46 protein-coding genes and 1 pseudogene are annotated in these 54143 nt (G+C 59.9%); 27 read left to right on the forward strand and 20 right to left on the reverse strand.

Annotation, left to right across the window (positions count from 1 at the left end; all coding sequences use genetic code 11):
- A partial coding sequence (locus AC1DRN_RS21335) for a threonine aldolase family protein (protein WP_477786793.1) occupies window positions 1-608 on the forward strand: 608 nt, incomplete at its 5' end.
- Window positions 609-800: 192 nt separating this feature from the next.
- Window positions 801-1625 (forward strand): SDR family oxidoreductase, encoded by an 825-nt coding sequence (locus AC1DRN_RS21340; RefSeq protein ID WP_223456819.1) that lies wholly within the window; start codon window positions 801-803, stop codon window positions 1623-1625.
- A 121-nt stretch (window positions 1626-1746) separates the two neighbouring features.
- Here AC1DRN_RS21340 and gbcB read toward each other — a convergent pair whose 3' ends face one another.
- A complete protein-coding gene (gbcB, locus tag AC1DRN_RS21345; protein ID WP_223456817.1) occupies window positions 1747-2847 on the reverse strand; it encodes a glycine-betaine demethylase subunit GbcB in 1101 nt (366 codons plus the stop codon).
- A gap of 282 nt (window positions 2848-3129) precedes the next feature.
- Here gbcB and gbcA point away from each other — a divergent pair, with 282 nt between their 5' ends.
- A complete protein-coding gene (gene gbcA, locus AC1DRN_RS21350; RefSeq protein WP_223456815.1) occupies window positions 3130-4425 on the forward strand; it encodes a glycine-betaine demethylase subunit GbcA in 1296 nt (431 codons plus the stop codon).
- Between the two features lie 70 nt (window positions 4426-4495).
- On the opposite strand, the gene AC1DRN_RS21355 is transcribed toward gbcA, so the two are convergent.
- The 3 genes from AC1DRN_RS21355 to AC1DRN_RS21365 all read right to left on the reverse strand — a co-directional run bounded on the left by AC1DRN_RS21355 (window position 4496) and on the right by AC1DRN_RS21365 (window position 7805).
- Window positions 4496-4774, reverse strand: a complete 279-nt coding sequence (locus tag AC1DRN_RS21355) for a hypothetical protein (protein ID WP_223456813.1) — start codon at window positions 4772-4774, stop codon at window positions 4496-4498.
- Between the two features lie 28 nt (window positions 4775-4802).
- Window positions 4803-5429 carry a hypothetical protein gene (locus AC1DRN_RS21360; RefSeq protein ID WP_223456811.1) on the reverse strand — a complete coding sequence of 209 codons (627 nt, stop codon included), beginning with the start codon at window positions 5427-5429 and terminating at the stop codon, window positions 4803-4805.
- A gap of 1140 nt (window positions 5430-6569) precedes the next feature.
- Window positions 6570-7805 (reverse strand): retropepsin-like aspartic protease, encoded by a 1236-nt coding sequence (locus AC1DRN_RS21365; RefSeq protein WP_223456809.1) that lies wholly within the window; start codon window positions 7803-7805, stop codon window positions 6570-6572.
- Between the two features lie 391 nt (window positions 7806-8196).
- On the opposite strand from AC1DRN_RS21365, the gene AC1DRN_RS21370 reads away from it, so the two are divergent.
- Window positions 8197-8526 (forward strand): hypothetical protein, encoded by a 330-nt coding sequence (locus AC1DRN_RS21370; protein ID WP_223457008.1) that lies wholly within the window; start codon window positions 8197-8199, stop codon window positions 8524-8526.
- 17 nt (window positions 8527-8543) lie between these two features.
- Here the strand turns inward: AC1DRN_RS21370 and AC1DRN_RS21375 are convergent.
- The 8 genes and pseudogenes from AC1DRN_RS21375 to AC1DRN_RS21410 form a co-directional block, all read right to left on the reverse strand.
- Window positions 8544-8903, reverse strand: a pseudogene (locus AC1DRN_RS21375) (RHS repeat-associated core domain-containing protein); the annotation flags it as partial.
- A 133-nt stretch (window positions 8904-9036) separates the two neighbouring features.
- Window positions 9037-9603 carry a GNAT family N-acetyltransferase gene (locus AC1DRN_RS21380; RefSeq protein WP_223456807.1) on the reverse strand — a complete coding sequence of 189 codons (567 nt, stop codon included), beginning with the start codon at window positions 9601-9603 and terminating at the stop codon, window positions 9037-9039.
- Between the two features lie 111 nt (window positions 9604-9714).
- Window positions 9715-10485 (reverse strand): electron transfer flavoprotein subunit beta, encoded by a 771-nt coding sequence (gene etfB / locus AC1DRN_RS21385; protein WP_108216968.1) that lies wholly within the window; start codon window positions 10483-10485, stop codon window positions 9715-9717.
- A gap of 15 nt (window positions 10486-10500) precedes the next feature.
- Window positions 10501-11721 carry an electron transfer flavoprotein subunit alpha gene (etfA, locus tag AC1DRN_RS21390; protein WP_477786794.1) on the reverse strand — a complete coding sequence of 407 codons (1221 nt, stop codon included), beginning with the start codon at window positions 11719-11721 and terminating at the stop codon, window positions 10501-10503.
- A complete protein-coding gene (dgcB, locus tag AC1DRN_RS21395; protein WP_223456805.1) occupies window positions 11721-13667 on the reverse strand; it encodes a dimethylglycine demethylation protein DgcB in 1947 nt (648 codons plus the stop codon). The genes etfA and dgcB overlap by 1 nt, the downstream gene beginning before the upstream one ends.
- A gap of 184 nt (window positions 13668-13851) precedes the next feature.
- Window positions 13852-15912 carry a dimethylglycine demethylation protein DgcA gene (gene dgcA / locus AC1DRN_RS21400; protein ID WP_056726570.1) on the reverse strand — a complete coding sequence of 687 codons (2061 nt, stop codon included), beginning with the start codon at window positions 15910-15912 and terminating at the stop codon, window positions 13852-13854.
- A 15-nt stretch (window positions 15913-15927) separates the two neighbouring features.
- Complete coding sequence (locus AC1DRN_RS21405) at window positions 15928-16458, reverse strand: DUF5943 domain-containing protein (RefSeq protein WP_008048169.1); 531 nt, start codon at window positions 16456-16458, stop codon at window positions 15928-15930.
- Between the two features lie 78 nt (window positions 16459-16536).
- Window positions 16537-17514 (reverse strand): dipeptidase, encoded by a 978-nt coding sequence (locus AC1DRN_RS21410; protein WP_108216971.1) that lies wholly within the window; start codon window positions 17512-17514, stop codon window positions 16537-16539.
- 223 nt (window positions 17515-17737) lie between these two features.
- Between AC1DRN_RS21410 and AC1DRN_RS21415 the strand changes: the two genes are divergently transcribed.
- The 4 genes from AC1DRN_RS21415 to AC1DRN_RS21430 all read left to right on the forward strand — a co-directional run bounded on the left by AC1DRN_RS21415 (window position 17738) and on the right by AC1DRN_RS21430 (window position 19364).
- The gene (locus tag AC1DRN_RS21415; protein ID WP_223456803.1) at window positions 17738-18139 is read left to right on the forward strand and encodes a lysozyme inhibitor LprI family protein; all 402 of its coding nucleotides are present in this window, start codon (window positions 17738-17740) and stop codon (window positions 18137-18139) included.
- Between the two features lie 213 nt (window positions 18140-18352).
- Window positions 18353-18607 carry a type II toxin-antitoxin system RelE family toxin gene (locus AC1DRN_RS21420; protein ID WP_056726567.1) on the forward strand — a complete coding sequence of 85 codons (255 nt, stop codon included), beginning with the start codon at window positions 18353-18355 and terminating at the stop codon, window positions 18605-18607.
- Window positions 18591-18914, forward strand: a complete 324-nt coding sequence (locus AC1DRN_RS21425) for a helix-turn-helix domain-containing protein (protein WP_056726566.1) — start codon at window positions 18591-18593, stop codon at window positions 18912-18914. The genes AC1DRN_RS21420 and AC1DRN_RS21425 overlap by 17 nt, the downstream gene beginning before the upstream one ends.
- A 33-nt stretch (window positions 18915-18947) precedes the next feature.
- Complete coding sequence (locus tag AC1DRN_RS21430; RefSeq protein WP_108216975.1) at window positions 18948-19364, forward strand: DUF3010 family protein; 417 nt, start codon at window positions 18948-18950, stop codon at window positions 19362-19364.
- 139 nt (window positions 19365-19503) lie between these two features.
- Here the strand turns inward: AC1DRN_RS21430 and AC1DRN_RS21435 are convergent, their stop codons facing one another.
- Window positions 19504-20448 carry a GlxA family transcriptional regulator gene (locus AC1DRN_RS21435; protein ID WP_223456801.1) on the reverse strand — a complete coding sequence of 315 codons (945 nt, stop codon included), beginning with the start codon at window positions 20446-20448 and terminating at the stop codon, window positions 19504-19506.
- Window positions 20449-20658: 210 nt separating this feature from the next.
- Here AC1DRN_RS21435 and choX point away from each other — a divergent pair, with 210 nt between their 5' ends.
- From choX to AC1DRN_RS21465, 6 genes are all read left to right on the forward strand, one after another.
- A complete protein-coding gene (choX, locus tag AC1DRN_RS21440; protein ID WP_223456799.1) occupies window positions 20659-21603 on the forward strand; it encodes a choline ABC transporter substrate-binding protein in 945 nt (314 codons plus the stop codon).
- A gap of 95 nt (window positions 21604-21698) precedes the next feature.
- Window positions 21699-22586, forward strand: coding sequence for a 3-dehydrocarnitine:acetyl-CoA trimethylamine transferase CdhC (gene cdhC / locus AC1DRN_RS21445; RefSeq protein WP_008048151.1), 888 nt, complete (start codon window positions 21699-21701; stop codon window positions 22584-22586).
- Window positions 22587-22730: 144 nt separating this feature from the next.
- Window positions 22731-23696: an L-carnitine dehydrogenase gene (locus tag AC1DRN_RS21450; protein ID WP_223456797.1), complete on the forward strand. Its 966-nt coding sequence runs from the start codon at window positions 22731-22733 to the stop codon at window positions 23694-23696.
- A 164-nt stretch (window positions 23697-23860) separates the two neighbouring features.
- Entirely contained in the window at window positions 23861-24337 is a 477-nt protein-coding gene (locus AC1DRN_RS21455; RefSeq protein WP_223456795.1) for a thioesterase family protein, read from the forward strand.
- A gap of 13 nt (window positions 24338-24350) precedes the next feature.
- Window positions 24351-25514 (forward strand): gamma-butyrobetaine dioxygenase, encoded by a 1164-nt coding sequence (locus AC1DRN_RS21460; RefSeq protein ID WP_223456792.1) that lies wholly within the window; start codon window positions 24351-24353, stop codon window positions 25512-25514.
- 406 nt (window positions 25515-25920) lie between these two features.
- The gene (locus tag AC1DRN_RS21465; protein ID WP_223456790.1) at window positions 25921-26184 is read left to right on the forward strand and encodes a hypothetical protein; all 264 of its coding nucleotides are present in this window, start codon (window positions 25921-25923) and stop codon (window positions 26182-26184) included.
- Window positions 26185-26297: 113 nt separating this feature from the next.
- Here the strand turns inward: AC1DRN_RS21465 and gbdR are convergent, their stop codons facing one another.
- Together gbdR and AC1DRN_RS21475 are read right to left on the reverse strand one after the other, a co-directional pair.
- Window positions 26298-27401 (reverse strand): choline metabolism transcriptional regulator GbdR, encoded by a 1104-nt coding sequence (gene gbdR, locus AC1DRN_RS21470; protein WP_007975492.1) that lies wholly within the window; start codon window positions 27399-27401, stop codon window positions 26298-26300.
- A 538-nt stretch (window positions 27402-27939) separates the two neighbouring features.
- The gene (locus AC1DRN_RS21475; protein ID WP_223456788.1) at window positions 27940-29316 is read right to left on the reverse strand and encodes an L-serine ammonia-lyase; all 1377 of its coding nucleotides are present in this window, start codon (window positions 29314-29316) and stop codon (window positions 27940-27942) included.
- Window positions 29317-29751: 435 nt separating this feature from the next.
- Between AC1DRN_RS21475 and AC1DRN_RS21480 the strand changes: the two genes are divergently transcribed.
- From AC1DRN_RS21480 to choV, 3 genes are all read left to right on the forward strand, one after another.
- Entirely contained in the window at window positions 29752-30696 is a 945-nt protein-coding gene (locus AC1DRN_RS21480; protein WP_046039346.1) for a choline ABC transporter substrate-binding protein, read from the forward strand.
- A gap of 66 nt (window positions 30697-30762) precedes the next feature.
- Entirely contained in the window at window positions 30763-31608 is an 846-nt protein-coding gene (gene choW, locus AC1DRN_RS21485; RefSeq protein ID WP_223456786.1) for a choline ABC transporter permease subunit, read from the forward strand.
- Window positions 31605-32783 (forward strand): choline ABC transporter ATP-binding protein, encoded by a 1179-nt coding sequence (gene choV / locus AC1DRN_RS21490; protein WP_223456784.1) that lies wholly within the window; start codon window positions 31605-31607, stop codon window positions 32781-32783. The genes choW and choV overlap by 4 nt, the downstream gene beginning before the upstream one ends.
- Window positions 32784-33039: 256 nt before the next feature.
- Here choV and AC1DRN_RS21495 read toward each other — a convergent pair whose 3' ends face one another.
- Complete coding sequence (locus tag AC1DRN_RS21495; RefSeq protein WP_223457004.1) at window positions 33040-34980, reverse strand: BCCT family transporter; 1941 nt, start codon at window positions 34978-34980, stop codon at window positions 33040-33042.
- Window positions 34981-35361: 381 nt separating this feature from the next.
- On the opposite strand from AC1DRN_RS21495, the gene betI reads away from it, so the two are divergent.
- The 9 genes from betI to yccS all read left to right on the forward strand — a co-directional run bounded on the left by betI (window position 35362) and on the right by yccS (window position 49161).
- Window positions 35362-35955, forward strand: coding sequence for a transcriptional regulator BetI (gene betI, locus AC1DRN_RS21500; protein ID WP_223456782.1), 594 nt, complete (start codon window positions 35362-35364; stop codon window positions 35953-35955).
- 62 nt (window positions 35956-36017) lie between these two features.
- Window positions 36018-37490: a betaine-aldehyde dehydrogenase gene (gene betB, locus AC1DRN_RS21505; protein ID WP_223456780.1), complete on the forward strand. Its 1473-nt coding sequence runs from the start codon at window positions 36018-36020 to the stop codon at window positions 37488-37490.
- A 153-nt stretch (window positions 37491-37643) separates the two neighbouring features.
- Window positions 37644-39344, forward strand: a complete 1701-nt coding sequence (gene betA / locus AC1DRN_RS21510; RefSeq protein ID WP_223456779.1) for a choline dehydrogenase — start codon at window positions 37644-37646, stop codon at window positions 39342-39344.
- A gap of 284 nt (window positions 39345-39628) precedes the next feature.
- On the forward strand, window positions 39629-41071 hold the full coding sequence (locus tag AC1DRN_RS21515; protein WP_223456778.1) for a TldD/PmbA family protein: 1443 nt from the start codon (window positions 39629-39631) through the stop codon (window positions 41069-41071).
- The gene (locus AC1DRN_RS21520) at window positions 41071-42408 is read left to right on the forward strand and encodes a TldD/PmbA family protein (RefSeq protein ID WP_223456777.1); all 1338 of its coding nucleotides are present in this window, start codon (window positions 41071-41073) and stop codon (window positions 42406-42408) included. Before AC1DRN_RS21515 ends, AC1DRN_RS21520 begins: the two co-directional genes overlap by 1 nt.
- A gap of 146 nt (window positions 42409-42554) precedes the next feature.
- A complete protein-coding gene (gene mdtD, locus AC1DRN_RS21525; protein WP_223456776.1) occupies window positions 42555-43982 on the forward strand; it encodes a multidrug transporter subunit MdtD in 1428 nt (475 codons plus the stop codon).
- Window positions 43983-44087: 105 nt separating this feature from the next.
- Complete coding sequence (dbpA, locus tag AC1DRN_RS21530) at window positions 44088-45425, forward strand: ATP-dependent RNA helicase DbpA (protein ID WP_256589093.1); 1338 nt, start codon at window positions 44088-44090, stop codon at window positions 45423-45425.
- Window positions 45426-45578: 153 nt separating this feature from the next.
- Window positions 45579-46757 carry a BaiN/RdsA family NAD(P)/FAD-dependent oxidoreductase gene (locus AC1DRN_RS21535; protein WP_223456775.1) on the forward strand — a complete coding sequence of 393 codons (1179 nt, stop codon included), beginning with the start codon at window positions 45579-45581 and terminating at the stop codon, window positions 46755-46757.
- 220 nt (window positions 46758-46977) lie between these two features.
- Window positions 46978-49161 (forward strand): YccS family putative transporter, encoded by a 2184-nt coding sequence (gene yccS, locus AC1DRN_RS21540; protein WP_223456774.1) that lies wholly within the window; start codon window positions 46978-46980, stop codon window positions 49159-49161.
- 157 nt (window positions 49162-49318) lie between these two features.
- On the opposite strand, the gene AC1DRN_RS21545 is transcribed toward yccS, so the two are convergent.
- On the reverse strand, window positions 49319-50056 hold the full coding sequence (locus tag AC1DRN_RS21545; RefSeq protein WP_223456772.1) for a substrate-binding periplasmic protein: 738 nt from the start codon (window positions 50054-50056) through the stop codon (window positions 49319-49321).
- Window positions 50057-50312: 256 nt separating this feature from the next.
- Here AC1DRN_RS21545 and AC1DRN_RS21550 point away from each other — a divergent pair, with 256 nt between their 5' ends.
- Window positions 50313-50765, forward strand: coding sequence for a GNAT family N-acetyltransferase (locus tag AC1DRN_RS21550; RefSeq protein WP_223456770.1), 453 nt, complete (start codon window positions 50313-50315; stop codon window positions 50763-50765).
- A 108-nt stretch (window positions 50766-50873) separates the two neighbouring features.
- Here the strand turns inward: AC1DRN_RS21550 and AC1DRN_RS21555 are convergent, their stop codons facing one another.
- From AC1DRN_RS21555 to AC1DRN_RS21565, 3 genes are read right to left on the reverse strand one after another with little or no spacing between them, the layout of a single operon-like run.
- On the reverse strand, window positions 50874-51170 hold the full coding sequence (locus tag AC1DRN_RS21555; RefSeq protein ID WP_007894945.1) for a winged helix-turn-helix domain-containing protein: 297 nt from the start codon (window positions 51168-51170) through the stop codon (window positions 50874-50876).
- A 37-nt stretch (window positions 51171-51207) separates the two neighbouring features.
- Window positions 51208-51696, reverse strand: a complete 489-nt coding sequence (locus AC1DRN_RS21560; RefSeq protein ID WP_223456768.1) for a YgjP-like metallopeptidase domain-containing protein — start codon at window positions 51694-51696, stop codon at window positions 51208-51210.
- 45 nt (window positions 51697-51741) lie between these two features.
- A complete protein-coding gene (locus AC1DRN_RS21565; protein WP_223456765.1) occupies window positions 51742-53865 on the reverse strand; it encodes a putative bifunctional diguanylate cyclase/phosphodiesterase in 2124 nt (707 codons plus the stop codon).
- Window positions 53866-54143: the final 278 nt, after the last annotated feature.

A 54143-nucleotide genomic window follows, 5' to 3' on the forward strand; every position in this document is an offset into this window, starting at 1 on the left:
CCACCGAAGTCGGTAGCGTCTACACCCCGGACGAAATCCGCGCCATCAGCGCCACCTGCAAGGAACTGGGCCTGAACCTGCACATGGACGGCGCGCGCTTCTCCAACGCCTGCGCATTCCTCGGCTGCACCCCGGCCGACCTGACCTGGAAGGCCGGTGTCGACGTGCTGTGCTTCGGCGGCACGAAAAACGGCATGGCGGTGGGCGAGGCGATTCTGTTCTTCAACCACAAACTCGCCGAAGACTTCGATTACCGCTGCAAACAGGCCGGGCAACTGGCGTCGAAAATGCGCTTCCTCTCGGCACCATGGGTCGGAATCCTGGAAAACGACGCCTGGCTCAAATACGCCAACCACGCCAACCACTGCGCGCAATTGCTGGCCGAACTGGTCAGCGACATTCCGGGCGTGGAGCTGATGTTCCCGGTACAGGCCAACGGCGTATTCCTGCAACTGTCGGAGCCGGCCATCGCCGCGCTGACCGCCAAGGGCTGGCGCTTCTACACCTTCATCGGCAACGGCGGCGCACGCTTCATGTGCTCGTGGGACACCGAGCAAGAGCGCGTGCGGGAACTGGCGCGGGATATCCGTGAAGTGATGTCTCACTAACGCCACAATCCCTGTGGGAGCGAGCTTGCTCGCGATAAGGCCGGCACCTCCAACATTGATGTCGACTGACCGTCCGCTATCGCGAGCAAGCTCGYTCCCACAAAAGCCAACACCATCTCCCCCTGTTGCTTGCTCCTCGTCTACATTGTTTGTCGAGCCGCTGCTCACATAACAACAATCAGGAGCGTCAGCATGTCATTGCAAGGCAAAACTCTGTTCATCACCGGCGCCAGCCGTGGCATCGGTCGCGAGATTGCGCTGCGGGCCGCACGCGATGGGGCCAACATTGTGATCGCCGCCAAAAGTGCCGAACCCCACCCCAAGCTGCCGGGCACGATTTTCAGTGTGGCCCGGGAAGTGGAAGCCGCAGGCGGCAAGGCGCTGGCCTTGCAGGTAGATGTACGTGAAGAGGATGCCGTACGCGAAGCACTGGCCCAGGCCAACGAACATTTCGGCAGCATCGATGCGCTGATCAATAACGCCGGGGCGATCAAATTGACCGGGGTCCAGCACCTCGAACTCAAGCGCTTTGACTTGATGCACCAGATCAACACCCGTGCCGTGCTGCTGTGCAGCCAGGCCGCCCTGCCCTATTTGAAGAAGTCCGGTGGCCACATCCTCAACCTGTCCCCGCCACTGAACCTGGCCACCAAGTGGTTTGCCCAGTACAGCCCGTACACCGTGACCAAATACGGCATGAGCATGCTGACCTTGGGCATGAGTGAGGAATTCAGGAATTACGGCATCAGCGTCAACTCGCTGTGGCCGCAGACCATGATTGCCACCGCTGCCATCGAGTTTCAGTTGGGGTCGAGGGAGTCATTCAAGCATGCGCGCGTGCCTGCGATCATGGCCGATGCGGCACATGTGATTCTGAGCAGCGCAAACCGCAGCTTGACCGGGCGCTTGTTGATTGATGAGGAAATACTGCGGGAAAGCGGTGTAACGGAGTTCGAGCACTATCGGTTCGCACCGGATAGCAGCGAAAAACTCATGACTGACCTATTCGTTGACTGAAAAAACACCGTACCTGTGGGAGCGAGCTTGCTCGCGATAGCGGTGGATCAGTCAACATCAATTTTGAATGTTCCGGCCTCATCGCGAGCAAGCTCGCTCCCACAGGTTTTTATGGCGTTTATCAATACTCGATCCGCACGTCACCCTTCGGCACACTGCAGCACGACAGGATGTACCCTTCGGCTTCGTCTTCCTCGGTGATCCCGCCGTTGTGTTCCATTTCCACTTCGCCGCCCAGCTTCAGCACCTTGCAGGTGCCGCAGATGCCCATGCCGCAGGCTTTCGGGATCATCAGGCCGACCTTGGCCGCCGCCGCATGCACGGTCTCGCCAGGGGCCACGCGAATGCTCTTGCCGGATGCGATGAATTCCACCTGATGCAGATCCGCCGCATCGATTTCCGGGGCATCAGCCGCTTGTTCAGCGTGTTCCACGGCGTCGGCGCGGGCTTCTGGCGGAGTCGCGCCGAAGGACTCTTCGTGGTAGCGCGACATGTCGAAGCCAGCGCCTTCCAGCAAGCGCTTGACCGCGTTCATATACGGTGTCGGGCCGCAGCAGAACACTTCGCGCTCAAGGAAATCCGGTGCCATCAATTCAAGCATTCTGTGGTTCAGGTAACCGCGATAACCGGCCCAGGGCTCACCCATGCCATGTTTCTCGCAGATCAGGTGCAGGCTGAAGTTCTCGATCCGCGACGCCATGTGTTCCAGCTCGCGGTGATAAATGATGTCTTTGGGCGAGCGGGCACTGTGGATAAACGTCATGTCGACGTTGCCGTTGGTGTCGTAGAACCAGCGCGCCATGGACATGCACGGCGTGATGCCGACGCCGCCGCTGAGGTAGAGTACTTTCGGCGCAGGGAAGTCCATGGCATTGAACAGTCCGACCGGCCCGTGCACCGCCAGCTCCTGGCCTTCATGTAGAGTGTCGTGCAGCCAGTTGGACACCTTGCCCCCCGGCACGCGCTTGATGGTTACCGAAAAGCTGTACGGCACCGACGGCGAACTGGAAATGGTGTAGGAGCGCATGATCGGCACGCCGTCGATTTCCAGCTCCAGGGTGACGAATTGCCCGGGTTTGAAAAAGAACAGGATTGGCTGGTCGGCCATGAAACAGAAGGTGCGCACATCCCAGGTTTCCTGGATGACTTTGACGCAACGGACGATGTGCCGACCATTGGCCCAGGTCTGGGTGGTTACCGGGTTCAGGAAGCTGTTGGACATGCTGATCTCCACGGCCGACTGTCGGCCTTCATGTTTGCGATTCTGCGTATAGCGCGAACCTCCCATTTACCTATCTGCGACATTCACATACTTATCGCGACCAGCCCCCAATTACCGGGGGTTGCGCGTCGGGATCAGATTGGGCCATGTCGCCCATGGATAAGGTTCCGGGCAGCGCCGGCCCCACACTCGCCTCAACAGATAACTGCTGTTTTTTGTCTTGCGTCGCACAACCGTAGCCACTATTCGCCGGCCACACAGAATGGCCTTGAGGATTAAATGATGGACGTCACTACTACCCTGAGCCTGGGCGATCCGCTGGAACCCGCACGCAAGGCCACTGCACAGATGCTGCAAGAGCGCGAGCGCACCTTCTCGCTGCCGCAGCCGTTTTACTCCGACGAGCGCCTGTTTGATATCGACATGCAGGAAATCTTCCAGAAAGAGTGGTTGATCGCCGGCATGACCTGCGAGATCCCGACCAAGGGCAACTACCTGACCCTGCAGATCGGCAAAAACCCGATCATCGTGATTCGTGGCGCCGAAGGTGTGGTGCACGCGTTCCATAACGTCTGCCGCCACCGTGGTTCGCGCCTGTGCACCAGCGAGAAAGGCAAGGTCGCCAAACTGGTCTGCCACTACCACCAGTGGACCTACGAACTCGACGGCCGCCTGCTGTTCGCCGGCACCGAAATGGGTGCCGACTTCGACATGAACCAGTACGGCCTCAAACCGGTAAATGTGAAGACCGCCGGCGGCTACATCTTCATCAGCCTGGCGGAGAACCCACCGGCCATCGATGACTTCCTGTCGACACTGAACCATTACATGGAACCGTACGACATGGAGAACACCAAGGTGGCAATTACCACCACCTTGATGGAAAAGGCCAACTGGAAACTGGTACTGGAAAACAACCGCGAGTGCTACCACTGCAACGCGTCGCACCCGGAACTGCTGAAAACCCTGCTGGAATGGGACGACGTCACCGACCCACGCGCCGACCAGGCGTTCAAGGATCACGTCGCCGCCTCTGCCGCAGCCTGGGAAGCCGAGAAGATTCCTTACGCCCACGCCAGCTTCGGCCTGCGTAACCGCATCGTGCGCATGCCGCTGCTCAAGGGCACCGTGTCGATGACCCTGGACGGCAAGCAGGGCTGCAAAAAACTCATGGGCCGGATCCAGAACCCGGACCTGGGCTCGATGCGTATCCTGCACCTGCCGCACTCCTGGAACCACTGCATGGGTGACCACATCATCGTCTTCACGGTGTGGCCGATCAGCGCTCAGGAAACCATGGTCACCACCAAGTGGATCGTGCACAAGGACGCGGTCGAAGGCGTGGACTACGACGTGGAGCGCATGCGCCAGGTCTGGGATGCCACCAACGACCAGGACCGTCGCCTGGCCGAAGAGAACCAGCGCGGCATCAACTCCACCGCGTACCAGCCTGGCCCGTACTCCAAGACCTATGAGTTCGGCGTGGTGAACTTCGTGGACTGGTACAGCGAACGTCTGCTGAGCAATCTTGGGGCCGAGCCAGCGCCGTACCTCAAAGGGGTTCCGGTACAAGGCTGAGTATCGTCACCTCGGCCCTGAACAAAAAACCGCGAGCATGCTCGCGGTTTTTTATGCCGTTACGGAACATCTACCAGTTCCAGGATTTGATAATGCTCTGCGCCACCGAAAAAATATTGCCTATGTCGGAGGCACTGGGCGGTCTTTTATAGTCGGGATTGATTTTTCGCTGGAGTTCGTCATATAAGCCATCTATTTTTTCTTCAGTCCTCTTTTTATCGCGTTGACGAAGAATTTCAAGCCTGGCCTTATTATCCTCAAGCGCTTTGTTTTCTTCGAGATTAAACGCAAAACACCACTCACGTTCAAGTGGATCGATAAAAGGCGGAGGCCCAATTGGCTTAATCATTCACCACCTCACCATTCGGTTGATACGTTCAGGAAAACCAACCTGTGATCCAACTAACAACCGAATTGAACGTGCTGGTAATTTTCTCCCAGACATTCTTCAGCCAATTCAGAATATTTTTACCAACCTCAACGAAGAAGTTGGCTATTTTATCCAGCACTGCATTGAACAGACCACCAAAGGTATCCATAAAGCCGACAACGGCATCGCCACTTTGCGGAAATTTCTCAACTTGAGCAATGGCTTCGTCATACATCTTGTCGATGCGTTTATCCGCAGCCGCCTTGTCTCGGTTGCGCAGCTCATCGAGTTTATTCTTATAAGGCGTGGTATCAGTCGAACCGGAATTCTGGAACGCTTCCGTTGCCTTGGTCAACTCTGATTCAGACTGGTCGGACTGCCCCTCACCCGCCTCCCGGGCCTTGGGTTCAAGGTACCTCACCGCCGGATCATTGGAGCTGCTACTGACATAGAGGCTGCGCAGATGAATCTGCTGCAGGTGCGGCGAGGCCATCAGAACGCCTCTGGCACTGCCCTCCGAACGCTTTTTATCGTGAACTCGCATTTCGTTCAGAAGTTCGACATACGCCTCTTTGGATGGCGCAACAGCGGCGGCGGCGACCGACTTGACTTTTGATTTGGCTGCTTCTGACATTTTATAACTCCTTGTAAGTTGGTGTTAAACGCACGGTAGTGCCCATATAGACAAGCGCCGATATAAGCCACCGGCATCGCTCATCATTATTCTACAATTCGCTCACTAAATGACCTGCCCTGCCAGGCCTGCTAAAACATCTGGGATTAATAGTGCCCACGCACGCATTGTTTAGTACTGACGAATACGTCGCGCAAGGCTATTAGACTAGTCACTAAGGAGAAGAGAGATTTTTATGGGAAATATCATCAATTCTTGAGCGCAAAAACAATCCATTGCACCACTCCTACGGAGAGACCCGGAGAGAAATTTTTTTGAACAACCCTGTTCATTTCATCGCGTGAGGAAGATTAAAGTCCGGGAGATAAATCCTGTCAAATAGTCTGATATACCTATAGGAATCTAAACTTATTTAAATTGGATATATATCGGGACGATCAACTGGTCATATCGCTAACGAGCAGAAACGCCGCTTTCACGTCAGTCGATCGAGCCCGCGACCTGTACAAAAGACAACCACCCCTCTGTAGCCCAGGCCGATCATGGCTTGCAGCATTCCGCGAACAAGTTATCCACACCTCGACTCACAGCAAATGTGGGTAACTGTGAGTTCTCAGGGATTTTTTCCACACAACGCCAATAAAATCCGTGACTTATTCAATTAACGGTTTTTCAGGTGCCGTTGGATGTTTTTTAATCAGAAGCCTGCAAGGCACGTTCTGTATGCCTTACAGAAGATCGCGAACACCTTATCCACAGAAGCGCCAACAGACTTTGGGGTTAACTTCGAAGGCTCTGTGGAAAACCTCTGAAACCCACAAAAACCCGACGTTTGCGCGGTAGCTAACGACGCAAAACCGTCTTTTGATCATTTTACGATCAAAGCCCTGCACGCCTCTGTCTATAAGGCCTACAGCCGATAGCAAACATCTTATCCACAGAAGCGCCAACAGAGATTGGGGGCAAGTCTGCATCCAAAACAGCACTTATCCCCTTGAAAAAGCTTGGAAAAAACACGAACCAGGTTGGTTGTTTTTTGAGCGACGGCTTGCAGGGCTTGATCTATATGGGGTATAGCGAGGGGCGAACATGTTATCCACAGAACCGCCAACAGGGATTGTGGGTAAACACCGAAGTTGTTCAAACTTTATTTAGACATGAGCGACCTGAATCCAGGTCCAGATTCAATTCAAAGTCTTTGAAGGCGCGCCATCCGAGCAATATCGACGGGACATATTGCCCGCCTATCAGCGACGGCGGGATGGTAAAGCCCGGGTAGTATTTGTAGGTGACTGCCATGGTGATGCCTTGCAGGGCCAATACGCCGTCGAAGCGTTGGAAGCGCTTGTTGTCGTTGGCGGTAACGCTCGAGCGTCCCGGTGTCAGCGCTTGCGCAACACTGAGCTGCCTGCCGGGCGACGAGGCCGTCAGGTAGTCGACATTTCCGGTATCGATGATGGCATGCGTTGCCCGGCGATCCAGCTGTGCGGCCACCACCAGCCGTTGATTGAGATCCAGGCGGCTGACGACAATCGACACATCACAGCGTTTGGCCGGCGGTGGATTCAGCTCCAGTGTTCTGCTGGTGATCTTCAAGCGCCCCAGCTTGCCGATCAGATCCAGCCCCAACAGATTATCCCGGTCGCTGACAAAGACCAGGACGTTTCTGAACTCGCGGGTGCCGACTTTCAGCGACCTGAGAATTCCCAGCCTCGCGGCCAAGCCCTTTTCGCCATAAAACGTGCTGTAGCGATAAAAAGCATCGGGCAACAACTTGATGCCCATCTGTTTCGCCGTGTCGATGTTGACCCGGGTTTGCGGTGCGCCCGTGTCCAGTACAAAACGCGCCGAGACACCATTGGCCGCGCCGACCTCGATAAATGGCAACACTTGTTCAGCGATGTAAAAATCATTGGCATACGGATGGAGCGGCAGCACCTCATGCCGCGTCGAACCCTTGAGCGTGAAATCGCCGGTCGCCGCCAGGACAGCCAGTGATTTGCTGCCAAACGTGGAGAATAGAGGCTTCAGATCGGAGCTGGCGGCAATCGCCCGGGCATGCTTGCCCTTGATCGCCAAGTAGTATTCGGGAAGTTGGTTGGTGGCTTTGGCTTCAAGCATTCTGGCGAAGACCGTCACCGAGCAACTGAGGTGCTTATCGGCATCCAGTACCCTGTCGCAACGCTCACGCATTTGCGCCAGCGAGGCTTTCTGGCCCTGGTCGGAATCCAGCCACTGAAAAAAATCCCGCTCGACTTCAGGGGGCGTTCCGGGTGCTGGTGTCTGGGGGGCAGGCATCGATCCCGAAGACACACACAGGGTCCCTGCAAAAAGCATCAGGTATCGGTTGAAAGCCTTCATATTCAACCCGTTCATAAAACAAGCTCTATGAGTTGGCGCTGAACGTCTGAATATTCCCGAAACTGTGCTGCACTCCTTGCCAGCGCAAGTAAAACTCTAGCTCATCAAGCAGTACGGCGTGCGCGGTGCGTCCCCCCGGGAACGCGAACAGAGACTTTGGGTAATTCCATTTCTGGAAATACCGACGGCGTAAAAATGCTAAGTGCCCCTTACATTTGTTGCGTTTTCCACAATGACCTCTTCCAGAGGAATGTCAGGAGACCTGCCCGGAACCTGGCGGGGCGCTTGCCCTCGCAACAAGTACCATCCACTGGCCTCTTTGGCTGCCTCCCACAAAACTTGCGGCCTCGACTGCCCATTCTTCGCAGCCGCCGCCCACCATGTCCCGGCAATAACGGAGTTCTGCATGACCGCACCTGAACCCGTAAAACTCTGGCCGGCCATGACACCCGAGCTTGTTACTATCGACGCGACTTCGGGTATCCGGGCGGTCATCGCCGCAGGAATTGTTGCCCCACGGAATGGCAGACTCCCTGCACCACCCCAGAAACTCAGCGTGTTCCCAATTCGCATACGCAACGTTTGCGTTGCTCCTGACACAATTGCGCTGGCAGCCCTGTTAATCGCTGCACCGGCAAAAATCAGATTCAAACCTGCACCTACGGCTTGCCCAAGCAATGAGAACCACGACTCACCGGTTGGATCAACTCTGTTCATTGGCGAGCCTGAACAATAGGCGTACGCATTGATTCCCCCCTTCCCGAACGGACTCAACCGATCCGGGCTGTGGAACCGCATCAGCACCGGGTTATAGACCCGATGTCCATTGCCCAGGTGATAGCAACCGGTAGGACGCTCTCTGAGTTGCCCATTGAAGCCCAATGGGGTCGAAGCCTGATGCAGGCTGCTTTGCAAGCCATAGGGGGAATACGCAAAGTGGTTCGGACCATTGCGGTCCAACTCAGCGAGTATGCTTTGTTGCAGGTCCGTAGCCAGCAACAGGGTCCGGGGGTACGGCGGAGCCGCTGCAGGAGAGACTACTTCACGCTGGGTTTGGGCGGATGTGCGCATCAGCAGGATCCTTGATGAGGTCTGATCAACCCGCTGCGCCATGCATGATTCGGCATCCGAAGCTCTGACAAGCCCTGCTGGCGAAAGCGGGTATTAACTGCTCAGTACCCTAACAAGTCATCAGTAATGCGAACACTATCAGTTCTGCTAGGGTCACCCCTGCGCAGGAAACCCGCTAAGGCCATTGCATCAAAAAGGCTTCGCCCGTGACCCGAATCATCGGATGCGGCGTAACCTGGCAGCTATCAACGATGCGGAAGCCATGGCGCTCATAGAAACGCCGGGCACCGGTATTGGCGGCATAGTCGATGAGGCTCAAGCCATTGAGCCCGAGCTGGTTGGCGCGCGCCCTGGCATGGGCCAGGAATTGCACGCCAAGACCCCGGTTGCGCCAACCCTCATGCAGCGCCAGGCTCGAAATGTAGAGCGTGTCCGGGATTTCCATGTCGGCGTACGGCGCCAACACCGGGTCTGTTGTCGGTTCCGCCTGCAGATCGTGGCGCATCACGTAGCTGTGCATCATGCCGATGACTTCTCCACCGGCTTCGGCGATGAGGCAATTCTGGTAGGAGAAGTCCACATCGTCGCGGGCATAACGAATGGCGCCGACGTCCAGCAGATCCTGCCCGGGTTTCGCAAGTTGGCTCCAGATGTAATCCGAAGCGCCCTCCGACGAGATTTGAAACAAACGGGCAATCTCTCGCGCATCGGCGCGCACGGCCGAACGAAACACAACAGTCATTTACCTGAACTCCACAGGACAAGGAGCACCCGTTTTACCCGGGCGCTTACGGCGCGACAACTCGCCGGAGGGGCGGTTTTATATCCGGTTGTTGCAGCTTGAGGCGCCGCCTTAGCGGACCACGCCTTCTTCAATCAACAACTTGAGTATCGCCTCAGCCCCAGCTTGCGCCGTCACGCCTTTGAGCACCTGCCCGCCTCCACCACTGGCCTTGGCTGTCGCGGCTTTCATACGATCGGCGCCGCTCTTGGCCTTGATCACCTTCAGGCGCTTGGGCCGTGGCTTGGCCGGTTGCAGGCTGGCGACCGCAAGCAATTGATCATCGATGACTTCAACTTCCTGCGCTTGCAGCACGCCGCGTCGGGCCGGGCCGTAAGCGCTCTGGCGAGGCTTGGGCGCGGCGTTATCCACCGTTGCCAGAAACGGCAGGCGTACCTTCAGCCGCCGGCGTTGACCGCGCGGCAAGGCCTGCAGCACCAGCGCCGAACCGCCGTCAATGGACTCGACCTGCGCCAGCCCCACCACCAGCGGCCAGCCCAGGCTTTCGGCGAGCAGGAACGGCAACATGCCCGAGCCTTCGCCGGTTTCCGCCTGACTGCCGGTCAACACCACCTGAGCACCTGCATCGCGCAGATACTCGGTCAGCGCCGGTAGCGCATCGGCGCCTTGCGGTTGCTCCAACACATGCAGTTGCTCCAGCCCCATGCCCAGGTAAGCACGCAATGCAGGCTCGGCGATGTCGCCGGCATGCAGCACTTGCAGGTTATCCCCAGCCAGTTGCAGACCCAGTTCTACCGCCCGCGCATCCTGCTCCGCGCGACGTGGCCGACCGGACGTCGGGTGGGCGCCGATGGACACCAGGCTGATGATTTTCGTGCTCATAAACCTTTCCTTCCCTTAAGCCGCATCGCGCTTGGCGTCGTTGCGGTAAGCCTCTACCGCCKCGATCAAGGCTTKRAGAATCTCCGCGCTSTCRCCGATCACCGAGAGGTCGGCACGCTTGATCATGTCGCAGCCAGGGTCAAGGTTGATCGCCACCACCTTGTCGCAGGCACCGATGCCTTGCAGGTGCTGGATCGCCCCGGAAATCCCCACCGCCACATAGACCCGTGCAGTAACCCAGGTACCGGACGCGCCGACCTGACGATCGCGGGCCATGAAACCGTCGTCCACCGCCACCCGCGAGGCGCCTTCGGTCGCGCCGAGGGCTTCGGCGGTCCTGTGGAAAAGTCCCCAGTCCTTGACCCCGTTGCCACCGGAGAAAATGAACTCGGCTTCGGCCATGGGGATTGCCGCCGGATCGACTGCCACCGCGCCCAGATCTTCGATCCGTGACAGGCTGCGTGCCACGGTTGTGGATAACTCTACGGGCAAGGCTTCGTGACGGGTTTCGCTGACCGGTTCGGCGCACTCGGCAGCCGCCAGAATCAAGCGCGCCAGCGGACGGGCAAGGTCTTGCAGGCCTGCGCCGGCGCGGCCGATGCACTCCTGATCCTTGACTTGCCAGACCCGCGTGGCCGGGCGTTCGCCCAGTGCCGCGGCGAAACGTCGGCCGAGCTCGCCACCACCGCTGCGACTGTCCGGCAGCAACCAGTGACGCGGGCTGAACTGGTTATCCACAGCCCGCAGGCCCTGGACCCGTTGTTCCGGTGCATAACCGTTGAATTCTTCGCCTTCCAGCACCAACAGGCGGTCGACGCCCGCCGTGGCGAAAGCGTTTTCCTTGTGCTCGCCGAACACCACGGCCAGCACTGCGCCGTCCTTGCCGGCCAACTGATGGGCCAGGCCCAGCAAGTCGCGGTCGTGGCTGCTCAAGCGACCACCGACCATGTCCGGCACCACGCTGATGTAAAACGCCGGCGCGGCCACCTGATGCAATGGCAACTGCACTTCAACAGCGGCTGAACGTTTAGTCGCCCCACCCTGCTGGGCGCCGCTACGGTCGATACGCTTGATGCCGTTGGGGCCGATAAAACCAATGCCGTGGGGATTCTTGCGGATGACGCCATTCGGCCCCATCCAGCTGTGTTGCGCCGGTTGCATGGCCGCGTGTAGCGGGTGCAGCCGGTTGCGGGCGATCCATTCGGCCCGCGGGTCGCGGCGGATAATGTCGCTCATCAGTGCACCTCCGCAGGTTCACGTTTGGCCGGCGCCGCCGGCTTTGCCGCGTCGTCTTCCAGCAGCGCGTCGGCCACCAGTTCGGCAATGTCCTTGATCAGCGGACGGGGTTCGACTACGCCTTCGAGCATCGCCGTGCATTGTGGGCAACCCACGGCCACCAGTTCGGCGCCGGTTTCGCGAATGTCTTCCATGCGCATGTCGGGAATACGTTGCTTGCCGGGAATGTCGGTGATCGGCGCACCGCCACCACCGCCGCAGCAGCGCGAACGGAAGCCGGAACGTTGCATCTCTTTCACTTCGATCCCGAGGGCGCGCAACACCTGACGCGGCGCCTCGTACTCGCCGTTGTAGCGTCCGAGGTAGCACGGGTCGTGGTAGGTCACGCTGTCGCCTTTGTGCTGACCGAGATTGAGCGCGCCAGCATCGATGATTTCCGCCATGTAGGTGCTGTGGTGCTGCACCAGGTAGTTGCCATCGAAAGCGCCGTACTCGTTTTTCAGCACGTGGAAGCTGTGCGGATCGCAGGTGACGATGCGGTTGAAACTGTATTTGGCCAGGGTCTGAATGTTGCGCTTGGCCAACAGCTGGAAGGTCGCTTCGTCGCCCAGGCGCCGGGCCACGTCGCCGCTGTCGCGCTCTTCGAGGCCGAGCACGGCGAAGTCGATTTTCGCCGCTTTCAGCACTTTCACGAAGGCGCGCAGGGTGCGCTGGTTGCGCATGTCGAAGGCGCCGTCGCCGACCCAGAACAGCACGTCGGTGGATTTCTTTTCGCTGAGCAGATTGAGGTTCAAATCTGCCGCCCAGTTCATCCGCCCGCCCGGCGCGAAACCGCCCGGGTTGTCGGTGGCGATCAGGTTTTCCAGGACTTCCGCGCCCTTGTTCGGGGTCGCGCCTTTTTCCAGGGTCAGATGGCGACGCATGTCGACGATGGCATCGACGTGCTCGATCATCATCGGGCATTCCTCGACACAGGCACGGCAGGTGGTGCATGACCACAGGGTTTCGGCATCCACCAGACCGTTGACGATCGGTTGATGCGGATTGCCTGCGTGCTCACCGATGGCCTTGCCTGGATACGGACTGCCGGCGAACTTGGCATCGGTGCCACCAGCCAGGCCGACGACCATGTCCTGAATCAGTTTTTTCGGGTTCAGTGGCTGGCCGGCAGCAAACGCCGGGCACGCTGCTTCACATTTACCGCACTGCACGCAGGCGTCGAAGCCGAGCAACTGGTTCCAGGTGAAATCCTTGGGTTTTTCCACGCCCAGTGGCGCGGTCGGGTCGTTCAAGTCCAGAGGCTTGAGGCCCGTGGAACGACCGCCACCGAAGCGCTCGGCGCGACGGTGCCAGGCCAGATGCAAGGCACCGGCGAAGGCGTGTTTCATCGGCCCGCCCCAGGTCATGCCGAAGAACAGTTCCGACACGCCCCACAGCACGCCAACGCCGAGAATCGCCGCCAACAGCCAGCCACCGAAGTTTTCCGGGAGGATGCCCGCCACCGGCAGGGTCAACAGGAAGAACGAGGCCGAGAACGCCAGCAGGCTTTTCGGCAGGCGCATCCAAGGGCCTTTCGACAGACGCGACGGCGGGTTGCGCCGGCGCAGGTAAACAAAGATCGCACCGACGAACATCACAGCCGTCATCAGCAGCAACGCATAGCCGAGGAAGCGGTTATGCAGGCCGAAACCGTGCACCAGAATCGCCAGCACGATGGACGCCACCGCACCGCCGGCCGTGGCGACGTGGGTGTTGGCAATGTATTTGTCCCGCGCTACCACATGGTGCAAGTCGACCATGTAGCGCTTGGGCATGGCGAACAGGCCGCCGATCAGGTCGACTTTCGAAGCCCGGCCCCGGCGCCACATATTCACCCGCCGCAAAGCACCGAGGACGCCAAGGCCCAGGGCAGCGAACAGCAGGATTGGAAGAAGGGTGTTCAACATAGGTGAAGCTCCCAAAGACCGCAGGGTCTTGCAGGCCAAACTACCTGGATGCCTTGCCCGATTCCTTGTAGGAGCGAGCTTGCTCGCGAAAAACCTGAGAACGTCGCGTTAAATCAGACTCCCCGCGTCATCGTTCACGTCCATCGCGAGCAAGCTCGCTCCTACAAGGGTTATCCACAAGCTCTTAGAAATCCTTGCACAACCGCAGCGCGTCGTAGATCGCGGCATGCACGTTGCGCTGTGCCACGCAATCACCGATGCGGAACAGCAGGTAGCCGTCGCCGCTCTGCTCCAGGCAAGGTTGCGGCTTGATCGCGAACAAGGCTTCAACGTCGATCTGGCCTTTGTTGCGGGAGCCTTCCTTCAAGGCGTAGTAGATTTCCTCGTCCGGGCGCACACCGTTTTCGATGACCACCTGGTCCACCACCCGCTCCTCTTTGGCACCGGTGTATTCGTTTTCCAGCACTGCCACCAGCTTGTCGCCTTCGCGGTAGACCTTCTCCAGCATCATGTCGCCGGTCATGATCACTTCTTTCGGGTACATGCTGCGGTAGTACGTCGGGAACGACGTGCCGCCAATCGCCACGCCCGGCTTGATGTCGTCGGTGACGATTTCGACCTGGCTGCCCTTGTCCGCAATGAAGTCGGCGGTAGACATACCGGTGAACTCGCAAATGGTGTCGTAAACCAGCACGTTCTTGCCAGGCAGAACCTTGCCGTCGAGCACATCCCAGCTGCTGACCACCAGGCCTTCAGCCGCACCCCAGTGTTCGTTCTGCTCGATGAACGGATGTCCACCGACAGCCAGCACCACCACGTCTGGACGCAGGTCCATGATGGTCGGCGCATCCGCCGCAGTGCCCAGGCGCAGATCGACTTTCAACCGAGCCAGTTCCAGCTGGTACCAGCGGGTGATACCGGCGATCTGGTCCCGTTGCGGTGCTTTCGAAGCGGTGGTGATTTGGCCGCCGATGAATTCTTTCTTCTCGAACAGGGTCACGTTGTGGCCACGCTCGGCGGCAACGCGAGCGGCTTCCATCCCCGCAGGGCCGGCGCCAACTACCACCACTTTGCGTTTCACGCCGGTGGTTTTTTCGATGATGTGTGGCAGGCCCATGTATTCACGGGAAGTTGCGGCGTTCTGGATGCACAACACATCCAGGCCTTGGTATTGACGGTCGATGCAGTAGTTGGCGCCGACGCACTGCTTGATCTGGTCGATCTGGCCCATCTTGATCTTGGCGATCAGGTGCGGGTCGGCGATGTGGGCGCGGGTCATGCCGACCATGTCGACGTAGCCGCCCTCCAGAATGCGCGTGGCCTGGTTCGGGTCCTTGATGTTCTGCGCGTGCAGCACCGGAACCTTGACCACCTCCTTGATCCCGGCCGCCAGGTGCAGGAACGGCTCGGGCGGGTAACTCATGTTCGGAATCACGTTGGCCAGGGTGTTGTGAGTGTCGCAACCCGAGCCGACGACGCCGATGAAATCGAGCATGCCGGTGTCGTCGTAATACTTGGCGATCTGCTTCATGTCTTCGTGGGACAGGCCGTCCGGGTGGAACTCATCACCGCAGATGCGCATGCCCACGCAGAAGTCGTCACCGACCTCGGCGCGCACGGCTTTCAAGACTTCCAGGCCGAACTTCATGCGGCCTTCGAAGGTACCGCCCCATTCGTCGGTACGCTTGTTGACGCGCGGGCTCCAGAACTGGTCGATCATGTGCTGGTGCACGGCCGACAATTCCACGCCGTCCAGGCCACCGGCCTTGGCACGACGCGCAGCCTGCGCATAGTTGCCGATCACCCGCCAGATTTCTTCCGGCTCGATGGTCTTGCAAGTGGCACGGTGCACCGGCTCACGCACGCCCGACGGCGACATCAACGTTGGCCAGTTAAAGCCGTCCCAACGCGAGCGACGACCCATATGGGTAATCTGGATCATGATCTTGGCGCCGTGCTTGTGCATAGCATCGGCCAGATTCTGGAAGTGCGGAATGATGCGGTCGGTGGACAGGTTCACCGAGCTCCACCACTCCTGCGGGCTGTCGATCGCCACGACGGACGAGCCACCACAAATCGCCAGGCCGATCCCGCCCTTGGCTTTCTCTTCGTAATACTTGACGTACCGGTCGGTGGTCATGCCGCCGTCGGTGGCATAAACCTCGGCGTGCGCGGTGCTGAGCACGCGGTTGCGGATGGTCAGTTTACCGATCTGGATCGGTTGGAACATTGCTTCGAAAGCCATGGCGGGTTCCTCGACTTACAACGGCTTGACGGTGAACAAACCGTCTTCGTGGCCCTCTTCGGAGCCACCGTAGACTTGCTCGGCCACGGTGCGGATCTTGCTGCCGCGAGCGGCCAGGATCTGGTCCATGGCCCCTGCAAACCAGCCAGTGAACATGTAGTCGACCTTACGTCCGACCTTGCCGTACACATAGACGAATGCCGAGTGTTCGAGCTTGACGCTGGCGGTGCCTTTGTCGAGATCGATGTCCTGAATCTTGAACAGGCCCCAGCCGCGCTGCGACAGGCGCTTCATGTAGTGCTCGAACACCGCGACGCCTTCCAGGCCGTGGCATTCGGCTTCTTTTTCACACCAGTGCCAGGCGGACTTGTAGCCGGCCTTATAGAGGATTTCGGCATAGGCTTCAGCGCCCAGCACTTCCTCGATGCCCATGTGGTTGTTGACGAAGAAATGGCGCGGCACATACAGCATCGGCAGGGCGTCGGAGGTCCAGACACCGGTTTCGCTGTCGACTTCGATTGGCAATTGCGGGGCGATTTTGGCCATGGAAACTTGACTCCAGAAAATTCGTTGCGTTGCCCGCTGCACGGACGGCAGCGGGAAAGGATTCAGAGATGCGGCGGCTTATTCGCCCCAAACGTCCTTGAGGACATTCACCCAGTTCTCACCCATGATCTTGCGCACCACGCGCTCGGAGTGGCCGCGCTTGAGCAGGGTCTCGGTCAGGTTCGGGAACTCGCCCACGGTGCGGATGCCCAGCGGGTTGATGATCTTGCCGAAGCTGGTCAAGCGGCGGGCGTAGCCCTTGTCGTGGGTCAGGTATTCGAAGAAGTCCTGGCCATGGCCCTGGGTGAAGTCGGTGCCGATGCCGATCGCGTCTTCGCCAACCAGGTTCATGGTGTATTCGATCGCTTCGGCGTAGTCGTCGATGGTCGAATCGATACCCTTGGCCAGGAACGGCGCGAACATGGTCACCCCGACGAAACCGCCGTGGTCGGCAATGAACTTCAGTTCTTCATCGGACTTGTTGCGCGGGTGCTCCTTGAGCCCCGACGGCAGGCAGTGGGAGTAGCAGACCGGCTTCTTGGATTCGAGGATGACTTCTTCGGACGTTTTCGAGCCGACGTGGGACAGGTCGCACATTACGCCGACCCGGTTCATCTCGGCGACGATTTCACGACCGAAACCCGACAGGCCGCCGTCACGCTCGTAGCAACCGGTACCGACCAGGTTTTGGGTGTTGTAGCACATCTGCACAATACCGACGCCGAGCTGCTTGAACACCTCGACGTAGCCGATCTGGTCTTCAAATGCGTGAGCATTCTGGAAGCCAAAGAGAATGCCGGTCTTGCCCTGTTCCTTGGCCTTGCGGATATCGGCGGTGGTGCGCACCGGAATCACCAGGTCGCTATTCTCGCGGATCAGCTTCTGGCTGGCGGCAATGTTGTTGACGGTGGCCTGGAAGCCCTCCCACACCGACACGGTGCAGTTGGCCGCGGTCAGACCGCCTTTGCGCATGTCTTCAAACAGCTCGCGGTTCCACTTGGCAATAATCAGCCCGTCGATAACGATGCTGTCGGCGTGCAATTCGGCTGGGCTCATCAGGCTGTCCCCTTATTAGCGATTCATGCGCCGAATCGTCTGCCGGCGCTTTGGGCCAGCATATGCCTCGGTGCCCAAGCAGCCGGGTGCAAAAACGACAGGGGAATTGCCGAAAGCGTCAATCCGCGACAAAGGGTCGTCGCCAGGCACTATCACCGACCTGTTCAAGGCCCTCGGCTTGGGCCAGAATTCGCCGCATCACTGGAATAGAGCGGCGACCTGAATGAAATCCATCCTTCTGGCTTTGGCACTGATTGCGACCGGCGTACACGCAGCCGAGGTGTCCGACGACAACCCGTGCGACAAAGTCGAAAACGACGTCCAGACCCTCGAGTGCTCGGCCTTCAGCAAAACCACCGCCGAAGACTTGCTCAAGGAAAACCTCCAGGGCCTGAACGACCGCATGCAGTCGCAGTACGGCAAAAACCCGTCGCAACTGGCCGACATCACCGCCAAGATCAAAGCCGCCCAACAGCAATGGCTGAAGACCCGCGACGCCGACTGCGCCGTCGAAGCCTTCCCGGCCACCAGTGGCAGCAAGGCGTTCACCATTGCCCAGAACGATTGCATTGCGCGGATGAGCGACGAGCGGTCGGAGTTTTTGGAGTCGATTGGGCAGGAATAGTCCTGAATGTCCCGCTGAAAGCTGGCACTACCACCAGCTTTCAATCGCCAAAAAAACCTTTTCCCGCAAAGCACTCTGATCTGACCTACAGCTTCTGTCCAAAGCCGCTGCTCTGCGGACTTTTCACGCAACATGCCGACAAATGTTGTTGATGGCCAACCATAAAAATATAAGTAAAGATTCGCAAATCTTATAAAAGACTTATATTCTTCCATGAACAGCATTCACTGGACTCGAAAGGCCGTTAAGCAACTCTTGAGATTGCATTCCGTTCACCAGATTCAGGTTCGTGATGCCATCACGGCGCTCGCTGGCATGCCTGAGGCAGGCAATGTCAAAGCACTGGTCGGTCATGACTATGCTTATCGACTGCGTGTCGGTAACTATCGGGTCATGTTTGATTGGGATGGCGCGATCAAAGTGGTCAGTATTCAAGAGGTCAAAAAACGCGATGAACGCACCTACTGACATTCAAATCATCAACGACGCCGAAGGCAATCCAGCCTTCGTGGTCATTCCCTATGCACAATACGTGGCGCAGAAAATCGAGCCCGACTTGATCCCTCATGAGGTGGTGAGCCGCATCGTCGATGGCGCTACCCCTATCCGCGCCTGGCGCGAACACTTGAACCTTACCCAGGATGAAGTGGCCAAACGCATGGGCATAACCCAGCCTGCCTTTGCCCAACAGGAAACCGTCGCCAAGCCCCGTAAAGCCACTCGCGAAAAAATCGCTTTGGCATTTGGCATCACTGCCAGCCAGCTTGAACTGTAAGCTGCACACCCTCTGTCACTAATGGGATTGAACATGAAAGTCTGCGGCATCGAAATCAAAGGCAGCGAAGCAATCATCGCCGTGGCCACCCTGGACGGTCAGGCACTGGGCCATGTCGCGCTCGCCACCAAGAAAATTGCCCTGGACGATGATGACGAAGCCGCCAACGTCAAAGTGTTTGCCGCTCAGGTCGCTTCGTTTGTCCGTGAGAATTCCATCGACCGCATCGCGATCAAGAAGCGCAGCAAGAAAGGCGAATTCGCTGGTGGGCCGACCACGTTCAAGATCGAAGGGGTTTTCCAGTTGCTGGAGAGTTGCGAGGTAGCCCTACTGTCGCCGCAGACCATCAATGCCCAGGCCAAGAAGCACAATTTTGAGCTGCCGGGGACGCTGAACAAATATCAGCATGAGGCCTATAAGGCAGCGTGTTCGGCATTGGTGAAGAAGTAACCTGATCCTCCAGGCACCAAAGAACTAATGTGGGAGCGAGCTTGCTCGCGATRGCGGTGTATCAGTCAACATCAATGTGTCTGACAGACCGCYATCGCGAGCAAGCTCGCTCCCACAGGTTTCTCCAGTGTTTTCAGAATCACGCCTTGGCGGTACGCCGATCTTCCCTCGGGCACCGCTCATACTTCGCCCGATAACTGCGGGTGAAATACGACGGCGATTCAAACCCGCAGGCAATGCTCACTTCAAGCACGCTCATGTCCGTCTGTCGCAGCAGCTGCCGGGCTTTCTCCAGCCTTAACCGCAGGTAGAAATTGCTCGGCGTGTCGTTCAGATGCAGGCGAAACAGGCGCTCCAACTGTCGCCGCGTCACCTTGATCGATTCCGCCAGTTCCAGCGTGCTCAGCGGCGGTTCGCTGTGCTGCTCCATCTCGCCAATCACATGCACCAGCTTCTTGTTGCTGATGCCGTAGCGCGTGGCGACTTCCATGCGCTGGTGGTCTTTGCGCGGGCGGATACGGCCGAGTACGAATTGTTCGCTGACCTGGATCGCCAACTCCGGGCCGTGGGCCTGGGCGATCAGATCCAGCATCAGATCAATGGAGGCGGTGCCGCCGGCGGAAGTAATGCGCCGACGGTCGATCTCGAACAGCTCCTGGGTGACGCTGAGCTGTGGATAAGACTCCTTGAAGGCGTCGATGGCTTCCCAGTGCAGGGTCAGGCGATGGCCGTCGAGCAAACCCGCCTCGGCGAGGATGAAGCTGCCGGTGTCGATGGCGCCAAGGGTCACGCCTTCGTTGTCCAGCCGGCGCAGCCAGTGTTCCAGCGCCGGGGTGGCGAATTTGAGCGGTTCGAAGCCGGCGACCACCAACAGCGTCGCGCCTTTCTTCAGCGGCTCCAGCGCCGCATCGGCGTTGACCGACATGCCGTTGCTGGCCAGCACCGCCCCGCCGTCCGCGCTTAACACATGCCAGCGGTACAACTCGCCGCGAAAGCGATTGGCGACCCGCAGCGGCTCGATGGCCGAGATAAATCCAATGGCCGARAAACCCGGCATCAACAAGAGGTAGAAATCCTGGGACATGGAGCGCACTCGCTGAGCAGGTAACAAGAGGGCGGGCAGCGTAGGGATGTTGATACGCCAGTTGCACGCGGCATTCAAGAGCACAGGTCGCTGCAGTGCAAGAGCTGGTCGCCGCAGTGCGCTTTCACGGCCGCTTAGCTGCGTAACTTGGCATCACCGGCGCACAAAGACGACCGGACCCACAATAACGAAACTGCCGAGGAACCTGAGATGAAACGACTGATCAGCAGCTGTGTTCTTGCACTCAGTGGTACCGCTTTGCTGAGCGCCAGTGTCATGGCCGCCGAACCCGCCGCGTGCCAGAACGTGCGCATGGGTGTAGTGAACTGGACCGACGTGATCGCGACCAGTGCCATGACCCAGGTATTGCTCGATGGCCTCGGCTACAGCACCAAACAAACCAGCGCCTCCCAGCAAATCATCTTCGCCGGGATCCGCGACCAGCGTCTGGACCTGTTCCTCGGCTACTGGAACCCGCTGATGACCCAGACCATCACCCCGTTCGTCGACGCCAAACAAGTCAAGGTGCTTGAAGCACCAAGCCTGCAAGACGCCCGCGCGACCCTCGCCGTGCCGACCTACCTCGCGGACAAGGGCCTGAAAACCTTCGCTGACATCGCCAAATTCGAAAAAGAACTGGGCGGCAAGATCTACGGCATCGAGCCTGGCTCGGGCGCCAACACCCAGATCAAGGCGATGATCTCCAAAAACCAGTTCGGCCTCGGCAAGTTCCAGCTGGTCGAATCCAGCGAAGCCGGCATGCTCGCCGCCGTGGATCGCGCCGTACGTCGCAACGAAGCCGTGGTGTTCTTCGGCTGGGCGCCGCACCCGATGAACGTCAACGTGAAAATGACCTACCTCACCGGCAGTGAGAACGCCCTTGGGCCGGACGAAGGCAAGGCCACGGTATGGACCGTCACCGCGCCGACATACGCCGAGCAATGCCCGAACATCAGCCGTTTGCTGACCAACCTGACCTTCACCGCCGAAGACGAGAGCCGGATGATGCAGCCGCTGCTGGATCACAAGGACGCTTTCGAGTCGGCCAAACAATGGCTGAATGATCACCCGCAGGACAAAAAACGCTGGCTTGAAGGCGTCACCACCTTCGATGGCAAACCGGCCTCTGCAAACCTGAAACTGACCAGTAAATAAACCCGATTGAACCACCGACTCGCAGCCCTGATGGGCTGCGAACGGGATCACTACGCCTGGCCAAAACCAAAAACTCGCCTGTAAGGAACCGCCTCATGAACCACGACGTCATCATCACCTGCGCACTCACCGGTGCTGGCGACACGACCGCCAAGAGCCCACACGTGCCGGTCACCCCGAAACAAATCGCCGCTGCCGCCGTGGAAGCCGCCAAGGCCGGCGCCACCGTGGTTCACTGCCATGTACGCGACCCGCAAACCGGCAAGTTCAGCCGTGACGTGGCGCTGTACCGCGAAGTGATGGAGCGCATCCGCGAGGCGGACGTGGACATCATTGTCAACCTCACCGCCGGCATGGGCGGCGACCTGGAAATCGGTGCCGGCGAGAATCCGATGGAATTCGGCCCGAACACCGATCTGGTCGGCCCGCTGACCCGTCTGGCCCACGTCGAAGAACTGCTGCCGGAAATCTGTACCCTCGATTGCGGCACCCTGAACTTCGGCGACGGCGACACCATTTACGTGTCCACCCCGGCGCAACTGCGCGCTGGTGCCAAACGCATCCAGGAGCTGGGCGTTAAAGCCGAGCTGGAAATCTTCGACACCGGTCATCTGTGGTTCGCCAAGCAAATGATCAAGGAAGGCCTGCTCGACAACCCGTTGTTCCAGCTGTGCCTGGGTATCCCTTGGGGCGCGCCGGCGGACACCACCACCATGAAAGCCATGGTCGACAACCTGCCGGCCGATGCGGTCTGGGCCGGCTTCGGTATCGGTCGCATGCAGATGCCGATGGCAGCGCAAGCGGTGTTGCTCGGCGGCAACGTCCGAGTCGGACTGGAAGACAACCTGTGGCTGGACAAGGGCGTGCTGGCGACCAACGGCCAACTGGTCGAGCGCGCCGGCGAAATCCTCAGCCGCCTCGGCGCCCGCGTCCTGACCCCGGCTGAAGGCCGGGCAAAAATGGGCCTGACCAAGCGCGGTTAATTCAAAACAACTTTCCCCCTGTGGGAGCGAGCCTGCTCGCGATAGCGGTTTACCTGCCTCAATTGATGCATCGGATGTACCGACGCCATCGCGAGAAAGTTCGCTCCCACAGTTTTTTTTCCGAGCCAGATTCAGGAATCGACCATGAGCTTTATCACCGAAATCAAAACCTTTGCAGCGTTAGGCAGCGGTGTCATCGGCAGCGGCTGGGTATCCCGCGCCCTCGCCCATGGCCTGGATGTAGTGGCCTGGGACCCGGCACCCGGCGCTGAAGCCGCCCTGCGCAAACGCGTCGCCAATGCCTGGGGCGCGCTGGAGAAACAAGGCCTGGCGCCGGGTGCTTCGCAAGATCGCCTGCGCTTTGTCGCGACTATCGACGAGTGCGTGCGCGATGCCGATTTCATCCAGGAAAGCGCCCCGGAACGCCTGGAACTGAAACTGGACCTGCACAGCAAAATCAGCGCGGCAGCCAAACCCAATGCATTGATCGGTTCCAGCACCTCCGGTCTGTTGCCGAGCGAGTTCTACGAGAGCGCCACGCACCCGGAACGCTGCGTGGTCGGTCACCCGTTCAACCCGGTTTACCTGCTGCCGTTGGTGGAAGTGGTCGGCGGCAAAAACACCGCCCCTGAAGCGGTGCAAGCGGCGATGAAAGTCTATGAATCCCTGGGGATGCGCCCTCTGCATGTGCGCAAGGAAGTGCCGGGCTTCATCGCCGACCGTCTGCTCGAGGCGCTGTGGCGTGAGGCACTGCACCTGGTCAATGACGGTGTGGCGACCACCGGTGAAATCGACGATGCAATCCGCTTCGGCGCCGGTTTGCGCTGGTCGTTCATGGGTACGTTCCTGACCTACACCCTGGCCGGTGGCGATGCCGGCATGCGTCACTTCATGGCGCAGTTCGGCCCGGCGTTGCAGTTACCGTGGACCTACCTGCCGGCACCGGAGCTGACCGACAAGCTGATCGACGACGTGGTCGATGGCACCAGCGATCAACTGGGCAAACACAGCATTTCGGCGCTGGAGCGCTATCGTGATGACTGCCTGCTGGCGGTGCTGGAGGCGGTGAAGACCACCAAAGAGAAGCATGGGATGGCTTTCAGCGAGTAAGCCCAAGCTTTGGGGCCAGCAGCACTGGCCCGATCGCGAGCAAGCTCGCTCCCACAGGGGATCTGCTGAGTGACATAGATTGTATTCACACTGCAAATCACTGTGGGAGCGAGCTTGCTCGCGATAGCGGCAGTCCAGTCACCACACAAATTGGATCAGAAACCATGCCCACCCTCACCACCTACCAAACCACCATCATCCCAGACTGGGTCGACTACAACGGCCACCTGCGCGACGCCTTCTACCTGCTGATTTTCAGCTACGCCACCGACGCGCTGATGGATCGCCTGGGCCTGGACAGCAACAGCCGCGAAGCCAGCGGCAACTCGCTGTTCACCCTCGAACTGCACCTCAACTACCTGCACGAAGTGAAGCTCGACGCCCAAGTCGAAGTGCACACTCAAATCATTGCCCACGACAGCAAGCGCGTGCACCTCTATCACAGCCTGCATCTGGTCGGTGATGCCCAGGAACTCGCCGGCAACGAACAGATGCTGCTGCACGTGGATCTCGCCGGGCCGCGCTCGGCACCGTTCAGCGAACTGTCCTTGGGCCGACTGCAAGCCATTGTCGCCGAACAGGCGGACCTGCCAACGCCCGAGTACATTGGCCGAGTGATCGCATTACCCCCAAAAAAATAACAAGGAGATCGCCATGAACACCGCCGCAGCATTTGCCGACTTTCGTACCTATCCGTTGATCAGCGCGCTGACTGGCGTGCAGACCCTGGCGGACCGTGTTCTGGTGAATTGGGCCGACGATCGCGTCAGCCCTTTCCACCATCAATGGCTACGGGATAACTGCCCGTGCCCGCAGTGCGTCTACACCGTGACCCGCGAGCAAGTGCTGGAAATCGTCGATGTGGCTGAAGATCTGACACTTGAACAAGTGCACATCGACACCGAAGGTTGCCTGTCGGTTGACTGGCAGGACGGCCACAGCAGCCGCTTCGACCCCGGCTGGCTGCGCGCCCACGCCTATGACGACGAGTCCCGCGCCGAACGCCAGGCACGCAAGCCGAAAGCCAGGCTCTGGCACAGCGATTTGCAGTTGCCGGTGTTCGAGTATCAAGCGCTGATGAACGACACCGACGCCTTGTTACAATGGTTGTTGGCGGTTCGGGATTTCGGATTGACCCAGGTCCGTGGTGTACCCACCGAACCCGGCTCCCTGAAACTGATCGCCCAACGGATTTCCTTCATCCGCGAGAGCAATTTCGGCGTGCTGTTCAACGTGCAATCCAAGGCCGACGCCGACAGCAACGCCTACACCGCCTTCAACCTGCCGCTGCACAGCGATTTGCCAACCCGTGAGTTGCAACCGGGGCTGCAGTTCCTGCATTGCCTGGTCAATGACGCCGAGGGTGGCGAGAGCATTTTTGTCGATGGTTTTGCCATCGCCGACGCCTTGCGCCGGGAAGACCCCGAATCCTTCAAAAACCTCTGCGAAATCCCCGTGGAGTTTCGCAACAAGGACCGTCACAGCGACTACCGCTGCCTCGCGCCGATCATTGCCCTGGATGCGTTGGGGCAGGTGTCGGAAATCCGCATGGCGAACTTTCTGCGCGGACCGTTCGATGCGTCGGTGGAACAGATGCCCAGGCTCTATCGCGCCTACCGGCGCTTTATCGCGATGACCCGCGAGCCTCGGTTCAGGTTGATGCAGCGGCTCAATCCCGGGGAGTTGTGGTGCTTCGACAACCGCCGCACCCTGCATGCCCGCAACGCCTTCGACCCCGCCACCGGGGCGCGGCATTTCCAGGGTTGCTATGTGGACCGGGATGAGTTGTTGTCGCGCATCCTAGTGCTACAACGTTAAACCGCGTCATCGTTCATCGTCGGAACGCCGCCCGGAGCAAGCCCGCTCCCACAGGTTTGGCGTTGTTCGCCAAACCTGTGGCAACCCCGATCCTGTGGGAGCGTGGCTTGCCCGCGATGGCGTCCGGACAGACACCTCATATTTCCCTGATTCACAGACAAAAAAAACCCCGATCAAGCCGTGACAGGATCGAGGCAGAGGGTACTGTTGAGGAGCTGCCGTGCGAGGGTGACCAAACCTTCGTGAAGCGAGCTGAGTCCAGTGTGCCCACTACCCCGCGAGCCAGGTTAGCCGAAAACGACATGTTCATAACCAATTGAGCCATTGCGACAATTCGCCCTTGCCGACACCCGGCACCACCACCAGAATCGAACCACGACACCGTTCCCTGAAGAAGGATTGCGTCATGATGCACGCCGATTTGATAGACCAGGAAGACCTGTTGGGCCAGCTCAAGTCGTTGGGGTTCAACGTGCCCAGTGGCGCCACCGCCGAGCAGGCTTGCGAGTGCGTGGTAAGGGGCTTGGACGATGCGCGAGCGTATGAGCTTCGCAAGATGGTCAAGGAGATGTACACCAGCAGCGCGACGATCCTGCCGGCGGTGCGCCAGGCCATCGACAAACAATTGCTGCCGGCGTTGTCGGAGTACCAGCAAAGCCATCGCGGCTGATAGATCCAATCGCGAGCAAGCTCGCTCCCACAGGGCTTTGTGTCGAACACAACATTGATGTTCTGGCACAGAACCTGTGGGAGCGAGCTTGCTCGCGATGAAGGCGCTGCGGTCTAGAGCCTTACGCTGGCAAACGTCGACTCATTACGCGCCTGGCTCAGCGCCGACAACGGCCCGGACAACGGCGACAGCACCAGCGCTTGCGGCAGCGGCATCATCGCCACCTGCTGGGTAGTGTTGGACCCTACGCGCTCGTCTCGCGGTGGAATGCCGAAGTATTCGCGGTAGCACTTGGAGAAGTGCGGCGTGGACACGAAACCGCACACCGACGCCACTTCGATGATCGACATCGGCGTTTGCTTGAGCAATTGCCGCGCGCGGATCAGACGCAGCTTCAGGTAATAGCGCGACGGTGAGCAGTGCAGGTACTTCTGGAATAGCCGCTCCAGCTGACGTCGCGAAACGGCGACGTACACCGCCAGTTCGTCGAGGTCGATCGGCTCTTCGAGGTTGGCCTCCATCAGCGCCACGATTTCCTGCAATTTCGGCTGGTTGGTGCCGAGCATGTGCTTGAGTGGCACACGCTGGTGATCCTGCTCGTTGCGGATGCGCTCGTAGACGAACATTTCCGAAATGGCGGCCGACAGTTCACGCCCGTGATCGCGGCTGATCAAGTGCAGCATCATGTCCAGCGGCGCGGTGCCGCCCGAGCTGGTGAAACGGTTACGGTCGAGGGTGAACAAGCGGGTGCTCATCGCTACACGGGGGAAAGCTTCCTGCATCGCCGCCAGGCATTCCCAGTGCACGCTGCAATCAAAACCGTCGAGCAGGCCGGCGCAGGCCAGGGCCCAGCTGCCGGTGCACACCGCGCCGAGGCGGCGGGACTGGCGGGCCTGGCTTTGCAGCCACGACACGTGTTCGCGGGTAACCGTGCGCTGGATGCCGATGCCACCGCAAACAATCACGGTGTCCATTGGCGGGGCTTTGTGCATGGAGGCGTCGGGGGTGATCTGCAGGCCGTCACTGGCCCAGACCTGACCGCCATCGACAGTGAGGGTGGTCCAGCGATACAGCTCGCGACCGGACAATTGGTTGGCCATGCGCAGGGGTTCCACTGCGGAGGCCAGAGAAATCAGCGTGAAATTGTCCAGCAGCAGAAAGCCGATGGATTGAGGCGCACGGTTCTGGGGTTGGGCCCCGGAGTTGAACGTCGTCATCGCGGTATCTCCTCACACAAAGCGGGTGATGGCCTCAGGCGGAGGCTCTTTTTATGGCCATCGTTCTCGCGTGGGAGACGGGCTTTGTAATGACAGAGCAATTGCCATGCCTATTTTTGAATGCGCGTTCAATAACTCCTGAAAACGACGTCGGAATGTGTCTATATATGTCTTGCAGAGCAGGGGGATTTAAATGGCCATCAGGACTGGCAAGCACCCCGGCCCACAAGCTGTGAGCAATTCGGTAGCACTTGTGGGAACGGCGTTGCGCCGCGATGGAAAGGAGTGTCACCGCAGGCACGGGTGACGAGCGGTCGAAGGCTGCTTGGTGCCCGATCACTGGCAAGGCGATTTATCTGTTAGCGACGCGCTAAAAGGTGGCGCGTTTTCGAGCTGATGTTCACTTAGCGCGCAGTTTTGACTGGTCTGGCGCTATCGCGAGCAAGCTCGCTCCCACAGGGATCGAGGTGAACACAATTTTTGTGACCGACGCAAAACCTGTGGGAGCGAGCTTGCTCGCGATGAAGGCGACTCGGTCTCAGCACTCCACCGCACTAACCGCCAACCCACCCCGCGATGTCTCTTTATATTTGTCATGCATATCGGCACCGGTATCGCGCATGGTGCGGATCACCCGGTCCAGCGAGATAAAGTGCTGGCCATCGCCCCGTAATGCCATTTGCGCCGCATTGATCGCCTTCACTGCGGCAATCGCGTTGCGCTCGATGCATGGCACCTGGACCAGTCCACCCACCGGGTCGCAGGTCAGGCCGAGGTTGTGCTCCAGACCGATCTCCGCCGCGTTGCACAGTTGCTCTGGTGTGGCGCCAAGAATTTCCGCCAGCCCGGCCGCCGCCATGGCGCAGGCCGAACCGACTTCGCCCTGGCAGCCAACTTCGGCACCGGAGATCGAGGCGTTCTTCTTGCACAGGATTCCCACTGCCGCCGCACTGAGGAAGTAGTCAACGACATTGGCGTCGGTCACCGCTTCGCTGAACTTCATGAAGTAGTGCAGTACCGCCGGAATGATCCCCGCCGCGCCGTTGGTCGGTGCCGTGACCATGCGCCCGCCGGCAGCGTTTTCTTCGTTGACCGCCAGGGCGAACAGGTTGACCCACTCCATGGCGCTCAAGGTCGAGCCGATCACGTTGGGTTTGTTCAGCTCCTGCAGGCTGCGGTGCAGCTTGGCCGCACGACGGCGCACGTTCAGCCCGCCGGGCAGGATGCCTTCGTGCTTCAGGCCTTGCTCGACGCAATCCTGCATGGCGCGCCAGAGTTTCATCAGGCCGCTGCGGATTTCGTCCTCGCTGCGCCACACCCTCTCGTTAGCCATCATTAATTCAGCTACGCGCAGCTTGTGCTTTTTACACAGTTCCAGCAGCTCGGCGGCACTGGAAAAGTCATAAGGCAATACGGTGCGGTCAAGATCGACGACACCGCTGGAGGCCTGAGCCTCATCGACGACAAAACCGCCGCCAACCGAATAGTAGGTGTCGCGATGCAACTCGCCGTCATCACCCTCGACTATCAAGGTCATGGCGTTGGGATGGAATGGCAGGTTCTCGTCGATCAGGCGCATGTCCCGGGCCCAGATGAAGGGCACCGGCAAGCGATTGTCGAGCAGCAGCGTATCGCTCTCGCGCAGGGTGGCGATGCGGATGCCGATTTGCGACGGATCGATCGCATCCGGCCACTCGCCCATCAGGCCCATGATCACGGCATTGTCGCTGCCGTGGCCGATACCGGTGGCCGACAACGAGCCGAACAGCTCGACTTCGACGCGCCGCACCTGCTCAAGCAGCCCGCGCTCGCGCAAGCCCTGCACAAACAACGCCGCCGCCCGCATGGGACCCACGGTATGTGAACTGGAAGGGCCAATGCCGATTTTGAACAGGTCGAAAACACTGATAGCCATTACTGCAGAACTCCTGGATGGGCCCACTGCGCACGCAAAAGCGCACGGTGACGGAGCTGCTACGCTCAAGCTGCAATCCGCCGGGATGACCGCATCATCAAGCTTTTATCCAGTTGTTCGACGTCTCTAACCGACGCACTCATGCCCACCAGCGCCGCGTGTCTTTTACGCTGTGTTTTCGCCGTTTTTTTGCGGTTCAGAGGGGGAAATCGGGCTGAAAAAATCTGTAAACGACGTCACCGACACTGGATGCGACCATCCCTGTACTGGATACGACKCACCCTGTAGGCGTCAGATTTTCACTGGTACATGATCATATCGACTCGATTGCAAGGCGACGTGGTAGAGCTGTCTCCAGAACGCCATCCAACCGCAACCTATAAGTGCGGTGGTCCAGTCGGAACACTGCCAAAAAAAACACCAAGGAGTCCATCCATGAAAGGTTCCCCGTCGTTGTTGTTGGCCGCCATGCTTAGTCTGCCGGTTCTGGCGCAAGCCGCAGAACCGGCGCAGTGCAGCACCGTAAACTTCTCCGATGTCGGCTGGACCGACATCACCGCGACCACCGCGACTACCAGCGTCGTGCTCAACGCCCTCGGCTACAAGACCAAGACCACCATGATTTCCGTGCCCGTGACCTACAAGTCCCTGGCCGACGGCAAGAACATGGACGTGTTCCTGGGCAACTGGATGCCGACCATGGAAAACGACATCAAGGCCTACCGCGATGCCGGCACCGTGGAAACCCTGCGCACCAACCTCAAGGGCGCCAAGTACACCCTCGCCGTCCCTCAGGCGCTGTACGACAAGGGCCTGCATGACTTCGCCGACATCGCCAAATTCAAGAAGGAGCTCGACGGTAAGATCTACGGCATCGAGCCTGGCAACGACGGCAATCGTCTGATCCAGAGCATGATCGACAAAGATGCCTTCGGCTTGAAGGCCGCCGGTTTCAAAGTCGTCGAATCCTCCGAAGCCGGCATGCTGTCGCAGGTCGACCGCGCGCAGAAACGCGACACCGCCGTGGTGTTCCTCGGCTGGGCGCCGCACCCGATGAACAAGCGCTTCAAGATTCAATACCTGACCGGTGGTGATGACTTCTTCGGCCCGGACTTCGGTGCCGCCACCGTAGCGACCAACACCCGCAAGGGTTACGCGCAGGAGTGCGGCAACGTTGGTCAGCTGCTGAAGAACCTGGAGTTCACCGTCGACATGGAAAGTGAACTGATGGGCAACATCCTGGACGACAAGATGAAGCCTGACGCGGCCGCCAAGGCCTGGCTGAAAAAGAATCCACAGGTGCTCGATACCTGGCTCGCTGGCGTGACCACCATTGACGGTAAACCTGGCCTGGAGGCCGTGAAAGCCAAACTGCAGTAATCGCTTATGCCGGGCAGGTTCGCCTGCCCGGGCTGTTTATTTCCTTGCATGCGGACGTTCACTACCATGCTGATTGATCAGAAAATACCCCTAGGCCAGTACATCGCGAGCTTCGTTGAATGGTTGACGCAACACGGCGCCAGCACCTTCGACGCCATCGCCGTGACACTGGAAACGATGATCCACGGCGTGACGTTTGCGCTGACCTGGTTCAACCCGCTGGCACTGATCGGCCTGATCGCACTACTGGCACACTTCATTCAACGCAAATGGGGCCTGACCGCGTTTGTCATTGCCTCCTTCCTGCTGATCCTCAATCTGGGGTACTGGCAGGAAACCATGGAAACCCTCGCCCAGGTGCTGTTCGCTACCCTGGTCTGTGTGGTCATCGGTGTGCCGCTGGGCATCGTCGCCGCGCACAAGCCGATGTTCTATACTTTAATGCGTCCGGTACTCGATCTGATGCAGACCGTACCGACCTTCGTGTACCTCATTCCTACCCTCACCCTCTTCGGGCTGGGTGTGGTCCCGGGCCTGATCTCCACGGTGGTGTTCGCGATTGCCGCGCCCATCCGCCTGACTTACCTGGGTATCCGCGATGTACCGGAAGAATTGATGGACGCCGGCAAGGCCTTTGGCTGCTCGCGACGTCAGCTGCTCTCGCGAATCGAACTGCCCCACGCCATGCCAAGCATCGCGGCAGGCATCACCCAGTGCATCATGCTGTCCCTTTCGATGGTGGTGATCGCGGCACTGGTGGGCGCCGATGGCCTGGGCAAACCGGTGGTCAACGCACTGAACACTGCTGATATCGCCCTGGGCTTCGAAGCTGGCCTGGCGATCGTACTGCTGGCGATCATGCTCGACCGTATCTGCAAACAACCCGACGCCAAAGTAGGGGGTGACGCATGAGCATTATTCGCTTCGAGAACGTTGACGTTATCTTCTCCAAGGATCCACGCGAGGCGCTCAAGCTGCTGGATCAAGGCATGACCCGTAACGAGATCCTGAAAAAGACCGGGCAGATCGTGGGGGTCGAAAAGGCCAGCCTGGATATCGAAAAAGGTGAAATCTGCGTACTGATGGGCCTGTCCGGCTCCGGCAAGTCCAGCCTGCTGCGCTGCATCAACGGCCTCAACACTGTCAGCCGTGGCAAGTTGTTCGTCGAGCACGAAGGCAAGCAGATCGACATCGCTTCCTGCAGCCCCGCCGAACTGAAAATGATGCGCACCAAGCGCATTGCGATGGTGTTCCAGAAGTTCGCCCTGATGCCTTGGCTGACCGTTCGCGAAAACATCAGCTTCGGCCTGGAAATGCAGGGTCGTCCCGAGAAAGAACGACGCAAACTGGTGGACGAAAAGCTTGAGCTGGTGGGCCTGGCCCAGTGGCGCAACAAGAAACCCGATGAGCTGTCCGGTGGTATGCAGCAACGCGTGGGCCTGGCCCGTGCCCTGGCGATGGACGCCGACATTCTGCTGATGGACGAACCGTTCTCGGCACTCGACCCGCTGATCCGCCAGGGCCTGCAAGACGAACTGCTGGAACTGCAACGCAAGCTGCACAAGACCATCGTCTTCGTGAGCCACGACCTTGATGAAGCGCTGAAACTCGGCAGCCGTATCGCGATCATGAAAGACGGCCGGATCATCCAGTACAGCAAGCCGGAAGAAATCGTCCTCAACCCCGCGGACGACTACGTGCGGACCTTCGTGGCTCACACCAACCCGCTGAACGTACTGTGCGGTCGCAGCCTGATGCGTACCCTGGACAACTGCAAACGCATCAACGGTTCGGTATGCCTCGATCCGGGCGGCGATTCGTGGCTGGACCTGGCCGAAGGCAACACTATCAAGGGCGCTCGCCAGAACGGGTCTGCGCTGGACTTGCAGAACTGGGTACCGGGTCAGGCCGTTGAAGGCCTGGGTCGTCGACCAACCCTGGTGGACTCGAACATCGGCATGCGCGATGCGTTGCAGATTCGTTATCAGACCGGCAACAAGCTGGTGCTGCACGACAACAACAAGGTGGTGGGGATTCTCGGCGACAGCGAGCTGTATCACGCGCTGCTCGGCAAGAACCTGGGGTAAGGCAACAGAAACGAAAACGCCGCGAGAGATCGCGGCGTTTTTGTTTATGGGATATCGGGTAATGCAGCTTTGATGCTGATGGCCCCTTCGCGAGCAGGCTCGCTCTCACATGGACGGAGAACGACCTGTGGGAGCGAGCTTGCTCGCGATAGCGGAGGGACAGTCAACACTCATGTTGAATGTTAAGCCCTCATCGCGAGCAAGCTCGCTCCCACAGGGGTTGCGGTGCATTCACTGCACCGCAGCTCCTCACAACTTAGCTATAAACCCGGCCAAGGAGCTGCCGATGGCTTTCAAACTGATCGAGCACGTCACGGGTGATCTGATCCTGAGTGAAGCCCATCAAGTCGTAGTCCTGGCTGCCGTTGTGCAGGTACACCTCGGCACGGTAGTAACGCTGACGCGCCTCGTCGGACTGAGCCGATTCGGTCGGTGTGGCCAGGTAACCGTCCAGGCTGACTTCGTAGACGAAAGGATTGCCCTCTTCCATCTCGACTCGCACGCCCATGCAGCGCTTGGACTTGCCCAGCAGCGTCTGCACTTGCAGACCTTGAGCACGCATTTGCACCGTCGCATCTTCCAGCGCCGGGCTGACGTGCTTGTCCATGAAACGCTGAACGACCGACTGGCTCGGTTGCAGGTCCAATTGGGTCAAGCGCTCGCTGAAACCACGGCGACCGCGTGCCGCCAGCTCCGCTTGCTCCTGTTCGATCTGCACGTCCTGGCGCATGGCCTTGTGCAAGCCAAACATGAAGAACACCAGCACCACCGAGAACGGCAGGCCGGCCAGCACCACCATGGTTTGCATGGCTTCGAAGTTGCCGGCGAACAGCAGGCCGATGGTCACCAGGGTGATCACCGCCGACCAGAAGATCCGCAGCCAGTGCGGCGCGTCTTCATCGACGGTGCCTCCCTTGCAAGACAGATTGGCCATCATCACCGCGCCGGAGTCCGCCGGGGTCAGGAACAGCACGAAACCGACAAAGATCGACACGCCGATCACAACCTTCGACGCCGGGTAATGCTCAAGCAACTGGTAGATCGCCATGGACGGCTGTTCCAGCGCCGTCTTCCCGAGTTCTACCGCCCCGTGGTTCATCACCAGGTCCAGGGCCGAGTTACCGAAGATCGACAGCCACGCCAGGGTGAAGCCCAGCGGAATCAGCAGCACGCCGGCGACCAGTTCGCGCACCGTGCGACCACGGGAAATACGCGCGATGAACATGCCCACGAATGGCGCCCAGGAAATCCACCAGGCCCAGTAGAACAGGGTCCACAGGCCCAGCCAGCGGTCGGACTTCTCACTGTCGCCTTCGTAGACATAGAGGTCGAAAGTCTTCAGCACCACGCCGTTCAGGTAGTCACCGACGTTCTGCACGAAGCCGTTGAGCAGGTGCAGGGTCGGGCCAAACAACAGGACGAAAATCAGCAGGCCGCTGAACAGCACGATGTTCAGGTTGGACAGACGACGGATGCCGTTTTCCACGCCAGACACGGCAGCGATGGTTGCCACGGTGCTCATCACGATGATCACGATCAGCAGGTTGGTGTTGTTGTGCTCCATGCCGAACAGGTTTTCCAGCCCCGACGACACTTGCAGCGAACCAATCCCCAGGTTGGTCACCAGACCCAGCAGGGTCACGAACATGCCAAAGCCGTCCACCGCATGCCCGGCCGCGCCCTTGACCCAACGCTCGCCCACCAGCGGATACAACGCCGAACGCAACGCCAGCGGTTGGTTATGACGGTAAGCAAAGTAGGCAACGGCCAGACCGACCAGCGCGTAAATCGCCCAGCCGTGCAGTCCCCAGTGCAGGAACGTCAGCTGAACCGCCTGACGGGCGGCAAGGTTGCTACCGGCCACGCCTTCCGGCGGATTGAAGTAGTGGTCCAGCGGCTCCGACGCGCCGAAGTACAGCAGCGAGATGCCGATACCCGACGAGAACAGCATCCCCGCCCAGGCACCGTAGCTGAAGTCCGGGGTGTCGTCCTTGCTGCCGAGCTTGAGTTTGCCGTAGGACGAAAACGCCAGGCCGACGACAAAAATCAGGTAGGCGGCAATCACCACCATGTAGTACCAGCCGAAGCTGCGGGACAACCAGGCTTGCGCCGTACCCAGCATTCTGCCGGCCTCTTGCGGGGCGATGATCAGAATGGCGGTCAACAACAGAATCAACGCGGTAGAGGTGTAGAACACCCAACCGTTGACCGTCACCTTCTCGGGTGGGGTCTTTATTAGCGAGGCAGAACTCATGGCACAGATGCTCCGGGCAGTGCGAGAGAAGAACGCAAGGCAAACGAGTTACCCGACCAATCGGTTAGTGGGCAGCCGACCGGCGGGTGATATAAAGACAGCCCGAAAAAAGCCCGAAACCCCTGGAGCGCCGCAGCGCGTAGGTTTCGAGCAGTTTCGGAAGTCGTTTTTTCCGCCGCTACATGTAGGAAAAATCTGTAGGCAGCGACGATTTGTCGCAGATCTTATTCTTTGTTGATTGAACGTTCAATCAAAACAAAATAGACTGGCCCTCAACCCGGTAGCCGTTTGACGTCTGCCGGAAGGCCTAAGGAGATGTGCAAGATGCCCAAGGTCGGTATGCAACCCATCCGCCGCCAGCAATTGATCGAAGCCACTTTGCAGGCCGTCGATCAGGTCGGAATGGGGGACGCCAGCATTGCGCTGATCGCCCGTTTGGCCGGTGTCTCGAACGGCATCATCAGTCACTACTTTCAGGACAAGAACGGCCTGATTGCCGCCACCATGGGGTACCTGATGACGGTCCTGAGCGAGAACGTCACCCTGCGTCGTCAGGCGCTGACAGATGACAGCCCCCGGGCGCATCTGCAGGTGATCATCGAAGGCAACTTCGACGCCAGCCAGGTCAATGGCCCGGCAATGAAAACCTGGCTGGCCTTCTGGGCCACCAGCATGCACCAGCCGTCTTTGCACAGGTTGCAGCGGATCAACGATCACCGTCTGTATTCCAACCTGTGCTGCCAGTTCCGCCGCGTGCTGCCGCTCAATGATGCGCGCAGTGCCGCCCGAGGCCTGGCAGCGTTGATCGACGGATTGTGGTTGCGCGGCGCGCTGTCGGGAGATGCTTTCGACACCGAGCAGGCGCAACGGATCGCTTACGAATACATGGATACCCAACTGGCCAAGCGGGTGAGTTAGAGCACACATAAACGCTCAACCACCGGACCGTGCCAACCACTTAATGCTCTTGCGAGGACTTTATGGCCCGTTTCGAACTGCAAAAACTCTACATCGATGGCGCTTACAGTGACGCCAGCAGCGACGCCACTTTCGAAGCCATCAACCCGGCTAACGGCGAAGTCCTCGCAAAAGTACAACGTGCGACCAAGGAAGACGTCGAGCGCGCTGTGGTCAGCGCCGAAAAGGGCCAGAAAATCTGGGCCGCGATGACCGCCATGGAGCGTTCGCGCATCCTGCGTCGCGCCGTGGAAATCCTGCGCGAGCGCAACGATGAGCTGGCCGCCCTGGAAACCCTGGACACCGGCAAGGCCTACTCCGAAACCCGCTACGTCGACATCGTCACCGGCGCTGACGTGCTGGAGTACTACGCAGGCCTGGTGCCGGCCATCGAAGGCGAGCAGATTCCGCTGCGCACCACTTCGTTCGTCTACACCCGTCGCGAGCCGCTGGGCATCGTTGCCGGTATCGGCGCGTGGAACTACCCGATCCAGATCGCCCTGTGGAAATCCGCACCCGCCCTGGCCGCCGGTAACGCGATGATCTTCAAACCAAGTGAAGTCACCTCGCTGACCACCCTGAAACTGGCCGAGATCTACACCGAGGCTGGCGTGCCAAACGGCGTGTTCAACGTCCTGACCGGCAGCGGCCGCGAAGTCGGCACCTGGCTGACCGAGCACCCGCGCATCGAGAAAGTCTCGTTCACCGGCGGCACCGACACCGGCAAGAAAGTCATGGCCAGCGCTTCGGCTTCGTCGCTCAAGGACGTGACCATGGAACTGGGCGGCAAGTCGCCGCTGATCATTTGCGACGACGCCGACCTCGATCGCGCCGCCGACACCGCGATGATGGCCAACTTCTACAGCTCCGGCCAGGTCTGCACCAACGGCACTCGCGTGTTCGTACCGGCCCATCTGAAAGCCGCTTTCGAAGCCAAGATCGTTGAGCGCGTTGCGCGCATCCGCGTCGGCAACCCGCAAGACGAGAACACCAACTTCGGCCCGCTGGTCAGCTTCGCCCACATGGAAAGCGTGCTGGGCTACATCGCCAAGGGCAAGGAAGAAGGCGCCCGCGTCCTGTGCGGCGGTGAGCGTCTGACCGACGGCGAATTCGCCAAAGGCGCGTTCGTGGCCCCGACCGTGTTCACCGACTGCACCGACGACATGACCATCGTCCGTGAAGAAATCTTTGGCCCGGTGATGGCGATCCTCACCTACGAAACCGAAGAAGAAGTGATCCGTCGCGCCAACGACACCGACTTCGGCCTGGCCGCCGGTATCGTCACCAAGGACCTGAACCGCGCCCACCGCGTGATCCATCAGCTGGAAGCCGGTATCTGCTGGATCAACGCCTGGGGCGAGTCCGACGCGAAGATGCCGGTCGGCGGCTACAAGCAGTCGGGTGTCGGCCGTGAGAACGGCATCAGCTCGCTGAACAACTTCACCCGCATCAAATCGGTACAGGTCGAGCTGGGCGATTACGTCTCGGTGTTCTAAGGCGCCTTTTCGCGTCGCCTGCGAGGCCGTCATCGCGAGCAAGCTCGCTCCCACATTGGAATGCGTACTCCTGTGGGAGCGAGCTTGCTCGCGATTCGAGTGCGCAGCACTCGCCAGGCCTGACCTGAACCAACTTCAAAGAGGGTGCATTCAATGTCCCAAGAATTCGACTACATCATCATCGGTGCCGGCTCGGCCGGTAACACCCTGGCGACCCGTCTGACCGAAGACGCAGGCGTCACCGTCCTGCTGCTCGAAGCGGGCGGCCCGGATTACCGTCTGGATTTCCGCACGCAAATGCCGGCCGCTTTGGCGTTCCCGCTACAAGGCCGTCGCTACAACTGGGCCTACGAAACCGATCCTGAGCCACACATGGACGGCCGTCGCATGGAATGCGGTCGCGGCAAGGGCCTGGGCGGTTCTTCGCTGATCAACGGCATGTGCTACATCCGCGGCAACGCCATGGACTACGACGGCTGGGCAAAACTGCCAGGCCTGGAAGACTGGTCGTACCTCGATTGCCTGCCGTATTTCCGCAAGGCCGAAACCCGCGACATCGGCCCGAACGACTACCACGGTGGCGACGGCCCGGTCAGCGTGACCACGCCGAAAGCCGGCAACAACCCGCTGTTCCACGCCATGGTTGAAGCGGGCGTGCAGGCCGGTTACCCGCGTACCGAAGACCTCAACGGCTACCAGCAGGAAGGCTTCGGCCCGATGGACCGCACCGTGACGCCCAAGGGTCGTCGTGCCTCCACCGCCCGTGGTTACCTGGACGTCGCCAAGAAGCGTTCGACCCTGACCATCGTCACTCATGCCCTGACCGACAAGATCCTGTTCGAAGGCAAGCGTGCGGTCGGCGTGCGTTACCTGGTCGGTGCGGCCGAAGAGCGTGTTGAAGTCAAAGCCCGCAAGGAAGTGCTGCTGTGCTCCGGCGCCATCGCTTCGCCGCAGATCCTGCAACGCTCCGGCGTCGGCCCGGCCGAACTGCTGAACAAGCTCGACATTCCGGTGGTCCACGACCTGCCGGGCGTTGGTGAAAACCTGCAGGATCACCTTGAGCTGTACCTGCAATACGCTTGCACCCAACCGGTCTCGTTGTACCCGTCGCTGCTCTTGCACAACCAGCCGGCCATCGGTGCCGAATGGCTGTTCAACGGCACCGGCATCGGCGCCAGCAACCAGTTCGAAGCCGGCGGTTTCATTCGCACCCGTCCGGAATTCGAATGGCCGAACATCCAGTACCACTTCCTGCCGGTAGCGATTAACTACAACGGCAGTAACGGTGTGAAAGAACACGGCTTCCAGGCGCACATGGGCTCCATGCGTTCGCCAAGCCGTGGTCGCATCCAGGCCAAGTCCAAGGACCCGCGCCAGCACCCGAGCATCCTGTTCAACTACATGGCCACCGAGCAGGACTGGCAGGAATTCCGCGACGGCATCCGCCTGACCCGTGAAATCATGCAACAGCCAGCGCTGGATGCCTTCCGCGGTCGTGAGATCAGCCCGGGCATCGAGGTGCAAACCGACGAGCAACTGGACAAGTTCATCCGCGAACACGCCGAAACCGCGTTCCACCCGTCCTGCTCGTGCAAGATGGGCACCGACGAGATGGCCGTGGTCGATGGCGAAGGTCGCGTGCATGGCATGCAGGGTCTGCGTGTGGTCGATGCCTCGATCATGCCGATCATCACCACCGGCAATCTCAACGCACCAACGATCATGATGGCCGAGAAAATCGCCGACAAGATCCGTGGCCGCAAGCCGTTGCCGCGCAGCTCCGCCACTTACTATGTGGCGGGTGAAGCGCCGGTGAAGGGCAAGCCGATGCGGGAATTGAGCCAGATCGCTTAAGGCACTGCACCGCGTCACGGCCAATCGCGAGCAGGCTCGCTCCTACAGGTTTCAGGTTGGATTGCAGATTTGTGATCCACCCTCAACCACTGTAGGAGCGAGCCTGCTCGCGATGAGGCCCTGACAACCTGCACACATCTTCCGGACAAACCCAGCAATCCCTCTCTCCACAGATCCAAACTTGATCCTCCCCCCGCGCAAGCCTAATCTAGCGCCACGCAATCGTTTCACCCCTCCCTTCGCAACACCGCGCCATCGCCACTCCATACCCAGGAGGTTCACGAATGTTCGATTTCCATCCCCAGCTCAAGCAGCGCTTCGCTGCCTTGCGCACGGGTGCCGAATTCTTTTCCCTGCGTTATGTGCGCGAATCCGGGCAGTACCTGTCGGTGCGCAAGAACGTCGCCGAACCGCCAAGCCTGAGCCGTGACGAAGGGGCGATGCTGACCGTGCGGGTCAATGGCGTCGAGGCCTATGCGGCCACCAACGACCTGTCGCAACAGGGCCTGCAAGCTGCCCTCGAACGCGCCGAACTCCAGGCCCGCCGACTCAAGCCCCACGCCTTGCTGGACCTGCGCGAGCAGGCTGTTTCCAGCGACCGCGCCGATTACTTTTCGCCCAACCTCGACCAGGCCTTCCCGCCCCTGAGCGACTGCTACCAACTGCTTGGCACCGAGTCGGCCGCCGTACCCAAGGACGAGCGCCTGGTGAATTGGCAGGTCAGCCTCGGCATGACCCACGTCGAGCAGATTTACCTCAACAGCGCCGGTGCCGAACTGCGCCAGGCCCAACGCTTTGTCTACCCTGGCCTGGACGTCACGGCCTACGACGGCAACGACAGCCAGACCCGTAGCCTGGGCCGCGAGAACTTCGGCCAGCAAGGCGCGGCGGACGTCATCAGCCGCTGCGGCCTGATCGGTGCCGGTGCCCAGGTGGCCGATCAGGCCCTGCAATTGCTCCTGGCGCCGAACACCCCGCAAGGCAAGCGCGACCTGCTGCTGATGCCCGACCAGATGATGCTGCAAATCCACGAATCCATCGGCCACCCGCTGGAACTGGACCGCATCCTCGGCGACGAGCGCAATTACGCTGGCACCAGTTTCGTCAAAGCCTGCGATTTCGGCCGCCTGCAATACGGTTCCGGCCTGCTCAACGTGACCTTCGACCCGGACATTCCCGAGGAACTCGCCAGCTACGGCCATGACGACGACGGCACGCCCGCCAGCAAACAGTTCCTGATCCGTGAAGGCCTGTTGCTGCGCCCGCTGGGTGGTGCGTTGTCGCAATTCCGTGCCGGCATGGACGGCGTCGCCAACAGCCGTGCGTGCGGCTGGAACCGCCCGCCCATCGACCGCATGGCCAACCTCAACATCGAGCCAGGCGATCAGTCCATCGAGCAGTTGATCGGCGGTATCGAACACGGCGTGCTGATGTCGACCAACCGCTCATGGTCGATCGACGATGCGCGCAACAAATTCCAGTTCGGCTGCGAATGGGGCCAACTGATCGAAAACGGCGAACTCAAGGACGTGGTGAAGAATCCCAATTACAGGGGCATCTCCGCGCAATTCTGGAAGAGCCTCAGCGCCGTCGGCGATGCCAGTACCTTCAAGGTCCTCGGCACACCGAACTGCGGCAAGGGCGAACCGAACCAGGTGATCCGCGTCGGCCACGCATCACCGGCCTGTGTGTTCAGCAACGTTGATGTATTCGGAGGAGACGCCTGATGAATCCTTCAAACAGCCAGTCCGCGTCGTTCAAGGCGCTGGTCAACAGCCTGCGTGCAGCCCTGCGCGAGCCCGAGCAGTTCACCCTCAGCTACGCCGCCGAATCGTCGGCCTTCGTGCGTTTCAACCACGCCAAGGTGCGTCAGGCCGGTCAGGTGCAGCAGGCGAGTATCGGCCTGAAGCTGATCAACGAAGGCCGCCATGCCGACCTGCACATCACCCTGGCCGGCGATCCGCAGGTGGATGCACAGCGCCTGAACGAAGGCCTGCAACAGTTGCGTGAAACCCTGCCACTGCTGCCTGCGGACCCGTACTTGCTGCTCAACCACAACGGCTGGCAGAGCAACAACGTGCAGTCGCACCCGCTGCCGGACACCGAGCAGGTAGTCGCGCAAATCACCCAGGCCGCCGAAGGCCTGGATCTGGTCGGATTCTATGCTGCAGGGCCTATCAGTCGTGGCTTTGCCAGTTCTTCGGGCGCCTTCGGCTGGCATCAGGCCAACAGTTTCAATTTCGACTTCAGCCTGTTCCACGAGAATGGCCAGGCCGTGAAAGCCAGCTACGCCGGGCACGACTGGAGCAGCGAAGGCTTTGCCAAACGCTTCCAGCAAGCCCGCGAACAGCTTGAGTTTCTGGGCCGGCCACTGCGCACCTTGGCGCCCGGCCAGTACCGCGCCTACCTGGCACCGGCGGCGCTGGAAGAAATCATGGGCATGCTGTGCTGGGGTGGTTTCTCGGCACAGTCGATTGCCAGCAAAAGCAGCCCGCTGCAAAAGCTCTACGGGGGTGACAGCGCCTTCAGCCCGCTGGTCTCGCTGGATGAAAAAGTCAGCGGCTCGCTGAGCCCGGCGTTTTCCGATGAGGGTTATCCGCGCAGCGACCTGGAGTTGATCGTCGACGGCAAGGCCCGGGCGCAACTGGTCGGCTCGCGCAGCGCCGCTGAATACGGTTTGACTGCCAATGGCGCCAGCGGCGGTGAATCACCGAGCGCACTGAACATGAAAGCCGGGACATTGCCTGACGCGGACATCCTCAAGCAATTGGGCACGGGGCTGTACATCAGCAACCTGTGGTACCTGAACTTCTCTGATCAACCGGCCGCACGCCTGACCGGCATGACCCGGTTTGCCACGTTCTGGGTCGAGAACGGCGAAATTCAGGCACCAGTCAGCACCATGCGTTTTGATGACAGCGCCTTCAGCCTGCTCGGTTCGCAACTGGAAGCGTTGACCGAGGAGCGGGAGTTGTTGCTGTCGGCCAGTACCTACAGCCAGCGGGCGACGGCTTCGGCGTTGTTGCCGGGGGCGCTGGTCAGCCGATTGACCCTGACCCTGTAGACACATACCCCTGTAGGAGCGAGCTTGCTCGCGATGGTCGTGAACGATGACGCGTGCTGTCTGGAAAAATGCATCGCCTTCACATTCATCGCGAGCAAGCTCGCTCCTACAGGAATGGAGTAAAGCTCACACTGACAAGAGGCCCCATGCCCAACCGCCCACCTCTCGACGCTGTCACCGCCCGCTGGGTGCCGTGGGTCGTCGCCATTGCCTTCTTCATGCAGTCCCTCGACGGGACGATTCTCAACACCGCCCTGCCGGCCATGGCCCGCGACTTGGCCGAAGACCCATTGCGCATGCAGGGTGTGATCATCGCCTACATGCTCACGGTCGCGTTGCTGATTCCCGCGTCCGGCTGGATCGCCGATCGCTTCGGCACCCGAAAGATCTTCTTCAGCGCCATTCTGTTGTTCAGCTTCGGCTCGTTGCTCTGCGCATTGTCGAGCAGCCTGACCATGTTGATCGGCGCCCGGGTGATCCAGGGCCTGGGTGGCGCACTGATGTTGCCGGTCGGGCGGCTGGTGGTGTTGCGCGCCTATCCGCGTTCGGAACTGGTGCGGATCATGGGCTTCATCACCATTCCCGGGCTGCTCGGCCCCTTGATCGGCCCGACCATGGGCGGCTGGATGGTGCAATACCTGACCTGGCACTGGATCTTCCTGATCAACCTGCCCGTCGGTGTCGTCGGTTGCTACGCCGTGTGGAAATTCATCCCCGACCTTCGTGGCACCGAGCGCACCCGTTTCGATAGCCTGGGTTTCGTGCTGTTCGGCGCGGCGATGATTCTGATCACAATTGCCATGGAAGGCCTGGGCGAACTGCACCTGCCGCATTTGCGGGTGATGTTGCTGCTGTTCGGCGGCATGGCTTGCCTCGCCGCGTATTGGTTGCGCGCCGGGCATATCGAAAACCCGTTGTTCGCGCCGTCGCTGTTCAAGACCCGGACCTTTGCCGTGGGCATTCTCGGCAACCTGTTCGCCCGTCTCGGCAGCGGCGCCCTGCCCTTTCTGGTGCCATTGCTGTTGCAAGTGGCGCTGGGCTATTCGCCGTCCCAGGCCGGGATGAGCATGCTGCCGCTGGCGGCGGCGGCGATGATCGCCAAGTGGGTCGCGCGGCCGCTGATCGAGCGTTTGGGTTATCGCATCGTGCTCACCGGCAACACCCTGGCGCTGGGGATCATGCTGGCGAGCATGGGCCTGGTCAGCGAGCAAACACCGTACTGGCTGCTGCTGTGCATGTTGGCGATCCTTGGTGCGATCAACTCCTTGCAGTTCACCGCGATGAACACCGTGACCCTGATCGACCTCGACGATGCCAGCGCCAGCAGCGGCAACAGCCTGCTGTCGGTGGTCGCGCAGTTGTCCCTGAGCCTGGGGGTTGCGTGTGCGGGTGCGCTGCTCGGTGGCTTTACGGCGGAGATTGGCAATGACGGCGTGGACACGGTTTTGGGCGCCTTTCAACTAACGTTCGTGACGGTTGGAATCATGGCAATGCTCGCCGCAACCATCTTCTCCCAGCTCTCGAAGCAAGACGGACGGCGTGTCAAACGTCCGGAACAGCACATCGAACCTTAGGGCGAATGGCCATCGGACTGGTACACTGCGCGACATTTTGTTTTGCAGGCCAGTCCCGTGACCACCATCGCCACCGAATTTAATACTTTGCCGCTGTCCGCCGCCATGCTGGCTAACCTCGACTCCCTCGGTTATGCCCAGATGACGCCGATCCAGGCGCAAAGCTTGCCGGTGATCCTCAAGGGGATGGACCTGATCGCCCAGGCCAAGACCGGCAGCGGCAAGACCGCCGCGTTCGGCATCGGCCTGCTGAACCCGATCAATCCGCGCTACTTCGGTTGCCAGGCGCTGATCCTGTGCCCGACCCGCGAGCTGGCCGATCAGGTCGCCAAGGAAATCCGTCGCCTGGCCCGTGCCGAAGACAACATCAAGGTCCTGACCCTGTGCGGCGGTGTGTCCCTCGGCCCGCAGATCGCTTCGCTGGAACATGGCGCGCATATCATCGTCGGCACCCCGGGCCGTATTCAGCAGCACCTGCGCAAGGGCTCGCTGGTGCTCCACGGCCTGAACACCCTGATCCTCGACGAAGCCGACCGCATGCTCGACATGGGTTTCTACGACTCCATCGAAGAAATCATCATGCAGGCCCCGGAGCGTCGCCAGACCCTGCTGTTCTCCGCCACCTACCCGGTAGGCATCAAGCAGTTGGCCTCGAAGTTCATGCGCAATCCGCAGCAAGTGAAAGCCGAAGCTTTCCACGACGACACGCAGATCGAGCAGCGCTTCTACGAGATTTCCCCGGATGACCGCATGAGTGCGGTGACCAAGGTCCTTGGCCACTTCCGCCCGGCCTCCTGCGTGGCTTTCTGCTACACCAAGCAGCAGGTTCAGGAAACCGTCGACCACCTGACCGCCAAAGGCATTTCCGCCGTCGGCCTGCACGGCGATCTGGAACAGCGAGACCGCGACCAGGTGCTGGCGATGTTCGCCAACCGCAGTACTTCGGTACTGGTGGCGACTGACGTCGCCGCGCGCGGCCTCGATATCGACTCCCTGGACATGGTGATCAACGTCGAATTGGCCCGTGATTCGGAAATCCACATCCACCGCGTCGGCCGTACCGGTCGTGCCGGTGAGAAAGGCCTCGCGATCAGCCTTGTCGCGCCGTCCGAAGCACAGCGCGCACAAGCCATCGAGCAATTGCAGAAGACGCCGCTGACCTGGGATCAGGTCGACAACCTCACCTCCAAGGGCGGCGGCCCGCTGCTGCCGCAGATGAGCACCCTGTGCATCGCTGCCGGCCGCAAGGACAAGGTTCGTCCGGGCGACATTCTCGGCGCATTGACCGGCGACGCCGGCATCCCCGGTGCCCAGGTCGGCAAGATCGCGATTTTCGACTTCCAGGCCTATGTGGCCGTGGAGCGCGGCGTCGCCAAGCAGGCCTTGCAACGCCTGAACGACGGCAAGATCAAGGGCCGTTCGTTGCGCGTGCGTATCCTGTAAGAACAACGCACATCCCCTGTAGGAGCGAGCCTGCTCGCGAAAAACCTGAGCTCACCGCATTGAGCCAGGCTGCCGGCGTTATCGTTGACGTCCATCGCGAGCAGGCTCGCTCCTACAGTTAGTTTTGTGGTGAAACACCGTGAGGACACCGTTTTGCGCTCTACCGAAGTCGTGATCATTGGCGCTGGCGCCGCAGGGTTGATGTGTGCACTGACCGCCGCCGGGCGCGGGCGCAAGGTGCTGCTGCTCGACCATGCCAACAAGGCCGGCAAGAAAATCCTGATGTCGGGTGGTGGCCGCTGCAATTTCACCAACATGTACACGGAACCGGGCAATTTCCTCTCGCAGAACGAGCACTTCTGCAAATCCGCCCTGGCCCGCTACACCCAGTGGGATTTCATCGGCATGGTGGCCAAGCATGGCGTGCCGTACCACGAGAAAAAACTCGGCCAGTTGTTCTGCGATAACAAATCCAGCGACATCCTGGAAATGCTCCTGAATGAGTGCGACCAGGTCGGCGTCAGCCTGCACCTGGACACGTCGATCCAGACCATCGAGAAGCTCGAAAAGGGCTATTTGCTGGACACCACGCACGACCAAATCACCTGCGAATCCCTGGTGATCGCCACCGGCGGCCTGTCGATCCCGACCCTGGGTGCCACCGGTTTCGGTTACCAGGTGGCCAAACAGTTTGGCCACGAACTGCTGCCGACCCGCGCCGGTCTGGTGCCGTTCACCATCACCGATCAGCTCAAGGCCTTGTGCACCGAGTTGTCCGGTACGTCGGTGGATTGCCTGGTGAGCTGCAACGACCAGAGCTTTCGCGAGAACATCCTGTTCACCCACCGCGGCCTCAGTGGCCCGGCGATTTTGCAGATCTCGTCGTTCTGGGAATCCGGGGATACCGTCGAGATCAACCTGATGCCCGACCACGACGTACCGAGCTGGCTGCAACAGCAACAGGCCGAACGTCCCAATAGCGAGCTGAAAACCCTGCTCGGGGAAATCTTCACCAAGAAGATGGCCAACCTGCTGGCGGACAACTGGTTCGTGTCCAAACCGATGAAACAGTACACCCACGCCGAACTGGCCGATATCGCGGAAAAACTGGCGAGCTGGAAAGTCGTGCCGGCGGGCACCGAAGGCTATCGCACCGCCGAGGTGACCCTGGGTGGCGTCAACACCAATGAAGTGTCGTCCAAGACCATGGAATCGCTGAAAAGCCCGGGGCTGTACTTCATCGGCGAAGTACTCGACGTGACCGGGCATCTGGGTGGCTTCAACTTCCAGTGGGCGTGGGCTTCGGGCTACGCCGCTGCGCAGTACGTCTGATCCAACCCAAAACCTGTAGGAGCGAGCCTGCTCGCGATAGCGGCCTAACAGTCGACATCAATATTGAATGTACCGGCCTCATCGCGAGCAGGCTCACTCCTACATTGGATAGGTGTGGCGTCAAGGAACAGATTTTGCTGTCTGATGTGATCGACGCCATTGCGTCGGCGTCATTAGTGGCTCAATTTAGCGTCATTGCCTCGGAAGGCCTTCGCATTTCATGTCATCGACTTCGTTCCGCCAGTCTCTGCGTCGCCTTTGGGCGCTGGATAAATTCAGCTACAGCGTGCGGGTATTCATTGCCCTGACCGGCACCATGGCGCTGTGTTGGTATCAGGATGAAATGGGCCTGCTGATCCCGTTGTTCCTGGGGATTATCGCCAGTGCCCTGGCTGAGACCGACGACAGCTGGCAGGGCCGTCTCAACGCGCTGGCCGTAACACTGGTGTGTTTCGCGGTCGCCGCCCTGTCCGTCGAACTGCTCTTCCCCTACCCCTCGCTGTTTATCATCGCCTTCGCCCTGGCTGCGTTCTGCCTGACCATGCTCGGCGCCTTGGGCGAGCGCTATGGCGCGATTGCCTCGGCGACACTGATTCTGTCGGTCTACACCATGATCGGCGTGGACCAGCGCGGCGGTGCGGTCATCGATGTCTGGCACGAGCCGGTGCTGCTGGTGGCCGGTGCCGCCTGGTACGGCCTGCTCTCGGTGTTGTGGCAGGCGCTGTTTTCCAATCAGCCGGTGCAGCAGAGCCTGGCGCGCCTGTTCCGCGAGCTGGGCTTTTACCTGAAGCTCAAATCCTCGCTGTTCGAGCCAATCCGGCAGATGGACGTGGAGGCACGGCGCCTGGAACTGGCCCAGCAGAACGGTCGGGTGGTGGCGGCATTGAACGCTGCCAAGGAAATCATCCTGCACCGGGTCGGCAACGGTCGCCCGGGGTCGAAAGTCAGCCGCTACCTGAAACTGTACTTCCTCGCGCAGGACATCCACGAACGTGCCAGCTCATCGCACTATCCATACAACGCCCTGGCCGACGCCTTCTTCCACAGCGACGTAATGTTCCGCTGTCAGCGCCTGTTGCGTCAGCAAGGCAAAGCTTGCCGAGCCCTGGCCGAATCGATCCAGATGCGCCAGCCGTTCACCTATGACGCCAGTTTCGCCGAGGCCCTGAGCGACCTGGATGCCTCCCTCGAACACCTGCGCATCCAGAGCAACCCGGCCTGGCGCGGCTTGCTGCGTTCACTGCGGGCACTGGCGGCCAACCTTGGCACTCTCGACCGCTTGCTCAGCGATGCCAGCAACCCCGACGCTCTGGCCGACGCCACCGACAGCAGCTTGCTCGACCGTTCGCCGCGCAGCCTCAAGGACGTGTGGCTGCGCTTGCGCACGCAGCTGACGCCGACCTCGCTGCTGTTCCGCCATGCCCTGCGATTGCCCCTGGCCTTGAGCATCGGCTACGCCATGGTGCATTTGATTCACCCGTCCCAAGGCTACTGGATCATCCTCACTACGCTGTTCGTCTGCCAACCGAACTACGGCGCCACCCGCCGCAAACTCGGTCAACGGATCATCGGCACTGCCATCGGCCTGACCCTGGCCTGGGCGTTGTTCGACCTGTTCCCGAACCCGCTGATCCAGTCGTGTTTCGCCATCGCCGCCGGGGTGGTGTTCTTTACCAACCGCACCACCCGCTACACCCTGGCGACGGCGGCGATTACCCTGATGGTGCTGTTCTGCTTCAACCAGGTGGGTGACGGTTACGGGCTGTTCCTGCCACGGCTGTTCGATACCTTGCTCGGCAGCCTGATTGCCGGGCTGGCGGTGTTCCTGTTCCTGCCGGACTGGCAGGGTCGACGCCTGAACAAAGTGCTGGCCAACACCCTGGCCTGCAACAGCATTTACCTGCGCCAGATCATGCAGCAATACGCCGACGGCAAAAGCGACGACCTGGCTTACCGCCTGGCCCGCCGTAATGCGCACAACGCCGACGCGGCGCTGTCGACCACACTGGCCAATATGCTGATGGAGCCTGGGCATTTCCGTAAAGAAGCGGATGTCGGATTCCGCTTCCTGGTGCTGTCGCACACGCTACTCAGCTACCTGTCAGGCCTGGGCGCACACCGGGAAACCCAACTGCCAGCGCACGTGCATGACCATTTGATCGACGGGGCCGGGGTGAAACTGGCTGCGAGCATCGACGAAATCGCCCATGGGCTGGCGAGCAAATCCTCAATTGCGATTCAAAGCGATGAGGAAGAAGCACTGGCCAATGAACTGGAACAAATGCCCGATGAGATCGACGAGGGCCAGCGGTTGGTGCAGACGCAACTGGCGCTGATTTGTCGGCAGTTAGGGCCGCTGAGGACATTGGCGGCGCACCTGATCAAGGACACCAGTGAGGATTGAGATCAGTGGTGTCTGGGCTGGCCTCATCGCGAGCAAGCTCGCTCCCACAGAGGTTCTCTGGTGTTTACAAAATTTGTGTCGACTGAAGATCTACTGTGGGAGCGAGCTTGCTCGCGATGAGGCCATCAGCAACAACATAAAAACTGGCTGAACTCACTCACATCCCATGCTGCTTCATCAAATTGTCATAACTCCCGTCCACCTTCATCGCCGCAATTTCCCGGTCGAAACTGGCGACGATCTGCTCATGCTGCGGATTCTTCAGGCTGACCAGAATGTGCAGGCTGTTCTCGCTCAAAGCCTTGGGCAGGAATTCCACGGCGTTTCGTACCTTGGGTGACTCACGGGACAGGTAGTAGCGGGCGACGTACTCATCTTCCAGTGTCAGTTTGACCCGGTCGGCCGCGACCATGCGCACTGCCATGGCGAAGCTGTGCACCGGAATTTTCTGTAATGAGTCGTCGTTGTCGAACGCGGGCGAATAGGCGTAACCGCGCACGACGGCAATCGGATAGGTGTGCAATTGCTGCAGGTCGTTGAACTCGATGGGCGCGTCTTTACGCTTGAGAAACCGTACGCGATTGAGCAGGTATTCGCCGGAAAACTGGCCGAATTTTGTACGCTCGTCGTTGTACCAGGCGTTGACCAGCACGTCGTAGCGGCCCTCGCCCACACCCATCAAGGCCCGCGCCCAGGGCACTTGTTCAAACTCACTGGCATAGCCGGCCCTGGCGAGCGCGGTACTGACAATATCCGTGGCCAAACCACCGTTGACGAGCGTGGCATCGGTAAAGGGGGGCCAGGCATCAGCGACCAACCGCAGTTTTTCTGCCGCTGCTCCCTGAACCAGCAACAGCAATCCAATCAAAGCAAAAGCTCGATGCAATCGCGGCATGCCAGAAATCCTTAGCGGGCGGATTGCCCTACGTGTTTTCAGCCAAAACCCCAAGGCCTCGTACTGACAAGACCCGGGTACGAAACATTAGCTCATCGAAGCCACAGCACAGCGCTTCGATCCAGATTACACAAAGAAGACATCCGCGCGAGAAATGAATGATGGCATTTTGGCCTATGTCACAGATTCTTCCGCCATAAAGACTTCTGGAGCGACTGCGCTTAGTATCGGAACGACGTTTTCAGGGAATCAAAACATGACAGTCGATTGGATCTGCAAACACCACAGCGACCTGGGCAAGGAGCAGCTGTACGCCATTTTGCAGCTGCGCGCCGAGGTGTTCGTCGTCGAGCAGCAATGCGCTTATCAAGACGTGGATGGCCAGGACCTGGAAGGTGACACTTGCCACTTGATGGCCTGGGACGGCAATCAACTGGTGGCCTATCTGCGGCTGCTCGACCCGGAACTGCAAGGCGGGGACGTAGTGATCGGTCGGGTGATCATTGCTCCACACGCACGAGGCGCCGGGCTTGGACATGAGTTGATGGACCAGGCGTTGAAGCAGATTGAAGAACGCTGGCCGCAAACGCCGATCTACCTCTCGGCCCAGACGCATTTGCAGGGGTATTACGGGCGGTACGGGTTTGTCGTGACGGGCGAGGAGTTTATCGAAGATGGCATTCCACACATTGGCATGCGTCGTCCTTGAAGGCCCCATCGCGGGCAAGCCCGCTCCCACACTGAACTGTGTTCACAACTCCAATCAACTGTGGGAGCGAGCTTGCTCGCGATGGCGTCAGTTCAGTCACCGCTGGAGTCAGGGATACTCCAACACCGCCTTGATCTGCCGCAGATTACGCTCGATCCACCCGCGATCGATCGCACCCCACTCGCGAATCCGATAGCGCCCCGCATGGTTGCGCGCACCCTCTTCCTGCTCGAATTCACAGACAATATCCAGATCCGCCAGCGCCGCGATGGTGTCCTGCGCCGTGCGCCGGGGCATGCCGGTGACCTCGGTCAGCGCCGGGACACTGCTGGCCAGCCCGCTGTCGATCAGGTACGCCACGTACAACCGGCGGTAGAAGCTGCTCTTGGTCTTGCTCACGTCCATCCAATGCTCCTCAAAAGATCGCAGCCTGCGGCAGCTCCTACAGATCCCGCCACGTCAGATATACCCGCACATCGAATTCCACCTGGTGATAACCCGGCAGCATGTGCTCGCACAGTTTGTAGAAGGCCTTGTTGTGGTCCGACTCCTTGAAGTGCGCCAACTCATGCACCACGATCATTTTCAGGAACTCGCAAGGCGCTTCCTTGAACAGCGAAGCGATGCGGATTTCCTTCTTGGCCTTGAGCTTGCCACCCTGCACCCTGGAGATCGTGGTGTGCAGGCCGAGCGCGCGATGAGTCAGGTCCAGACGGTTGTCGAACAGCACCTTGTCAATTGCCGGAGCATTACGCAGGTACTCCTGCTTGAGGTCCAGGGCAAAGGTGTATAGCGCCTTGTCGCTCTGCACCCCGTGCTTTTCCGGGTAACGCTGGCTCAGGTAATCGCCCAGCCGACCGTCGGCGATCAGCTGGCGCACCTGATCCTGCAAGGTAGCGGGATAAGCCTGGAGATATTTCAACACGGTCATCGGGGCGGCAATACACGTCACTAAAAGGTCGCCAGTGTAGCGAATTCAGCGGGGCAGCGCGCTCCAGTCAAACGGCTGGACAAAGACCCCGGTGTCTTCGGCCATCATCGGCCGGGCCACCAGAAAGCCTTGCACATATTCACATCCGTTGGCCTGCAGCCATTCATACTGCGCGACGGTTTCCACCCCTTCGGCGATCACCAGCATCCCGAACTGCTTGCACAGCTCGATGACACTGCGTACCAGCGCCGCATCCCTTGCCGACTCCGGCAACCGGGCGATCAAATGCCGGTCGAGCTTGAGGGTATCCAGATCCAGGTCGCGCAAGTGCGACAGGGCGCACGGTCCGGCCCCGAAGTCATCCAGTGCCACCCGTACGCCCAGATTGTGCAGCAGGCGCAATTGCTTGCGGGTTTCTTCGGGGTTGTGCATCAAGGCCTCTTCCGTGACCTCGACTTCTAGATAACGCGGTTGCAAGCCATGGCGCTCAAGCACCTGACGCAACTCAGTGACCAGGTTGGGCATGCCGAACTGCGTACTGCTCAAACTGACGCCGAGCACCAGGTCCTCGGTAAACAGGGACTCCCAGGCTTTGCGCTGCCCGGCGCTGCGATGGTAGATCCAGCTGCCCAGACGACTGATCAGCCGCGCCTCCTCCAGCAATGGCAAAAACAGCCCCGGGGGTACATCGCCAACGCTCGGATGCTGCCAGCGCAACAAGGCCTCGAAGCCACGGATCCGCCCGTCGGCAATCGCCACCTGAGGCTGATACACCAGATTGAAATCCCGATTCTCAATGGCGGTTCGCACACTTTCTTCCAGCATCAGCCGCGAGCGCGCCCGGCCGTTCATTTCGTGATCGTAGAAGCGATATTGCTGGCGACCGGCACGCTTGGCTTCGTACATGGCAATGTCGGCCGCCCGCAGCATCCCGTCGAGATTGGCACCACAATCCGGGAACGTGGCGATGCCGATACTGGCACCCAAGGCGATATCGAGGCCATCGATCTGCTGACAGATCGACACTCGCTCGATGAGTTTCTCGGCAATCTTCGCCGCTTGCTCGGGGAACTCCAGATCCAGCAGCGCGGTGAATTCGTCACCGCCCATCCGCGCCAGAATGTCGAAGGGCCGCAGGCAAGCCTTCAACTGTTCGCAGACCCAGCGCAGCACCCGATCGCCGGCATCGTGCCCGAGCGAATCATTGACGCGCTTGAAGCCGTCGAGGTCCAGGTACATCAAGACCCAGGAACTGTCGGAGTGCTCACCGCGCAACAGCAGGTTCTCTACGGTCTGGTAGAAACCCCGGCGGTTGAGCAATCCGGTCAGCGGATCGGTGACCGCCTGAAATTCCAGTTGCTTATGCAGATGGCGCACCACCGACATGTCCAGCACGGTGACCACCATCGCATGCTGCTCGGCAGGCAACGGCGCGCAGGACAAGGCCACCGGCACCTGCTGGCCGGGTGCCGTACGTAGCAGGGCATCGTGCAGGCGCAGGGTTTCTCCGCGTTTATATCCGGCCAGCAACTCGGAATCGGCCCAGATCGGGATATGCGGTTTTTGCAGGTAGTCCAGAAACTCCTTGCCTTGCAGTTCCTGCACCGTGGCATTGAGCAGCCGTGACATCGCCGGATTGGCAAAACGAATCAGACCGTCCTCACCCAATACCAGAATGCCTTCGGCAGCGTTGTCCAGCACCGACGCATTAAAGGCACGAGCGGATTCCAGATCATGACTCAGACGCTGCAAAGCCCGGCGGTTACGCTGGTGTTCGAGCAACGCCTGGACCTTGGGCGTGAAGATCTGTGGGTCGAACGGCTTGAACAGGTAATCCACCGCACCACTGGCATAGCCCTTGATCACCGCGTCCTGGGACTGTTCGTTGGCGGTCAGGAAAATGATCGGCGTGAGACGGGTCCGCTGGCTACCGCGCATCAGGCGCGCCACTTCATAGCCGTCCATGCCCGGCATCCGCACGTCCAGCAGCACCAGGTCGATATCGTGTTCAAGCAACACGCCGAGGGCCTCGAAGCCCGAGGCGGCAGTCATGACCCGCCAGCCCTGGCGCTGTAACAACGCGCGCATGCTGATCAGGTTTTCAGGGTAATCATCGACGACTAAAAGGGTTGAGCCGCCTTCTACTGGCGTGGGTTGCGCGCATTCCATGCTGCTTCTCTAATTGCGGGGCGTCAGACCGGCTTCTCGTGAAAACCGGACAAATACTGTGCCATCACTCTAGACCCGGTTCTGCAAAAGCAGAAGGTGTCAGTGAGCCATCACTCATCATTGTGTCTTTTTACCGACTAACGGTCGATGGTTCAGACTCATGAAACCGGGATAGATGGCATTCCGACAGGATGTTGACGTCAACCACCCGTCCGACGAGCGTTAACAAAATATCCCGCTACGCTTATAAAGGCTGCCCCAAAGGTGCGGCCTAGAGC

Source organism: Pseudomonas sp. P5_B3 (assembly GCF_056400405.1).

Excerpts from the sequence above, each read along its gene's own strand:
- AC1DRN_RS21340 (WP_223456819.1), top strand. The coding sequence starts at position 801 with ATGTCATTGCAAGGCAAAACTCTGTTCATCACCGGCGCCAGCCGTGGC.
- gbcB (WP_223456817.1), bottom strand. The coding sequence starts at position 2,847 with ATGTCCAACAGCTTCCTGAACCCGGTAACCACCCAGACCTGGGCCAAT.
- gbcA (WP_223456815.1), top strand. The coding sequence starts at position 3,130 with ATGGACGTCACTACTACCCTGAGCCTGGGCGATCCGCTGGAACCCGCA.
- AC1DRN_RS21355 (WP_223456813.1), bottom strand. The coding sequence starts at position 4,774 with ATGATTAAGCCAATTGGGCCTCCGCCTTTTATCGATCCACTTGAACGT.
- AC1DRN_RS21360 (WP_223456811.1), bottom strand. The coding sequence starts at position 5,429 with ATGTCAGAAGCAGCCAAATCAAAAGTCAAGTCGGTCGCCGCCGCCGCT.
- AC1DRN_RS21365 (WP_223456809.1), bottom strand. The coding sequence starts at position 7,805 with ATGAACGGGTTGAATATGAAGGCTTTCAACCGATACCTGATGCTTTTT.
- AC1DRN_RS21370 (WP_223457008.1), top strand. The coding sequence starts at position 8,197 with ATGACCGCACCTGAACCCGTAAAACTCTGGCCGGCCATGACACCCGAG.
- AC1DRN_RS21380 (WP_223456807.1), bottom strand. The coding sequence starts at position 9,603 with ATGACTGTTGTGTTTCGTTCGGCCGTGCGCGCCGATGCGCGAGAGATT.
- etfB (WP_108216968.1), bottom strand. The coding sequence starts at position 10,485 with ATGAGCACGAAAATCATCAGCCTGGTGTCCATCGGCGCCCACCCGACG.
- dgcB (WP_223456805.1), bottom strand. The coding sequence starts at position 13,667 with ATGTTGAACACCCTTCTTCCAATCCTGCTGTTCGCTGCCCTGGGCCTT.
- dgcA (WP_056726570.1), bottom strand. The coding sequence starts at position 15,912 with ATGGCTTTCGAAGCAATGTTCCAACCGATCCAGATCGGTAAACTGACC.
- AC1DRN_RS21405 (WP_008048169.1), bottom strand. The coding sequence starts at position 16,458 with ATGGCCAAAATCGCCCCGCAATTGCCAATCGAAGTCGACAGCGAAACC.
- AC1DRN_RS21410 (WP_108216971.1), bottom strand. The coding sequence starts at position 17,514 with ATGAGCCCAGCCGAATTGCACGCCGACAGCATCGTTATCGACGGGCTG.
- AC1DRN_RS21415 (WP_223456803.1), top strand. The coding sequence starts at position 17,738 with ATGAAATCCATCCTTCTGGCTTTGGCACTGATTGCGACCGGCGTACAC.
- AC1DRN_RS21420 (WP_056726567.1), top strand. The coding sequence starts at position 18,353 with ATGAACAGCATTCACTGGACTCGAAAGGCCGTTAAGCAACTCTTGAGA.
- AC1DRN_RS21425 (WP_056726566.1), top strand. The coding sequence starts at position 18,591 with ATGAACGCACCTACTGACATTCAAATCATCAACGACGCCGAAGGCAAT.
- AC1DRN_RS21430 (WP_108216975.1), top strand. The coding sequence starts at position 18,948 with ATGAAAGTCTGCGGCATCGAAATCAAAGGCAGCGAAGCAATCATCGCC.
- choX (WP_223456799.1), top strand. The coding sequence starts at position 20,659 with ATGAAACGACTGATCAGCAGCTGTGTTCTTGCACTCAGTGGTACCGCT.
- cdhC (WP_008048151.1), top strand. The coding sequence starts at position 21,699 with ATGAACCACGACGTCATCATCACCTGCGCACTCACCGGTGCTGGCGAC.
- AC1DRN_RS21450 (WP_223456797.1), top strand. The coding sequence starts at position 22,731 with ATGAGCTTTATCACCGAAATCAAAACCTTTGCAGCGTTAGGCAGCGGT.
- AC1DRN_RS21455 (WP_223456795.1), top strand. The coding sequence starts at position 23,861 with ATGCCCACCCTCACCACCTACCAAACCACCATCATCCCAGACTGGGTC.
- AC1DRN_RS21460 (WP_223456792.1), top strand. The coding sequence starts at position 24,351 with ATGAACACCGCCGCAGCATTTGCCGACTTTCGTACCTATCCGTTGATC.
- AC1DRN_RS21465 (WP_223456790.1), top strand. The coding sequence starts at position 25,921 with ATGATGCACGCCGATTTGATAGACCAGGAAGACCTGTTGGGCCAGCTC.
- gbdR (WP_007975492.1), bottom strand. The coding sequence starts at position 27,401 with ATGACGACGTTCAACTCCGGGGCCCAACCCCAGAACCGTGCGCCTCAA.
- AC1DRN_RS21475 (WP_223456788.1), bottom strand. The coding sequence starts at position 29,316 with ATGGCTATCAGTGTTTTCGACCTGTTCAAAATCGGCATTGGCCCTTCC.
- AC1DRN_RS21480 (WP_046039346.1), top strand. The coding sequence starts at position 29,752 with ATGAAAGGTTCCCCGTCGTTGTTGTTGGCCGCCATGCTTAGTCTGCCG.
- choW (WP_223456786.1), top strand. The coding sequence starts at position 30,763 with ATGCTGATTGATCAGAAAATACCCCTAGGCCAGTACATCGCGAGCTTC.
- choV (WP_223456784.1), top strand. The coding sequence starts at position 31,605 with ATGAGCATTATTCGCTTCGAGAACGTTGACGTTATCTTCTCCAAGGAT.
- betI (WP_223456782.1), top strand. The coding sequence starts at position 35,362 with ATGCCCAAGGTCGGTATGCAACCCATCCGCCGCCAGCAATTGATCGAA.
- betB (WP_223456780.1), top strand. The coding sequence starts at position 36,018 with ATGGCCCGTTTCGAACTGCAAAAACTCTACATCGATGGCGCTTACAGT.
- betA (WP_223456779.1), top strand. The coding sequence starts at position 37,644 with ATGTCCCAAGAATTCGACTACATCATCATCGGTGCCGGCTCGGCCGGT.
- AC1DRN_RS21515 (WP_223456778.1), top strand. The coding sequence starts at position 39,629 with ATGTTCGATTTCCATCCCCAGCTCAAGCAGCGCTTCGCTGCCTTGCGC.
- AC1DRN_RS21520 (WP_223456777.1), top strand. The coding sequence starts at position 41,071 with ATGAATCCTTCAAACAGCCAGTCCGCGTCGTTCAAGGCGCTGGTCAAC.
- mdtD (WP_223456776.1), top strand. The coding sequence starts at position 42,555 with ATGCCCAACCGCCCACCTCTCGACGCTGTCACCGCCCGCTGGGTGCCG.
- dbpA (WP_256589093.1), top strand. The coding sequence starts at position 44,088 with ATGCTGGCTAACCTCGACTCCCTCGGTTATGCCCAGATGACGCCGATC.
- yccS (WP_223456774.1), top strand. The coding sequence starts at position 46,978 with ATGTCATCGACTTCGTTCCGCCAGTCTCTGCGTCGCCTTTGGGCGCTG.
- AC1DRN_RS21545 (WP_223456772.1), bottom strand. The coding sequence starts at position 50,056 with ATGCCGCGATTGCATCGAGCTTTTGCTTTGATTGGATTGCTGTTGCTG.
- AC1DRN_RS21550 (WP_223456770.1), top strand. The coding sequence starts at position 50,313 with ATGACAGTCGATTGGATCTGCAAACACCACAGCGACCTGGGCAAGGAG.
- AC1DRN_RS21555 (WP_007894945.1), bottom strand. The coding sequence starts at position 51,170 with ATGGACGTGAGCAAGACCAAGAGCAGCTTCTACCGCCGGTTGTACGTG.
- AC1DRN_RS21560 (WP_223456768.1), bottom strand. The coding sequence starts at position 51,696 with ATGACCGTGTTGAAATATCTCCAGGCTTATCCCGCTACCTTGCAGGAT.
- AC1DRN_RS21565 (WP_223456765.1), bottom strand. The coding sequence starts at position 53,865 with ATGGAATGCGCGCAACCCACGCCAGTAGAAGGCGGCTCAACCCTTTTA.